Raw genomic sequence first — 57671 nt, forward strand, 5'->3', positions numbered from 1 at the left:
ATATTTTTAAAGAAGAGCTAAAAGATAATAAGATAGAAAAATTGGTATTTAGTCATTGGACAGGCTTAAAAGCAGAGAATTTTAAAATTGAAAATCAAGATATAACATGTATGAATTTAAAAAGATCGCATTTGCAAAGTTTTATCTTAAAATCATGTAAAGCTGTTGGATTAAATTTAAAAGAAGCTAAATTAAGTAAATGTCGCTTTATATCTAGTGATTTAGGAACAACAGATTTTAGTTCTAGCATTTTAGAAGATGTAGTTTTTGAGGATTGTATTTTAAGAAATACAAAATTTAAAAATGCTAAGTTAATCAATGTATATGCCATAAATAAGGGAAAAGCTGTAAGGCTTGAAAATAAAAAATGATTAAAAGTTAATAATCTAGTTTTTAGAGAGGAGGAGATTATTAATGGAAATAGCAATAGGAATAGGGTTAGCAGTAATTGCATGTGCAATTTCATCGCTTTTTGTTAGTGCTAATCAAAAATCTTCTGAAGGATTAAGTAATGCAATATTAGAATTTGCAGAAGAATCATTTGAAACATTAAAGTTTGGAGTAGCATTGATTGCATCTTCTATATCTGGGAGTAAAGAAGAAATTAATTGTGATATTAAGGAAATGACAAGTGCTGTAGCAAATTCATCAATAGGTAATTCGGCAAGTAGACTTTGTGATATAATTAATACAACACAAAATGATATAACAAGTTCAGTAGTAGATAAATGTTGGGCTCCAGAAGTAAGTGGACCGAGTATAGAAGTATTTCCAGCAAATAATGATGAGGGAATAATTATTACGGATATACCAGTAACAGAAGTGCCATCAATTACTGTATTAGATACTCCAGCAATGGTAGAGACACCAAATAATGTAGAAGTATTTCCAGAGCAGAGAGTTGAAATACCAATAATTATAGATTTTCCAGCAGAGAAGCAGAGTGAGAAGGATAATATTATTTTTATTGAGGGAGATACTAAGAATATTGATGATATTCCTTGGATTACTTTAAAAAGTTTGCCAATTGATGAAGAAAGAGCATTATTAGATTCATTAAAACATGTTGATGCTAGAACAATACCTAATGGTAGTTTATCGAGAAGATGGGCAATTCCTTTTAGAAATAGAGATGGAGATTTACCATCTGGGAGTTATCGAGAATATAGAGTTGCACCACCATCAGGAATTAATAATGCAGGACCTAGAAGAATAGTAAAAAATATAGATACTGGTGAAGTATATTATACTTGGACACATTATGGAGATGCTGGAGAACCCGCATTTGTTAGGATTAGATAAGGAGGGTGTAGAAAATGAAGTTGTTAAATGGAATATGTTGTATTAGTAGTAAAGATAATAGTTATGTGTATAAAGATTTAGAAGATACAGGGTATAATATATATAATATTAAAGGTAATGACATTAAATCTATTGAAGATTTATTTGAATGGTTTAAAAAAGAGTTGCCACAAGATCCTCCACTTTCAGGAAAGGTTAATTTTGATGCCTTAGTGGATTCACTTTGGGGAGGGTTTGATTATCAGGGAAAAGAAAAAGTAGCAATTATATGGACTAACCCAATGAAGTTAATGAAAAAAGATAAAGATAGATTTAGGATGTTAATTGAGTGTTTAAAAGAATTAGCTGAAACTCTTACATTGAAAGAATATGGAATTAATAAGCCTATATTTCTTAAAATAATTTTAGTGGAAGATGATAATTTGTTTGTAGAACTTAATAAATTAATTAAGGAAATATAAGATAATGCTATAAAAAAGGCTTGGATATTTTAAATGAATAATATAATTATTATAAAGAGAAAAAATAAATATATATTATAATTAAAAATAGAGTTAATGATTTCTAATCAGAGATACATTAACTCTATTTATATTCAAACTAAAACAATCAATACAACGCAAATAGACATACCTAATATAGCAGATATATCTAATATAGAGATATTCCCATCAGATGATGGATTAAATGTGCCTAGTATAGAAACATTCCCAATATATGATGATGTTGATATACCTAATATAGAAACATTTCCAATGGATTAATCTGATGAGATGGATAATATTATTTTTATTGATGGTACAGATAATATTATATTTAAATCAACAGAGGATGCTGCTAATGTTATAGGAATGAATTTGAATGGAACAGTAACAGTAACACAACTGAAAAATGGATGGAAAGTAGAAATACCAAGTGGCAGAAAACCAATTGTTGTAAGAATAATGAATGAAGGTTCTGGTGGCAGAACAAAACCATATTTTAGAGTTGGTATTGATGGAAAAGGTTCATTAACTTTAGATGGAGTATTATCTAATGATAGAGGATTGACACATATTGATATGACTGATGATTATTTAGAGCAAATTATGAATATGATAAATAAATATTTAGGGAAGTGAGAGAATTGAAAGAAAGTGAATTACAAAACAAATTAAATGAATTATGGGCAGGGGTGATTGAACTTTTTCAAATTAATATTTTAAAGAATACAATAAGTTTTATAATAAAAGTTATTGAAGATGGACAAGAACATAAATACAATGTAGTTTTCAATGGAGTTTCTTCTTACTATTTTGTTCATGATAGTGGAGAAAGTAGGTATAATCTATTTGATCCAGAAGATGATGATTATTTGGAATTAACATCAATTGACTATTATAAAAATGGTTTAGATATTAAAATGAAATCTTTCACAGAGGAATGGGCTAAACAATATTATTCTAATACAAATTTTGTATTAGAAATATGGAGTTCAATATTATTTATTGAAGCCAAAAGTGTTACGATTAATAAAGAAACATTTGAAGTAGGATATTCAAAAAAGTAATAGTGAAGATGCTTATATCTTAGAAAAATACTTGAAACTATTAATTTAAATGAAAAATTAATAATAGAAGATGCAGGATATGGATATTATAAAAAGACCTCAGATTATGATAAGACTAATTTATATGCTAGAATAGGAATATGTATAATTTTTGATAAGTATCCTGCACTTGATAATAATATTCTTATAGAAAAAGAATATTTAGAAAATCTTCAGATATTATTTGATAAATTTGATGAAATTAGAGATGAAAATAAGAAAAAAATATAATTCAATTTATGAAGAATTTAGTTGAATATATATTAAAAAAGAACTACAGTTTTAATTAAATAAAGATTTTAGAAGGTTATTAATAATGAATATAATGTTTAAATTTTTACAGGCAGAAATTAATTCACAGGAATTATATGATGAAATATACAGATTTATAGTTTCAAACAATATTCGTAACGGTGAATAATAGGGCTAATGTTTCTAATTAAAGAGATATTAGCTCTATTTATATTTAAATTATATTAAGATAATTAATACAACATAAAATGATATAATAAGTTCATCAATAGATAAATGTTGGGATCCAGAAGTAAGTGGACCGAGTATAGAAGTATTTCCAGCACATAATGATGAGGGAATAATTATTGCGGATATACCAGTAACAGAAGTACCATCAATTACTATATTAGATACGCCAGCAATGGTAGAGACGCCAAATAATGTAGAAGTATTTCCAGAGCAGAGAGTTGAAACACCAATAATTATAGATTTTCCAGCAGAGAAGCAGAGTGAGAAGGATAATATTATTTTTATTGAGGGGGAAAGTAATTATACAAGGATTACAGCTAAAGAAGCTAGAAAACTCGCAGAAAATATTGGTTTTAAAAAGATAAATGAAACTTCTCATGGCCAACCTGTATTTTATAATAAGAAATTAAAAAAATATATAACACCAGATGTTGATCGTCACAATGGAGGTGTATGGAAAATGGCAGATTCAGTGAAAGAGTTAGCAAGTAAAAAGACTAGGCTTGGAACATATGATGCTAAATTAAATAGGATAGGTGATTAAAATGGTAAAATATAGAATATCGAAATATAATCCTAAATTTAGAGATGAAGATGGATGTTATACTAGAGAAGAATGGACATCAATTAGTGATGTGGGTGAATATATTAATGGGGTTAAGGTGTCTTTAGAAGAGTACTTAGACACGGAGAGTAGATATATAAAAGCTTTAAATAGTGTATTGAATGATTTACATATAAAATATTTATATGTAATGGAATTAGAAAGACAAGATGATATAATAAATAATGATTATGTTTTTGAGGGATTTACAGTTAATGTAGCAGATACAGTGAATTCTATTAAAGAAGGACAAGAATTGAATCGAGAAAAAATAAATTATGTTGTTCAAGCTATATTAAGAGAAATGTTTTGGTGTGGCCTATATTCTAGAACAACTCATATAATAATTAAACCGGGGTATGATTTTTATATCAATGTTATATGTCCTCAATTATCACAAAATGTAATTGAAAGCATAAGTAATTTAGGCTTATATATAGAAAAAATAAAATAATATTATTGTGAGCCAGCATACCACTAACAATGGTCACTGCTGGATTTGTTTTTATAAGAAATAAAAGGAAAACTTCCAGAAAATTTTATTACAAAAAATCAAGTTATAGCTCTAGGAGGAAGGAAAAGGACGGAAATTTAGGTAAAGTCGAATCAGTTAAGAGTATAGGCGGAGATTTATTTAGAATAGGCAAGGTAAGTTAACTAGAAATTAAAAGACTAGAATTACCAGAGTATTATGGTAATAATCTGGATGCACTATGGAATTGTATTACTGGATGGATAGATTTATCGATAAAATTGGAATGGTTAAATTTTAATGAGAGTCAAGACAAGCTTGGAGATTATGTTCAGAAACTTTTAGAAGTTTTCAAAGAGGCTGATGAGGAGATCGATGGATTTAAATGAAGTATTAACATATATTATAAGAGCTAATATTTCTAATTAAAGAGATATTAGCTCTATTTATATTTAAATTATACTGATATAATCAATGCAACACAAAATGATATAACAAGTTCAGCAGTAGATAAATGTTGGATTCCAGATGGTATAAATGAACCTACAATTGAGGTATTTCCAGCATATGATGGAGTAGACATACCTAATATAGAAGTATTCCTAGTAGATAATATAGCAGATATACCTAATATAGAGGTATTCCCATCAGATGATGGATTAAATGTGCCTAGTATAGAGACATTCCCAATATATGATGATGTTGATATACCTAACATAGAAACATTTCCAATGGATGAATCTGATAAAATCGATAATATTATTTTTATTGATGGTACAGTTGATGATATATTTAATAAAGGTAAAACAGTTCTTGATAATTTTAATATTGATAATGCATATGTGAAACCTAAACATTTGTCTACAACAAAAGGAAAGGGACAACAATTTTTAGGTAATACTAAGATAGGGGCTGAAGAAATTTTTAAAAAAGGTAAGAATGTATTAGATGGATTTAATATTGATGATGCTTATGTAAAACCAAAGCATCTATCAACAAGTGGTGGTAAGGCTCGTAAATTCTTAGGAGATAGCAAAATCGCAGCAGAAGAAATATTAAAGGATGCATTAACAAATGGAAAGATAATTTCAATTACTGATAATGGTGTTACTAAGATTGGAAAAAATAGTTATGAAATAATAATAGATGCTGGAAAAACAGTTGGAACTAGAGGTGAAACATCGATTAAGATAATTTTATCTGAAGATGGAGGAATGCTTAGTGCTTATCCAGTAAATTAATGAAATGGAGAGATGAAAAATGGATATTTTAAAAAAATTTTTGCAAGCTGAAATTTATTCGAAAGAAATGTATGATGATATTTGTAATTTCATAAATTCATATGAAATAAGAAGAGGAGAGTTTGAAGGAAATGAATATATTATAAAGAAAATTGATAGAGATAATTTTATATTATATCCTGAATACGATGATGGAGAGGATGGAATTCAGATACCATTTGCTATGTCAATTTATAAAAATAAATTATTTGAAGAGATAGAAAGATACTCCAAGGAAAAAGGGATAAACTAAATTGAGTTTAATGAATTAGATATAGTAAGAGTGTTAATAGTAAAGGCAAGGGATTACATACACTAAAGGTTGATATTGATGAGAATGGAAATGTTATTTGTATTGAGGGAGTAAGTAAAGCTGTTACAGGAAAAACTAAAAAATATGTGCCAGATGCAGGTAAATGGACACCGACTGGAAATACAAAAAGTGAATGGTTAAAGGAAAATAACTATAGTACAAAATGGAGAAATCCAGCAAAAGATCAACTAAGGAATAGACAGGGGAATCCAGTAAGTATGGATTTAGTAGACGAAAATGGAAATATTATAGGTAGAATAGATAAAAACTATAGAGTTAATGGCAAAGTAGTTCCTGAACATGCTCATCTGGATAGTGATATTGATAATGTCCATCACTGGTTTGATGATTAAAATATTGGAGGTATATTATGTATATAATTAGAGCGTTTGGAATGCTAAGTCGTGAGGAACAAGTGAAGATTTTAAAAGCTTTTGAAAGTCAAGATGAGGAAATGTTTTTTCCTTATTTTGTTCCGGGGTTAGGTGAGCAAACACCGGAAGAAATAGAATGCCTTGTGGAAGAGGTGTCAGAAGATTTCTCAAAGGACTACTTTGAAAAAACTTATTATGTATATGATGAAGTTAAATTAGTTATTAATAAGAAAATAGAGAAATTAATAAGTGATTACCTAGAAAATAATATAGTTACTAAAGTTGATTCTATTGAGAAACTAAAGGACAGTGTTAGGCAAGGAGATTTACAAAATGTTGATAAAAAAGTAGCACATGATATAAAACATACTATTGGCTATGAATTACTCTTAAATAATTATGATAAGAAAGAATACGAGGAAATGAAAAAGAGAAAGGTATTTGAAAACACAGTTATGTTTGATGAGCAAGGTAGGCATTATGAAGATGATGAGATAATATGGTGGTACAGCCTTAAAAATACTGAAGATTTATGGAATGAAATCATGCGTGTTTGCGGAAAAAGCATTATTGTAGCAGATAAAAATAAGCCATTTGATCTCCACAGTTATGCACTTGTATATGTTGAAACAGCAAATGATTATGATTTGTTAATATATACAAAAAAAAATACAGAGTTTGAGAAAATAGTTGTACCTAAGATAGTAGAGATTAATAGAGATATTGTAAAGTATATAGAAAAATACTAGGTAGTATTTCCAACATCCCACTAATAATGATCAGTGTTAGTTTTTTTGCCTAAAAATAAATATACAAAATATTTTTAAGCGTTAAATAAATGAAATTGAAATTATCAGATATAGAAATAATTAATTTATGAAATGAAGTATCAGATTTTGATACATTAAAAATAATAAAAAATTATAATACAGCTAATGTTCCTAATCAAAGAGACATTAGCTTTATTTATATTTAAATTATACTGAGATAATCAATGCAACACAAAATAATATAATAAATTCAGCAATAGATAAGTGTTGGGCTCCAGAAGTAAGTGGCCTAAGTATAGAAGTATTTCCATCACATAATGATGATGGAATAATTATTACGGATATACCAGAAGTAGCAGAATTATTAAATTCAAATGGTAAAGTAGATAAAATTAAAAAATAGTTTTAAAAATACTCTGCTACTATTTCTGTTTTCTCTGAAGGGAAATTATAATCAATAAGAAAATCAAATATACAATAAATACTTGAGTAATTAATACAACACAAAATGATATAATAAGCTCAGCAGTAGATAAATGTTGGGATACTGAAGTAAATGGATTGAGTATAGAAGTATTTTTAATACATTGTGATGCCTAACATAGAAAGAATAATCAAGTGTGAACAAATATTGTGGAAAGGATAGGTAAGTAACTGTGAATATAGAATTTTTAGAAAATAAATTAGCAAGTTATAAATTTCAATATCCAGAGCCATTTTTAAAAGTCATAAAATTAAATTTAGTAGACTTTGACCTATGGTATATAATGGATGAAGAAAGAGTGATAAATAGATTAAAAGGACTTATAGAAAGGTATCCAAATAGAAAACTTATACCTTTTGCAAGAAGAGATGATAATGATGATATAGCATGTTTCGAAGTAAATAAGGGTGAAAGAGTTCAGATAATACATGATTTTGCATCAGTAGGATATGAGCAAAGAAAAGAATATAATTGCTTTTGGGATTGGTTAACAGAAGCTATTAAAGTAATGATTGAATACAATAAAGAATAATATAATAGATGATTAACTAAATGCAGTATTCTCTAAGGATACGATAAATAGAGTTTTAGAGCAACAATACAAAATGTTAGAATAGCAAGTAACTGCATAAAATCTAAACAGAAATAATTTGGAGAAATAATTATGAAGGTACTTTTTTTAGATAAACAATTTGAATATGAAATAAGAAAAAAAATTAGAAAGTTAAGTGGAGATATTGAAGTAGAAGATTTAAAAAGTATTATTGAATTAAAAATTATACACTATAGTGATGAACACCAAATAGCTAGCTTAGAAGGGATTCAATATTGTGACAATTTAAGAAAGCTTGAATTAATGGGAACTTATTTAAATGATATTTCATTAATAAAGAATATTAAGAAGCTAGAGTATTTAGATTTAAGTGATAATAATATAAAAGATATTAGTTTTATATGTAATATAAAGACTTTAAAGTATTTAAATTTAAGTGGAAATCCAATAAAAAATATAGATTATATTAATGATATAAGAAGTTTGGAGCGTATTAATTTAGAAAGAACAGATTGTGCAGTTCCTAACTTAAGCAATCCAGATAAAATAGTATCATTTGGTTTGCCACAAAATTGTTTTGATTTAGAATTTTTAAATAGATATAAGAATTTAAAAGAGATAACTTTACCAAGTTGCTTAAAAACATTAGAAGTTATAAAAGAGTTTAAAAACTTGCATAATGTAGAAAGTTTATCTATAAATAATAGCAAAGTAAGTGATTTAACTCCATTGTCTAATTTAAAAAGATTAAGGAAATTGGATTTGTTTGCCAATAATTTGAATGATATTTCTCCAATTCATAATTTAAAAGAATTAATTAGTATTAATGTAGGTATAAATAAAATCTCAGATATTTCATGTATAGAATCATTAATAAATTTAGAGTATTTTATAGCAGAACAAAATCTAATTAAAGATATAACTCCATTAAAAAATCTTTTTCAATTAAAAGAATTAAATTTAAGTGGGTGTCGAGTAAGTGATATTTCGCCATTAGAAAAGCTAAAAAAATTAGAAATCTTAAATTTAGAAGATAATTTATTAACTAATATAAATGGAACTGAAAAATTAGATAAGTTAAAAGAAATTAATTTAGAATATAATGAAATTAATGATATAGAAATGTTAAGAAGACTTCAAGAGGAAAGACATGATTTAGAAATAATATTATAATTATAAAAAGATTTAATGTTTCAATTAAAGAACATTAGATCTTTTTTATTTTTAAATTTAGAATATTCATTTTTAAACAGATTCAATAAGAATAAAAATCAAGTTTTTTGTTTATAGAATAGCAACTGTGAAACTAGGGTATAAATAAGATGATATTCAAAGTATATGCTAAGGAGGGAAAAGCTTATGAGTATAGTTCCATATAATGAATATTTATTAGTTATGCCAAATGGTGATACAAAGGGATTTAATGATTTAGAATCAGCAAAAGCTTATATAAATATATATTATGAAAGAGTTATAGATCATAAAATTGACAAAAACGACTATAATGATGCAACAGAAATTGGAGCAGAAGAACCAAGAAGAAATATATGTACTCAATTAGGAGTAGCTGAAGGACGATGTGAAGTTTATAGTATAGATAATTTTATAGAAGTTGTAAGAAATCAAGTAGTTTTTGAAGAGGAAAGAGAGGAAATAATCTCAAAATTATTAACAAAGGAAATAAGTTTCAATGTCTATGATTATAATTTAGATACTATATTACCTGATATTGAAACTATAGATATGATGGAGCCTTATGGTGATCCAGATTAATGATAAAAATCTCTGAAAATTATGTATGCTATAATGTTTAATAAATATACGCAATAGAAATCATTATGATAATATATAATATGTATTGATTAAAAATTATCAATAAAATAGCTGTTTTATTGACTAATTGAGAAATATATATCGAAAAATATTCCTTAATATATAAGTTTTGTAAAAATAATCTACGATTGTTGACTTTGATATTTTATAAGAGTAAACTTTAAAAAAGCAAAAGTTAATATGTCTTAATCATTAAATGTGGAGACGGAGACGATTATATAGTAATATAAGTTTTCAGAGAATCGATGGTTAGTGTGAATCGATACTTTAGCTTTATAGTTATCACTCCTGAACAGAATCACAGAACAGTATTTATTATATATTATTAAGTAAGTGATTTCCGGTGTGCACCCGTTATATGCAAGGGTTTGTTAGAACCTAGTGATATTTTATATAAGCGGAGATTAACCACTTTTTATGATTTGTATCATTAAAAGTGGTTTTTTGTTTTAAACAAATTTTACGGAGGTATGATTTTATGAGGAAATATGTATTATCCGTTTTAGTAAAGAATTCATCTGGTGTATTAAGTCGGGTTTCAGGATTATTTTCAAGACGAGGATATAATATTGACAGTATAACAGCAGGAAGAACAGAAGCTCCTTTAGTATCTAGAATGACGATTACTTTAAGCGGAGATGATGATGTTTTAGAGCAAGTGAAAAAGCAATTAAATAAACTTGAAGATGTTATAAGAGTAATAAATATCACTTCTGATGATTCCGTTTATAGAGAATTAGTACTTATAAAAGTTAAAGCAAGCGGAGATAAAAGAGCAGCAATTAATGAAACAGCAAAGATATTTAGATGTAAAGTAGTTGATGTTTCACCAAATACTTTAACTATAGAGCTGACAGGTGATGAAAATAAAATATCAGCATTAATAAAACTTATGGAGGAATATGGAATAGAAGAGATGGTTAGAACAGGGATAACTGCTCTTCAAAGGGGAAATTCAACAATTAAAAATTCAATTGAGGAATATTAAAACATTTGCTTAAAATTAAAAAATATGTAGGTAAAGAAATAACATTAATGATTAAGTACTAAAAATGGGACAAACTATATTTAATCAAGTTATTAAAAGTTTGATTCCATACTAAGTCATGGGGCTAAAGATAAACTAGGTCAAAAACATATTTTTAGGAGGATGATAAAAATGGGAATGACAATGACTCAAAAAATATTAGCTGCACATGCAGGATTAGAAGGTGTAAAAGCAGGTCAATTAATCGAAGTAAATCTTGATTTAGTTTTAGGAAACGATATAACAACACCAGTGGCTATAAATGAATTTAAAAAGTTTGGTATTGATAAAGTTTTTAGTAAAAGTCAAATAACAATAGTACCAGATCATTTTACACCTAATAAAGATATAAAAGCAGCTGAGCAAGTAAAGTATGTTAGAGAATTTTCTAATAAGATGGGGATAGAAAATTTCTTTGAAGTAGGAGAAATGGGAATAGAACATTGTTTACTTCCTGAAAAAGGACTAGTTGTTGCAGGGGATGTGGTTATTGGAGCTGATTCTCATACTTGCACATATGGAGCACTTGGAGCATTTTCTACAGGAATAGGTTCAACTGATATGGCAGCAGGAATGGCTACTGGACAAACTTGGTTCAAAGTTCCGTCAGCTATAAAATTTATTCTTAAAAATAAGCCAGCTAAATGGGTAAGTGGAAAAGATATAATTTTACACATAATTGGAATGATAGGTGTTGATGGAGCTTTATATAAATCAATGGAGTTTGTTGGAGATGGATTAAATTATCTTTCTATGGATGACAGATTTACAATGGCTAATATGGCAATTGAAGCAGGTGGAAAAAATGGAATATTCCCAGTAGATGATAAGACAGTTGAGTATTTAAAAGAACATACTAAGAAAGAGTGGAAAGTTTATAAAGCTGATGAAGATGCAGAATATGATGAAGTTATAGAAATAGAATTAAATACTTTAAGACCAACAGTTTCATTTCCTCATTTACCTGATAATACAAGAACAATTGATAATGCTAATGGTGTAGACATTGATCAAGTAGTTATTGGATCTTGTACAAATGGAAGAATATCAGATTTAAGAATAGCAAGAGATATTTTAAAAGGTAAAAAGGTTAAAAAGGGAATTAGATGCATAGTTATTCCAGGAACTCAAAAGATTTATTTACAAGCATTAGAAGAAGGTATTATTAAAGATTTAATTGAAGCAGGAGTAGTGGTCTCAACGCCAACTTGTGGTCCGTGCTTAGGTGGTCATATGGGAATATTAGCAAAAGGTGAAAGATGTGTTTCAACAACAAATAGAAATTTTGTAGGCAGAATGGGGCATGTTGAATCAGAAGTATATCTTGCTAGTCCTGCAGTAGCAGCAGCATCGGCTTTAACAGGAAAAATAACTGATCCAGAGTTAGTGTAGAGGAGGATTTTTAAATGAGCGTAAAAGGTAGAGTATTTAAATATGGTGATAATGTTGATACTGATGTAATAATTCCAGCTAGGTATTTAAATACATCTGATTATAAAGAACTTGCATCACATTGTATGGAAGATATAGATGAAGATTTTGTTAACAATGTAAAAGATGGAGATATAATAGTTGCTAATAAAAATTTTGGATGTGGGTCTTCAAGAGAACATGCACCTATAGCGATTAAAGCATCAGGTATTAGCTGTGTTATAGCATCAACATTTGCAAGAATTTTTTATAGAAACTCAATAAATATAGGATTACCAATATTAGAATGTGATGAAGCAGTAAAAAATATTAATGATGGAGATGAACTTGAAGTTGATTTCTCAACAGGGATAATTAAGAATTTAAGTAAAAATGAACAATATCAAGGTGAAGCATTTCCTGAATTTATGCAAAAAATTATAGATAACGATGGGCTAATAGGGTATATAAGAAACAAATAATTTTAGTAAGCAATAATAAGTAAATAAAAATAATGGGGGGAATATTTATGAAATATAATGTAGCAGTAATACCAGGGGACGGGATAGGTCCTGATATAGTAACAGAGGCTGTAAAAGTATTGAATGTAGTAGGAGAAAAGTTTGGACATAAATTTGAATATAACTATGTAATGGCTGGAGGATGCTCTATCGATAGAACTGGAGAAGCACTTCCAAAGGAAACTTTAGATATATGTAAAAAAAGTGATGCTGTTTTGTTAGGCGCTGTAGGTGGACCAAGATGGGACAATCCTGATGCAAAAGTTAGACCAGAACAAGCATTGCTAGGATTAAGAAGTGGAATGAATCTTTATTGTAACTTAAGACCAGCAGTATTATATGAACCTCTTAAGAATGCATCACCACTTAAAGATGAAATAGTTAAAAAAGGAATAGATATTGCTATTGTAAGAGAGTTAACGGGCGGTATTTATTTTGGTGAAAGAGGAAGAGAAGAATTAGATGGAATAGAAGTAGCTTATGATACAGAACGATATAGTACTATCGAAATAAAGAGAATAGTTAAAATTGGTTTTGAAACAGCAATGAAGAGAAATAAAAAGTTAACATGTGTTGATAAAGCAAATATACTTGAAACTTCTAGACTTTGGAGAAAAGTTATAGGTGAAATGTCAAAAGATTATCCAGACGTTACTGTTAATTATTTATATATAGATAATGCATCAATGCAACTTGTAAAGGACCCAGCTCAATTTGATGTAATTGTAACTTCTAATATGTTTGGTGATATTTTATCTGATGAAGCTAGTATGATTACAGGTTCTATTGGAATGTTACCATCAGCATCATTAGGTGATGGGACTTTAGGAATGTATGAACCGATTCATGGCAGTGCACCTGATATAGCTGGAAAGGGAATTGCAAATCCATTAGCAACAATATTATCTGCTGCTATGATGCTTAGATATAGTTTTAATTTAGAAAGTGAAGCAAAACTAATTGAAAACGCAGTGCTATCAGTTTTAGAAGATGGTTATAGAACTGGAGATATAATGAGCGAAGGCAAAATTAAGGTTGGAACTAATGAAATGGGGGATTTAGTTTGTAAGAAAATAAATGAGGGGGAATAGGGAGTTATGAAAAGTGATGCTATAAAAAAGGGTCCTGGAAAAGCAGCTCAAAGATCACTTCTTAAAGCTTTAGGGTTAACAAATGAAGAAATTTCAAGGCCTCTTATAGGAATAGTTTCATCACAAAATGAGATTATTCCAGGTCATATGAACCTTGATAAAATAACTGAAGCAGTAAGAAAAGGAGTTTTAATGTCTGGTGGTACACCGCTTGTTATACCTACGATTGGAGTATGTGATGGTATAGCAATGGGACATGAAGGAATGAAATATTCATTAGTTACAAGAGAACTTATAGCAGATTCTATTGAGTGTATGGCTAAAGCTCATGCATTTGATGCATTAGTTTTAATTCCAAATTGCGATAAAATTGTGCCAGGAATGATTATGGCAGCATTAAGAGTTAATGTTCCAGCTGTTGTTATAAGTGGGGGACCAATGCTTGCAGGAAAGCATAAAGGAAAAGATATTTCTTTAACTACAATGTTTGAAGCTGTTGGAGCATATGAAAATGGAACAATGGATGAAAAGGAATTATGTGATTTAGAAGAGTGTGCATGTCCGACATGTGGTTCATGTTCAGGAATGTTTACAGCTAATTCTATGAATTGTTTATGTGAAGTGCTAGGTATAGCTTTGCCTGGAAATGGAACTATTCCAGCAGTTTTTTCTGAAAGAATAAGGGTTGCTAAAAAAGCTGGAATGGCTGCTATGGATATGTTAAAAAATGATATTAAACCAAGAGACATTATAAATGAAAGAAGTATTATGAATGCACTTAAAGCTGATATGGCACTTGGGTGTTCAACTAATAGTGTGCTTCATATAACAGCAATAGCAAATGAAGCAAAGGTTAATATGAATTTAAATATAATAAATGACTTATCATCAAAGACACCAGATCTTTGTAAATTAGCACCAGCTTCTAATATTCATATTGAAAATTTATATGTAGCAGGTGGAATTACTGCAATTATGAATGAACTTTCTAGGAAAGACATTTTAGATTTAGACTGTATTACTGTTACAGGAAAAACACAAGGGGAAAATATTAAAGGGGTAACAGTTAAAGATTACAATGTTATTAGACCAATAGATGATCCATATAGTGAAAATGGAGGAATTGCAATACTTAGAGGAAACTTAGCTCCAGATGGTGCTGTTGTAAAAAGAGCAGCAGTTTTACCAAATATGTTAGTTCATGAAGGACCAGCTAGAGTATTTAATTCAGAAGAGGAAGCAAATAAAGCTATTTTTGATAAAAAAATAAATCCAGGCGATGTAATTGTAATAAGGTATGAGGGACCTAAAGGGGGACCTGGAATGAGAGAAATGCTTCAGGCTACAGCAGCAATTGCAGGTATGGGACTTGATGATTCTGTAGCACTTATAACTGATGGAAGATTTAGTGGAGCAACTAGAGGTGCATCAATAGGACATGTTTCTCCTGAAGCAGCATCTGGAGGAATGATTGGATTACTAGAAGATGGGGATATTATTTCAATAGATATAAATAATGCAAAACTAGAAGTTAAATTAAGTGACGAAGAAATTCAAAGAAGAAAACTTAACTTTAAACCACTAGAACCAAAAGTAAAAGAGGGATACTTAGCTAGATATGCAAAACTTGTAAGTTCTGCAAGTGAAGGTGCAATATTAAAGTAATGTTCTATGTTTTAACAAAGCGTTGATACATACATAAGCAAAGTGGACTGAGTAATTGAACTTAGGAATACTAAAATGAGTATAGTCATGTATGTATTAATGCATATTTTTAAAACATAGTTAAATTAATAAGCAAATAGCAATAAGTAAAGTAAAGAGGTGAATAAAATGTTATTAACGGGGGCTGAAATATTGATAAAGTCTCTTGTTGATGAGGGTATAGACACAGTTTTTGGATACCCTGGAGGGGCTGTTTTAAATATATATGATGAATTATATAAGTATAAAGATAAGATTCATCATATTCTAACTTGCCATGAACAAGCAGCTGCACATGCTGCTGATGGATATGCAAGGGCAACTGGTAAGGTTGGCGTATGCATAGCAACATCAGGACCAGGAGCAACAAATTTGGTTACAGGGATAGCAACAGCTTATATGGATTCAATTCCTATGGTTGCTATTACAGGGAATGTAGCTAAACCACTTCTTGGTAAAGATAGTTTTCAAGAAGTAGATATAGCTGGAATTACAATGCCCATTACAAAGTATAACTATATTGTAAAAAATATAGAAGATCTTCAAGATGTGATAAGAGAAGCATTTTATATAGCTGAAGAAGGAAGAAAAGGTCCAGTTTTAATAGATATACCAAAAGATATAACATCTAATAAAACAGAATATAAAAAATTGATTCCTAAAAAAGTGACAAAGGGAATAGATAAGATAAGAGAAGATTCATTTCATGAGGTTATAAATTATATAAATAATTGTGAAAAACCATTTATATATGCTGGAGGTGGAATTGTTTCTTCCGAGGCAACAGAGGAACTAATAAAACTTGCAGAAAAAATAGGGGCGCCTGTATCTACTTCTTTAATGTGTACTTCTGAATTTCCATTTGATCATAATTTATATACAGGAATGATTGGAATGCATGGGACAAAAGCATCAAATATAGGTGCAACGCAGTGTGATTTATTAATAGTACTAGGGGCAAGATTTAGTGACAGAGTTATAAGCAATCAAAATCATATTAAAAATGCAAAAATAATTCATATAGATATAGATCCAGCAGAAATAAATAAAAATATAAAAGTAAACTCATCAATAATTGGAGATTTGAAATATGTGTTAAATAAATTAATCCCATTAGTAGAAAAAAGGGAAAATAAAGAATGGATTGATTTTATTGATTCTATTAAAAGAGAAAAGCACATAGATGAAAGCAACAATGAGGAATTAACACCAAAATTTCTATTTGATAAGTTGAACGAACTAAATGATGGTAGTTTTATAATTACAACTGAAGTTGGACAACATCAAATGTGGGCTTCTCAGTATTTTAATTACATTAATAGAAGAAGTTTTTTAAGTTCTGGTGGTCTTGGAACTATGGGGTATGGCTTTGGAGCTGCTATAGGGGCTCAAATAGGTAAGCCGGATAAAAAAGTATTTAATATTGCTGGAGATGGAAGCTTTGGTATGAATTGTAATGAGATGGCTACAGCAGTTAAAAATAAATTACCATTAGTAGTTATAGTTATGAACAATAATGCACTAGGAATGGTAAGACAATGGCAAACATTATTTTATGAAAAAAGATATTCAGAGACAACTTTAGATAGGCAAACAGATTATGTTAAACTTGCAGAAGCTTTTGGTGCTAAGGGGTTTAGGGTTGAAAAAAGAGAAGATCTTGAAGAGACTTTAAAGAAAGCAATTGCCTCAAAAGAACCTGTTTTAATAGATTATGTAATAAGCAATGATAAAAAAGTTTTTCCTATGGTTGCACCTGGTGCACCCATTAATCAAATTATAAGTGAAGAAGATATGAATTAAATAATTAGGGGGAAATTAAAATGACAAAAATGTATTATGAAAAGGACACAGATTTAAATTTATTAAATGGAAAGACTATTGCAGTAATAGGCTATGGTAGTCAAGGACACGCTCATGCATTAAACGCTAAAGAATCAGGATGTAATGTAATTATAGGTTTATATGAAGGTAGTAAATCATGGGCTAAAGCAGAAGCACAAGGATTTGAAGTGTTTAACACAGCTGAGGCAGCAAAAAAAGCTGATATAATCATGATTCTTATAAATGATGAATTACAAGCAACAATGTATAAGAAGGATGTTGCACCAAATCTTGAAGCAGGAAATATGTTAATGTTTGCTCATGGTTTTAATATTCATTTCGATCAAATAACAGCACCTAAGGATGTTGATGTAACAATGATTGCCCCAAAAGGTCCGGGACATACAGTAAGAAGTGAATATCAATTAGGTAAAGGAGTTCCTTGTCTTGTAGCAGTGCATCAAGATGCAACTGGTAAGGCCTTAGAAACTGCACTTGCATATGCAAATGCAATCGGTGGAGCAAGAGCTGGTGTGCTTGAAACAACATTTAGAACAGAAACAGAAACTGATTTATTTGGAGAACAAGCAGTTCTTTGCGGTGGTGTTTGTGCTCTTATGCAAGCAGGTTTTGAAACATTAGTAGAGGCTGGATACGATGAAAGAAATGCTTACTTTGAATGTATCCATGAAATGAAATTAATAGTAGATCTTATTTATCAATCAGGTTTTGCTGGAATGAGATATTCAGTTTCAAATACAGCTGAATATGGTGATTATATTACAGGATCTAAGATAATTACTGAAGAAACTAAGAAGACTATGAAGAAAATACTTAAGGATATTCAAGATGGAACTTTTGCAAAAGATTTCTTATTAGATATGTCTGAATCAGGAGGACAAGCTCACTTTAAAGCAATGAGAAAATTGTCATCAGAACACCAATCAGAAGCAGTTGGTAGTGAAATACGTAAACTTTATTGTTGGAACAATGAAGACAAACTAATAAATAACTAATAAATTATATTAAGATTCAAGATGGTTAGAAGAAGAACATCTAATTAAAAAGTAGATAAAGAATTAAGAACTGATTCATATAGCTAAGATAGAGTAATTTTTATCACAATTTTATGCACAGTTTTTGTAGATAACAATTTCATTTATTAAAAAAGTGTGGATAACTTTAAAAAATGGTAGATTTATTTAAAATGAATCTACCGTTTTTTTATTTTTAAAGAATAATCAGAGGTTCAACTAAGATAAAGTTTAAGTATATTTTTTTAACAGCTTCTTAATCATGGTTAAATTTACTGTTATAAAGTGATCAGCATAGAATCCCTTTTGAGCAAGGAGTTCTCCATGAGTACCTTTTTCTATAACATCTTCATAATTCATAACTAAAATCAAATCATATAAAAATATTAAATACTTTATGTTATAATAGTGACTAATAATATATAATAAAATTTTGAGGAATTTATATATGAATTATGTTTATATTTTAGAATGTTCAGATAATACTTTGTACACTGGATGGACAAATGATTTAGATAAAAGAATAAAAATGCATTCTTCAGGCAAAGGGGCAAAATATACAAGGGGGAGAACTCCGGTTAAACTTTTGTATTATGAAGTGTTTGAAGATAAAAAAGAGGCTATGAGAAGAGAGTATAGAATAAAAAGGTTAACGAGATTACAAAAAGAAAAATTAATAAAAAATTTTGACTGTGATATATTAAAATGTTGATATATTTAAAACTAAGTCAGAGAATTTGGAGGGTGTTATGAAGGTTACTATAAAAGAGGTTGCTAAAGAAGCAAATGTTTCAACATCAACTGTATCTAGGGTACTATCTGATAGTAGTCAAATTAGTGAGGAAACTAAAAATAAGGTAAGAGAAGCTGTTAAGAAGTTGAAATATAAACCTAATGCAATAGCTAGGAGTTTAGCAAATAATAAAACAAGAATAATAGGAGTAATACTTCCTAATGAGGCACAAGATTTATTAACAAATCCATTCTTCATCCAAGCTATGAAGGGGATGAGCGTATATGCTCAAAGTAAAAATTATTACATTACTTATGCTTTTAGTAGAGATGAAAAACATGAAGCACACCATGTAAAGGATTTTATAAATAGTAATTTAGTTGATGGAATTTGTTTGTTAAGAGCTAAGTCTGATGATAATAATATAAAATATTTAAAAGAAACAGGTTTTCCTTTTGTTATTATAGGAAGGCCAGAAGAAACAGATGGAATTTTGTGGGTAGATAATGACAATTTTAAAGCAACATATGATTTGGTTAATGATTTAGTTAAGCGAGGAAAGAAAAAAATAGCTTTTTTAGGAGCTAGAAAAGAATGGAATTTAACTAAAGACAGAGTAAATGGATTTAAAGTATCATGCCAAATGAATGGAATTAATATAAAAGAGCAAGATGTTATAATTAAAGAAGAATTTACTGAACAAGAAGGAATTGAATCTACAAAAGAATTATTAAAGTCAGGAATTCCTGACGCTATTATAGCAGAAGATGATATGCTAGCTTTTGGAGCATTGAAGGTATTTAAAGAAAAAAGTTTAAAGGATATTTCTATAATAGGTTTTAATAATACACAGTTGGCTGAGTTTCAAAATCCACCATTAGCATCTGTTGATATAAATTCATATGAATTAGGATACTATGCAGCTAAGATATTAATAGATTCATTAGAGAATAATAATAACAATGTGGATCATTATATAATTAATACTAACTTAGTAATTAGAGATTCAATAAAATAATATGTTTTATTGAATCGTATATAAGATTTTCCGCAACCGATTGCGGAGAAATACTTTGTAATTGTGAGAGAAAACATGGAAATAAAAGAAATAACCATGATTTTTATCTAAAAAAGAAAAAAATCATTTTGTAATCGGTTCAAATAATTGATATAATCAAAATACAAAAAAGTAAGAAAATGACTAATGTTAAATACAAATGATGAATTTACATGACTAAGAACTTGATTAAACAATATATTTTTAGTATATAAAATTAATCATTTAATTTTTATATTTTATGCAAGCGATTGCGAAAGGAATGTATTTACTAATGAAAAAGATTTGGTGGAAAGAAGCAATAGGCTATCAAATTTATCCTAGAAGCTTTAAGGATTCTAATGGGGATGGAATTGGTGATTTAAGAGGAATAATATCTAAACTAGATTATTTAAAAGACTTAGGAATAGATGTAATTTGGATATGTCCAATGTATAAATCTCCTAATGATGATAATGGATACGATATAAGCGATTATCAAGATGTAATGGCTGATTTTGGAACTATGGCTGACTTTGATGAATTATTAGCAGAAGTTCATAAAAAAGGTATGAAATTAATTATTGACTTAGTTATTAATCATACTAGTGATGAACATAAGTGGTTTATAGAATCTAAGTCATCTAAAGATAGTCCAAAAAGAGATTGGTATGTTTGGAAATCAGGTAAAAATGGTGCTGAACCTAACAATTGGGAAAGTATATTTAAAGGTTCTGCATGGGAATATGATGAAAATACAGAAGAATATTTCTTACATCTATTTTCAAAAAGACAACCTGATTTAAATTGGGAGAATCCTGAAGTTAGAAATGAATTATATAAAATGGTAAATTGGTGGTTAGATAAAGGTATTGATGGATTCAGAGTTGATGCTATAAGTCACATTAAAAAAGATCAAACTTTTGAAGATATTGAAAGTGAAAGTAATGAAAGATATGTATCTTCATTTGAGAAACATATGAATTTTCCAGGTATACATAGATTTTTAGCAGAACTTGCAGATAATACTTTTGAAAACTACGATATTATGACTGTTGGTGAAGCTAATGGAGTTGACTCTGAAGAAGCAGAACTTTGGGTTGGCGAAGAAGATGGAAAATTTAATATGGTATTTCAATTTGAACATCTTAATTTATGGGATTATGATTCAGAAAATAAATTATCAGTTGTAGGCTTAAAGAAAGCTTTAACAAAATGGCAAAATAATCTAAATGGCGTTGGCTGGAATGCACTATTTATAGAAAATCATGATATTCCAAGAGTTATTTCAACTTGGGGAAATGATGAAAATTACAGAAGAGAATGTGCTAAAGCATTAGGTTTAATGTATTTTATGCAACAAGGGACTCCTTTTATTTATCAAGGGCAAGAACTTGGTATGACCAATGTTAAATTTGAAGATATAAGTAAATATGATGATATAAAATCAATAAATATATTTAATGAAAGAGTAGAATCAGGAGTTTCTAAAGAAGACGCACTTAAAGAAATATGGGCAATATCAAGAGATAATTCTCGTACTCCAATGCAATGGAATGATAGTGAAAACGCTGGATTCTCAAGTAATAAGCCTTGGATAGATGTTAACTCAAATTACAAAGAAATAAATGTTGAATCTAAACTAAAAGATCCTAATTCAGTATTAAATTTCTACAAGAAAATGATAGACATTAAAAAGAATAGTGAAACTTTAAGCTATGGTGAATATAAACTTATTTTAGATGAAGATGAAAATATATATTCATATATGAGAATTTTGGGTGATAAGAAATATATGATTATATGTAATTTATCAGATAATGAAAATTTATATAAATATGAAAAAGAAACATTAAGATTTGAAAGTTTAATTTTATCAAATTATGAAGTAAATAAGCATGACGAAATTAACAGTATAACTTTAAAACCATGGGAATGTAGATTATATAAATTAATGTAAAATTAATTTTATTTATAGTAAAGGGTATTGAGAAAAAATTATAATAAGGATAAGGTGAAGAATATGAAAGCGAAAAAAGAAAAGCTATTTTCATTTGAATTTTGGCAAAAATTTGGTAAAGCACTTATGGTGGTTGTTGCAGTAATGCCAGCAGCAGGATTAATGATTTGTCTTGGAAAATTAATAGGAATGTCTGGAGATTTAGCTTTAGTGCAAACCATTGCAAGAGTTGTTGAAGACTTAGGATGGGGCATTATTGGTAATTTACACATTTTATTTGCAGTTGCAATCGGTGGATCTTGGGCAAAAGAACGTGCAGGCGGAGCATTTGCAGCGTTAATAGCATTTATACTTACTAATCGTATTACAGGAGCTATATTTGGTGTAAGTTCAGCAATGTTAGCAGATAAAACTGCAACAGTAACATCACTTTTTGGAAGAGAATTAATAGTTGGAGATTATTTTACATCTATACTTGGAGCACCAGCTTTAAATATGGGAGTTTTCATTGGAATTATTTCAGGTTTTTTAGGAGCCTCATTATATAATAAGTATTATAACTTTAATAAATTACCTAATGCATTATCATTCTTTAATGGTAAACGTTTTGTTCCATTTGTAGTAATTGCAGGATCAGTAGTAATGGCTATTGTACTTTCAATTATATGGCCATTTGCTCAATCAGGATTGAATGCTTTTGGTGTATGGCTTGCGGAATCAAAAGATACAGCACCAATATTATCACCATTTATATATGGATGTTTAGAACGTTTACTATTACCATTTGGATTACATCATATGCTTACAATACCAGTAAACTATACTGAATTAGGTGGAGTATATACTATTTTAACTGGAGCTAATGCTGGACATGTTATAGCAGGACAAGATCCATTATGGTTTGCATGGATATCAGATTTAATAAATTTAAAAGGTGCAGGAGATATGTCTGCATATAATAATTTATTAGCAACAGTTACTCCAGCAAGATTTAAGTATGGTCAAGTAGTTCTTTCAAGTGCTTCATTAATGGGGGTTGCACTTGCTATGTACAAGAATGTTGATGAAGATAAGAGACACAAATATAAATCAATGTTTTTATCAGCTGGACTAGCAGTATTTTTAACAGGTGTTACAGAACCAATCGAATTTATGTTTATGTTTGTATCACCAATACTTTATGGAGTATATGCAGTTATTACAGGTATAGGATTCGCTTTAGCAGATATTATTAGTTTAAGAATTCAAGCATTTGGATTTGTTGAATTATTAACTCGTGTACCTATGTTTGTAAGAGCAGGATTATCAATGGATTTAGTACACTTTGTAATTAGTGGAGTTGCTTTCTTCTTCTTAAATTACTTTACATTTAGCTTCTTAATAAAGAAATTTAAAATAGCTACACCAGGAAGAAGAGGAAATTATATAGATTCAGAAGATGATGAATCTTCACAAAACTCATCTAACTCAAATGCATCAGGTGATGAATTAGCAACAAAAATAATTTCGTTATTAGGTGAAAGAGAAAATATTGTAGATGTTGATGCTTGTATGACACGTTTAAGAGTAACTGTTAAAAACAAAGAGTTAGTTGCTGATGAAAAAGAATGGAAGAAAAATGGTGCACTTGGTTTAGTAATAAAAGATAAAGGAATTCAAGCTATATATGGACCTAAAGCTGATGTTTTAAAATCAAATATTCAAGATATATTGGGAGTGTATTAAAGTGAAATTATTAACTTTAAACTGTCATTCTTGGCAAGAAGAGAATCAAATAGATAAAATAAAGTATTTAGCTAAGATAATAAGTGAAAAGAATTATGATGCAATAGCACTTCAAGAAGTAAGTCAATCAATTGGGGCAAAAGTTATTGATAATAATTTAAAAGCTGATAATTTTGCAGTGTTATTGAAGGCAGAATTAGATAAATACAATACTAGCTATAATTTTTTCTGGGATTTCTCTCATATAGGTTATGGAAAATATGAAGAAGGTTTAGCTATATTTACTAAACATAATATAGTTAATGAAAAATCATTTTTTATAAGCAAAGGAACAGATAGAGAGTATTGGAAAACTAGAAAAATTGTGCAAGTTACATTTGAATATAATAATGAAAATATAGATCTTTATTCTTGTCATCTAGGATGGTGGGAAGATGAAGAAGAACCATTTAAACATCAAGTTAAAAAACTATTAGAAGAAAACACTTCTAATAATACAACATTTTTTATGGGTGATTTTAATAATAATGCATTCATAAGAAATGAAGGATATGATTACTTACTTAATAAAGGTCTAATTGATACATTTAGTATGTCAAAAGAAGCTGATATTGGAATTACAGTTAAAGGAAAGATAGATGGCTGGGATGAAAATAAAGAAAAACTGAGACTAGATCTTATATTAAGTAATAAAAAATTAGATGTTTTAACGTCTAGAGTAATATTTAATGGAATAAACAAAGATGTAATATCTGATCACTACGGTGTTGAAATTAGCCTAAACTTATAAATTAAAATAAATAAAAAACTAAGACGAATGATTTTATTCGTCTTAGTTTTTTTCTATTTTTTGCATTATATCATATAATTTTGATACACAATCACTTAATGTATATAAATCATCATCTTCTAAAATTTTAATTTTATTTGCTAGTTTATCTTTTGCAGCATTTCTAAATTTTTCAAATATATCTAATGCCTTTGTAGTTAATTCAACTCTAAGTATTCGTCTATCTTTAGAGTCTGGATATCTATTAACTAGGCCGTATTCTATAAGCTTATCTATTATGGGTGTCATATTAGATTTGGATATACCTAAATTACTAGCTATTTGAGATATTGGCGAAGAATTTGATTTATGAAGATACAAAATTACTTTTGTATGAGACGGTGGCATAGGAAATTCATTCATACAATCTTCAACTTCTTTTGGTGGTTTAGGAAAATTCTTTATAAACTCATTTTCACTAAAGACATTATTTTTAACTAAAAATAAAAAAGTTAATAAAGAATCTGAAATTTTATCTAAATCCTGTTTATCCATTAGTCTAACTCCTTAACATGCTAATAAATATAATATAACCTAAATTATAAACTAATAACTATTTAGATACAAGATAGAAAAGTTATTGACTTAGAATAATTATGAATTTATAATTAAATATACTTTATTAATTAATACTAATATTTATAAAATTTAACTGTATATAAACATTTTTCTAAGGGAAATAATGTTTTAATTATAATAATATAAATTAAAGTATTGGAGATGTTAAGAGGAATTTTTTAAAAGATTTGTAGAAATTATTTTAATTTAAAAGATGATATTAGAAAGGTTGGAGGACAATAATTATGAAGAAATATTTAGCATTATTACTAATATTTAATATGATGTGGCTAGTTGGATGTGGAAATAAAGATGCAGCAACAGAACAAGAAAAATCAATAGCTGTATCAGTTAAAAAATCAAAAAATAGCGAGATAGAAAATAAGAATGTATTTGCAGGTACTACTAAAGTAGCAACTGAAACATCTATTACAACAGAAATGGCTGGAACAATAGAAAAAACATATGTGTCACTTGGACAAGAAATTAAAAAGGGGGATGCACTTTTAACTTTAAAAGGTGATGATATTAATAATAGCGTTAGTCAAGCAAAAGCAGCATTGGACTTAGCACAAGCAAATTATAATAATACTACAAGCGGAAGTATAGAAAACCAAACAAATCAATTAGAAAATTCAGTGAAACTTGCTCAATTACAATATGATGAAGCAAAAAGAAATTATGATATGTATACTGCATTATATCAAGCAGATGCAATAAGTGAAGATCAATATAAAAAAATAGAGCTTAGTTTAAATCAAGCACAACAACAACTAGATATAGCTCAAAAATCATATACAACAACAACTGAAAAAAATATTCCTGAATTACAGGCATTGGCAGAGAAACAATTAGAACAAGCTAAGGTATCATATGATGTAGCATCAAGTAATTTAGATAAACTTACATTAGTATCACCAGTTGATGGTGTAATTACAGCTAAAAATTGTGACTCAAATGAAATGATTAGTCAACAACAACCAGCATTTATTATTTCTAGTCCAAATACTTTAGAAGTAAATATAAATGTAGCTCAAGCTGATATAAATAAATTTTCAGCAGGACAAGATGTAGAAGCTGTAATAGATGGACAAACTATTAATGGTAAAGTTGAATATGTACCTTTAATCGTTGATCCACAAACTTCTTTATATCAAATAAAGATATTAATAGATAATTCATCAAATGCTTTAAAAGCGGGAATGTCAGCAGAAGTTAATTTGAGTTTAGAAAAGAATGAAAATACAATCACTATTCCTAAAAAAGCTGTATTTGAAGAGGATGGTAAAAAGTATTTATACATAATAAATGACGAAAATAGAGCTGTAAAAACAGCTGTAGAGACAGGAATAGAAACATCAATGGATATTGAGATTAAATCTGGAATTGATTCTGATGATACAGTAGTTGTTGGAGGAATAACACTTATTACAGATGGAAGTAAAGTATTCCCTGTAGAAAAGGAGGACTAATATTATGAATTTAACTAAAACTTCAGTTAAGCGTCCTCTTACAATAATAATGGTATTCTTAGTTGTTATTATGTTTGGTTATATAGGTTATTTAAAGATGCCAGCAAATTTAATGCCAGATATAGAAATACCCGTAGTGATGGTAACAACTCAATGGCCAGGTGCAGGACCAGAAGATATAGATGAACAAATAAGTGGAAAAATTGAAGAAAAGCTGTCAGCAGTATCTAATGTTAAAAAGACAATTTCTATGTCTCAAGAAAGTGTTTCAATGGTTGTAGCACAATTTGAATATGGAACGGATTTAAATGAAATATTAAATGATGTAAGATCAAAGGTAGATTCTGTTCAATCAACTCTACCTGATGATGTTACAAAGTCTACTGTTCTTAAAATGGATATGAATGCTGAAGCAATATCTCAATTGGTTATATCTGGCGGACATAGTTCAGAAGCTTTAATGAAATATGCTGAGGATACTATTCAACCTAAAGTTGAATCAGCAGATGGAGTTACAGAAGCAGGAATCAATGGTGGGGATAAGTCTCAAGTAAATATAACAGTTGATCCAGCAATTTTATCAAATTACGGAGTAAATCTTCAAACTATAAAAAGTGTTTTATCAGCTACTAATAAGACTTTTCCATATGGTTCAATAATTCAAGGTGAAGATAAAATAGTTTTAAGAGGTATTGATGAATTAAATTCGTTAGAAGATGTAAAACAAGTTCAAATACCAGTAAGTGGTGGAAAAACTGTTAGGTTAGATAAGATATGTGATGTTGAGTATGGATTTGCTGAGAAACAAGCTATATATAGATATAATGGGCAAAATAGTTTAGTAATAGATATTCAAAAACAACAGGATGCAAATACTGTACAAGTTATGAAAGATGTTCATAAAACAGTAGAAAAACTTAATTCAGAAAATCCTGAATATAAAATTGAAGTAGTTAACGACTCTAGTGAATATATAAATGATTCAATTAAAAGTGTAATGCAAAATCTTGCAATAAGTGCTGTTATTTCATTTTTAGTAATTTTTCTTTTCTTAAAGAGTATTAGAGCATCATTAGTTGTTGCTATTGCTATTCCTACATCAATAATAGGTGCTATTGCATTACTTTATTTTACAGGTGAAACTCTTAATATGGTAACATTAGGTTCCCTTGTAATAGCAGTAGGTATGGTTGTTGATAATGCAACAGTTATTATAGAGAATATATTCCAATATAGGAAAGATACTATATTAGATGTTGATGATTGTTCTATAAAAGGTGCTCAAACTGTAACAAACGCAATAGTAGCATCAACATTAACAACAGTAGCTATATTTTTACCTATTTTATTTACAGATGGATTTACTAAGATAATGTTTGGTGCCTTAGCTAAGACACTTATATATGCATTATCATTATCCTTAATAGTAGCAATAACACTTGTTCCTAGTATTTTTGCAAAATTAAGTAAAGGCGCAAATGCTACAAAAATGGTTGAAAAACCATCACCTATTTTTGATAAATTTAATGATAAGTATAAAAATGTATTAAAAGTTGCATTAAACCATAAAAAGATAGTTGTACTTATAAGTATTTTATTATTTGTTGGTTCTATATTTGGAGCTGCACTTATAGGTGTGGATTTTATGGCGTCAACAGATGAAGGAAAATTAAGTGTATCAATAAGTTTGCCAGAAGGTCTTGAATTAAATGCTGGTGATTATTATGTATCAATGGCAGAAAACAACCTTTCTGATATACCTGAAATAAAGACTACAATGACTACTTTATCTTCATCATCCAATGCTAATATAGCAATAGAATTAGTACCTGAAAAAGAAAGAAAGAAGTCTACTAATGATATAGAAAAAGAAGTTATTGAAAAAATGGCAACTGTGCCTGATTGTGAAATAAAAGTTAGTGCAAGTAGTAGCATGGTTGGAGGTTCAGATGGAGTTTCACTTGAATTAAAAGGGCCAGATATAGATGTATTAGAAGAAATAGCAAAGATGGCAGAAGGAAAGTTGAATTCTTTACAAGGTTTTAGAAATGTAGGGACATCTCTTTCTGATACAACTAAAGAAGCACAATTTAAAATAGACAAAAACAAGGTTCAACAATATGGCATAAATACATCAGGAATAGCAGGTTTGTTACGTACAGCAATAAATGGTGATTCTGTAACAACAGCTACAATAGATGATTATAAAGTTGATGTTAATTTAAAATTCAAGGAATCTAGTATTGATAGTTTAGAGGATATAAAGCAAATTAAAGTTGCATCTCAAAGTGGTCAAGAAGTTCCAATTGGAGCATTTGCAGATATAACTATGGAAGATAGTTTAAAATCTATTTCTAAAAGTGATGGAGATTATACTATAACTATTTCAGCAACAGTAGATGATTTAGACACAAGTACCGCATCTACACAAGCTATGAATGCTATAAATGAATTAGATATGCCAAGAGATTATAGTATTTCATTTGGTGGATCAACGGAAATGATGAATGAATCAATGAGTGGTTTAATTTTTGCTATGGTTGTAGCAATAATACTTGTTTACATGGTAATGGTGGCCCAATTTGAATCATTTAGCAAACCATTCATCATAATGTTCTGTATACCATTTGCATTTGTTGGAGTTGTTATTGCATTAGTAATAACAAGAGCAAATCTTAATGTAGTAGGAATGCTAGGATCTATATTACTTGTGGGTATAGTTGTTAATAACGGTATAATTTTAATAGATTATATTGAACAACTTAGAAAAGCTAAGCCAAATGATAATTTAATAGATATAGTTTCCATTGGATCAGCAACAAGACTTAGACCAGTTCTTATGACTACAATGACAACTGTTGTAGGAATGATACCAACTGCATTATCTTTTGGTAGTGGTGGAGAAACAATGCAACCTCTTGCAGTAGTAATAATAGGTGGACTTTCAGTATCAACATTAGTAACACTTATATTAATACCTACTATCTATATGATATTTGATAAGGTAGAAAAGAAATTCTCTAGTAAATTTAATAAATTAAAAGATAAAATAACTAAAAAAGTAAATAATTTATCTTTTAGAAATAAGGAAAAAATAGATACTAATGATGAAGAGATAAACTATGATATAAATTTAAAACAAATAGAAGAAAACACTGAAGAAACACTAAATAATAACGATGAAGATAAATAACAAGTTTTTAAAGAGGTGAGTATATAATGAAAAAAGGTTTAAGAAGATTAGTTGCATTAACTATTGCTGGTTTAATAACTTCAGTTTCATTAATTCAAATGCCGGTAAATGCAAATACATCTAAGCCAATATTAAGTTTAGAGAAGGCTATAGATTCTGCAATAGATAATAGCTATCAGATAGTATTGAATGAAGAAAAACAAGATATGCTTGAAGAAAAAGATGATTTTTATCAAGATGCTGATATGGATGATGATGGATATAATGATGTACAAATCAGTCAAAATGAACAAAAAAGAAAGTTTTTAGAAGATCAGATATCTGTAGATGTAACTAGTAAATATAATTCAATGGTAATACTTGAAAAAGAACTAGAAAACATAGGGATAGATATAGAGATTAAGACTAAAGAATATGAAAATATGGAGTTAAAGAAGAAAATTGGATTAGTTAGTACAATTGAGATGCAAAATGCTAAAGCTGAGTTAGAAAAACTTAAAGCTGAGAAAAAATCAAAAGAACAGGAACTAAAGAATAGTAAAAAAGTTTTTGAAATAATAACGGATATAGATGTTGAAGATTATGATTTAGAGGACAATGTTAAATTCAAGCCATTAAAATTAGATGAATCTTTAGATTCTTATCTTGATGATAGAATAGACACTTACTTTAGATATAATAAAAAATTAGCTGATTGGGTTGAAGACAACTATTCAAGTACAGCAGGTTCTAAGCCAGTTGCACCAGATGCAAATAATAGTAAATATGATGAAAAAGATGAAGAGGGAAAACCTAAAAATGATTTTGAATCTGATTTAAAACAATGGAAAATAGATTACCAAAATTGGATAGCAAATTCATTAAAAGACATAGAAAGTGAGTATAATGCAAATACAGCGGTAGATTCAGTAAATGATGCAAAAAGAACAATGAAGCAAACATTGCTTACTACGTATACAAATCTTGTAACATTAGAGGGTAATATAACTTCAATGAAAGCACAACTTGAAGTATTAAATAACAAAACTGAGATAACTAAACTTCAATATGATCTTGGACTAGCTACAAAGCAAGATTATTATAAGCAACTTTTGACTACTGAACAATTAGAAGTTAGTTATAATTCTTTAATTAACAGTTACAATGATTTAAAAGAAAAAATAGACAAACCTTGGACTCTTTCTTCAGGGATGTAGTATAAAAATTTAGATTAAATAATAAGTCTAAGTTTTACAAATATTAAAAAAAATCTAACTCAAATTAAAAAATAAAGTTCATAAACTTAATAATTATTTATTGACCAAATAGATTTTACTTTGTATAATGAATAAAAATAAATGCATATTTAAATAATTTAATCTTATTAAGAGCGGTGGAGGGACTGGCCCTATGAAGCCCAGCAACCTGAGAAATTTTAAATTTAAAATTTTCGTGGTGCTAAATCCTACAGAATTAAATTCTGAAAGATAAGAAGAGATATAAGCTTTATTAATACTTATATTTATGACTGTATAAGTCGCTTCTTATTATTTTAGAAGCGGCTTTTTTATTCTTTAGAAAACTATATTGTTAGACAATAGGTAGATAATGTTTAAAATACTGCATTTTAAGGAAATAATGAATATTACTAAAGAATAAACAATAATCATATGCATTATTATTGTTATTATTTCTGCACTACCTTTGGAAATGATGTATGGATAATAAAGTTGCTAGGTGATTTTGTTCATGTATAGGAAATCATAGAATTCTTAAAGATTGAAAAGTTAATAAAGTTTAAGTTTAAATCAGTTTTAAAATTGATAATTAAAAATAGGGGGGCTAAGGATGAATATTAAAAAGAAATTTGAAACAATTGCAGTAAATGGTGTATCTGGTGGTGATGAAAAGACAGGAGCTATAAGTTATCCCATTTATCAAACGGCAACATTTAAACATTATGGATTAAATAATGGTACAGGATATGATTATTCAAGAGCTCAAAATCCAACACGCGAAGAGGTTGAAAAAACATTAGCTGTTTTAGAAAATGCAAAATATTCAATAGGATTTTCTTCAGGGGTAGCAGCTATTACGGCCTGTATTCATTTGCTTAAATCTGGTGATCATGTAATTTTATCAGATGATTTATATGGTGGAAGCTTTAGGTTATTTAATGATACATTTAAAGATTTTGGTATAACAGCCACATTTGTTGATACTACAGATGTTAAAAATGTAATAGATGCTTTGAATAAAAATACAAAAGCTGTATTCATTGAAACACCTTCAAATCCTATGATGAATGTAACGGATATAAGAGCAGTTGCAGAGATAACAAAGAAAAATGAACTGTTATTAATTGTAGATAATACTTTTTTAACACCATATTATCAAAAACCATTAGAATTAGGTGCTGATTTAGTAATTCATAGTGGAACTAAATATTTAGGTGGTCATCATGATTTATTAGCAGGATTTATAGTTGGAAGAGATGAGGAAATTTTACAAAAATTAAGAAGAATTCATATGTCAACAGGTGCAACATTATCTCCGTTTGATTCATGGTTATTATTAAGGGGAATTAAAACTTTACATATAAGATTGGATAGAGCTCAAGAAAATGCTTTAGAAGTGGCTAAATTTTTACAACAAAATTCAAAAGTAGAAAAAGTTTATTATGTAGGTTTAGAAGATTTTGAAGGGTATGAATTAAATAAAAAACAGGCTACAGGATTTGGAGCAACTTTATCTTTTAGAGTTAAAGATAAAAAATTAGTTAATAAAATTCTTGAAGACATCAAAGTAATAAGATTTGCAGAAAGCTTAGGAGGTGTAGAAACATTAATAACTTATCCATTTACACAAACACATTCTGAAATTCCAGATGAAATTAAGAAAAAACTAGGTGTAGATGAGCAGTTACTTAGATTATCAATAGGGATAGAAAATATCAAAGACTTGTTAATGGATTTAGATAATGCAATAGGTAAATAAATTTACAAAAAATGTATGAATTATAAAAGTGTATGAATAATTAGTATGATTAAAAATTTCTAAATTTAAGATTGGGGTGTAAATTATGAATTTTGGAACTAAATTAATACATGGAAGTGGAGATATAGATCCTATAACAGGATCTGTAAGTACGCCAATATATCAAACATCGACATTTCATCAATTTGATATAAATAATTTTGGAAAATATGATTATTCACGTTCAGGTAATCCAACTAGAGAAATATTAGAAAATTTAATAGCTGAATTAGAATGTGGAAAGCGTGGATTTGCATTTTCTTCTGGTATGGCTGCAATTTGTTCAGTATTATCAATATTTTCAGCAGGAGATCACATTATAATTTGTGGTGATGTATATGGAGGAACTTATAGAGCAACTACACAGTTATTCTCAAGGTTTAATATTGAATTTACATTTGTAGATGCATCAAATATTGAAGAAATAAAAAATTCTTTTAAAGAAAATACAAAGGGGCTTTATTTAGAAACACCATCAAATCCATTATTAAAAGTTATTGATTTAAGAGCTGCAAGCAAAATAGCAAAAGAACATAAGGCAATTACAATAGTAGATAATACTTTTATGTCACCATATCTTCAAAGACCATTACAGCTTGGAGCAGATATAGTTTTACATAGTGCAACTAAGTTCTTAGGTGGTCATAGTGATGTTATTGCAGGACTTGTTGTAACGAAATCAAATGAACTTGGAATGAAAGTTTATCAAATACAAAATACATTTGGTGCTGTGCTTGGACCACAAGATTCATGGCTTTTAATTAGAGGAATTAAAACTTTAAAAGTTAGATTAGATGCACATGAAAAAAGTGCTCAAAGATTAGCTAAATGGCTTGAAAAAAGAGATGAAGTAGAAAAAGTTTATTATCTTGGACTTGAATCAATGGAAGGAAGAAAGTTACACCTACAACAAGCATATGGTGCTGGTGCAGTTTTATCCTTTAAATTTAAGACAATAGAAAAGACAAAATATTTTCTAAATAATGTAAAAAATGTAGCGGTGGCAGTAAGTTTAGGTGGTGTTGAAACTATAGTTTCATATCCTGCTAAAATGAGTCATGCCTCAATTCCTAAAGATGAAAGACAAGAACTTGGAATTACAGATACATTAATAAGGGTATCTGTAGGACTTGAAGATATAAATGATTTAATAGAATCATTTAAAGAAGCAATTGAAAATAGAATATATAATAAATAATTAAATGAAAATAAAAAGGATAAATATTCACTTTTTTAGAATTTTAAAAGATACAATAAGTAATGATATAGCCAAGAAACCTCTATTTAAATATGACTTAAATAGAGGTTTATATAATGTATATTGAGTTGTATACATTATATTCTCGTCCTATTAAATTATTGAATTAATAGAACGAGAATATATATATATAATTAATATTAAATAGTTTAAGATTAATTATACTATTTAAAAGTAACAACCAAATAGTTAAATATTTAGGGGGTGTAGAATGAAAGGGTTAAAGAATACATTAAAAGTAATATTAATAGGACTAATAATAATAGCTTCTACAAACATAAATGTTTATGCATCAGAAACGTTTTATGATTCTAATAAGTTAAAAAATGAAATTTATAATAATTTAAAAGATTGGGAAACAGACTTTACTCTTAACTATTGGGGGGATAACATTCAATCTGTATTAGATAGTGCAATAGATAGTGATGATTATTTGGAAAGATCAGTGTCTTCATATAATATTAAAATTAACGGAGGAAAAAATAAATTTACTATACAATATAGAACAACCAAATCTCAAGAAGATTTTATAGACTATGAGTTAAAAAGAATAGTAAATAATTTAATAAATCCTAATATGAGCACAATAGATAAAGTTACAGCTATAAATAATTATTTGGTTAAGATATACAAATACGATTATAGTATAAAGTCTGATAATGTATATTCTGCATTAACAACAAAAGAAACTATTTGCCAAGGGTATGCTATGACAGCATATAAAATGTTTAAGTTATTAGGAATAGACTCTAGAATAGTTAGTGGTACCATGAATGGGACAGGACATGCTTGGAATTTAGTTAATATCAATGGAAATTGGTACAATTTAGATATAACTAATAATGATAATATAATTAGAGATAAATATTTACTTGTCAGTGATGATTTTTTGATAAACAATGGATTTCATTGGAACAAGTCTAAGTATCCAACTGCATATTACAACTATTATAATATTCCAAAGACTTTTACAGATTATAATAATGATAATGAGAGTGATATAGTTAGTTATTATAATGGTGGATATTGGTATAGTGAAAAAGGTTATTGGCACTATTTTAGATTCAGTGGAAAAGATGCAAGAGGGTGGCTTAATAATGATGGGAATTGGTATTACTTTGATAATGATGGGAAAATGAAAGTAGGTTGGGTATTAGACAATGGAACATGGTATTATTGCTATTCAAATGGACAGATGGCTTATAATACAATAATAGGAAGATATAGATTAGATGAAAATGGAGATTTAATAAGTTAGCATTTTTATATGAGCATAATCGATGTTAAAGGTTAAAGCATAGGTAATTATTTGAAATATAGAATAAGATTGTAATAAACACTTATATTTTTGATTCATGCAAGATATAAGTGTTTTTTTGTGGAAGTATTAAAGTGAATTAATAATTTCTTAGTTGGAACTTTAAAAAATAGAAATATATATTAAAAAGCTATAAAGTTAATCCATAATTATCCATTTAGAACTGTTTGTTTTGTTTTATAATGAAAATATTGAAATTTGTAGAATTTTATGTAGAAAGATATATATTATATTATAGACAAAAGAAAATTATATGATAGAATAAATCCATAGGCATGAAATTAACTAGAAGGAGGGAATATTTGTATTAATATAATTTAAAGCGCCAGGACTTAAGTGACAATATAATTGGCAATGAATTTATTAATGAGTTAGTTTTATAATAGAAAAGATTTAATATTATTTGTAATATATTTTATAGAATCTTTTTAAAGGAAACTCGACTCATATATGTTCGCTGAGTAAGTTCCACTAACCAAATCATAGATTTGGAGTGTCACTTGCCCGATTACACTGGGTAAGTTCTGCTTACTAAATCAAAGATTTAGACCATCACTTAAGTTGACGAGGTTGGGGAGTATCGAAACTTCGGCGGGTGCCCCACGGTATTTGCACTACCGTTAACAACTGGCAAAGCTATAAAGCAATTTATAGAACAAATCCAGTTAGGTGTTAAAGCCTTCTTAATTTAGATTTTGTATTTATGAGTATTATTATGCCTATTTTTAAATTTATAATTAGAAAAATCTAAAAGAGGTTGTAATTTTAATATTATGAATTAAGAAAGGAAGATCAATATGTGCGGAATAGTTGGATATTTAGGAAGTGGAAAAGCTACTTCATTTTTAATTAATGGATTATCAAAGTTAGAATATAGAGGTTATGACTCAGCTGGAGTAGCTGTTGTTAATAACGGAGAGATTGAAGTAAGGAAGTTTAAAGGAAGATTAGCTAATTTAGCAAATGATATAAAGGCAAATCCTGTTGAAGGAAACATGGGAATAGGACATACAAGATGGGCAACGCATGGAGCTCCATCAGATGCTAATTCACATCCACATTTAAATAGTAAAGAAACAATTGCTGTAGTTCAAAATGGAATAATTGAAAATTACTTAACATTAAGAACATGGCTTAAAGGAGAAGGATATACTTTTAAATCAGAAACAGATACAGAAGTAATTCCTAATTTAATTGATTACTATTATGAAGGAAATTTATTTGAAGCTATCATTAAAACACTTAAAAGACTTGAAGGAAGTTATGCTTTAGGTGTTGTTTGTAAAGACGAGCCAGATAAATTAATAGCAGTAAGAAAAGAATGTCCTTTAATTGTAGGATTAGGAAAAGATGAATCATTCATCGCATCAGATATTCCAGCTGTATTAAGCTATACAAGAGATGTGTATCTTTTAGAAGATCATGAAATAGCTGTTCTTTCAAATGAGGGAGTTAAGCTTTATGCAACAGATGGAAAAGAAATACAAAAGGATATATATCATGTTACATGGAATGAAGATGCTGCTGAAAAAGGCGGATTTGAAGATTTCATGTTAAAAGAAATTCATGAACAACCAAGAGCTATAAGAGATACTATGGCTGGAAGAATTTCAATGGAAAAGAGTATGCTTTTAGATGATTTAAAAATTACTAAAGAAGATTTAGAAAATACAGATAGAGTATTTATAGTAGCTTGTGGTACTGCATATCATGCTGGACTTGTAGGTAAAAACTTAATTGAATCATTTGCAAAGATTCCAGTAGAAGTTGATATTGCATCTGAATTTAGATATAGAAACCCATTAGTAACTGATAAATCTTTAGTTATCGTTATAAGCCAATCTGGAGAAACAGCAGATACATTAGCAGCTTTAAGAAATAGTAAAAATATTGGTGCTACAATAATAGCATTAACTAATGTAGTTGGAAGCTCAGTATCAAGAGAAGCTGATCATGTATTATATACATTAGCAGGACCTGAAATTTCAGTCGCTTCTACTAAGGCGTATACAACTCAAATAATTGGAATGTATATGATGGCTATGACATTTGCAAAAATATTAGGCAAATTAAAGAGCGATAGATTAGAAAAATTAAAAGAAGAATTATTAGATTTACCAGAAAAGTTAGAATTAGTTTTAGAAGATAGAGAAAAAATAAAAGTTATAGCTGAAAAAATGTATGAAGAAAAAGATGTTTTCTATTTAGGAAGAGGATTAGATTATGCAGTTGCATTAGAAGGATCACTTAAACTTAAAGAAATATCATATATTCATGCTGAAGCATATGCTGGTGGAGAATTAAAGCATGGTCCTATAGCATTAATTGAAGATGGAACAAATGTAATTGCTTTATTAACTCAAGAAGCTTTAAAAGAAAAAATGGTAAGTAATATTGTAGAAATTAAAGCAAGAGGAGCAAAGGTCATTGGAGTTTGTTATGTAGGAATTAAGGGCTTAGAAGAAGTTCTAGATGAAATTATATATATTCCAAGAACTATGGATATGTTTGCACCAGTATTAAGTGTTGCTGCACTTCAATTATTATCATACTATGTAGCAAAAGCTAAGGGATGCGATATAGATAAACCAAGAAACTTAGCTAAATCTGTTACTGTAGAATAATAATTAAAATTTATGAAATTTAATTGAATGAAAATTTGATTATTAGTCGAAGCTATAAGAAATTAGTGGTAATTTAGAATCTGACATGTACAGTTATACTATGAAAGACGTGATTAATAATTATTTCATAGCATTCTAAGTATGACATTTAGAATATTATGCTAAAAATTAATAGAATTTAATAATGAGGACTAGGTATTTTAAAAATATTTAAAATGCCTAGTTTTTTTGATTATTTTAAGGAGATGAAATTATGTAAAAATGTAAAAGAATTAAAAACATTGAAATGGAGCTTGAACATAAATTGATAAAATTATAAATGATATTAGCAAAGTAAAATATAGAATAAAAGATTTATTCTAAAAAGATAATAGGGGAAATAAGAGGATGGATAAACGAAAAGGAGGATTTACTAAAGAAAAATACGATAAATAGATAAAAGGGAATAGAAGATGTGCGATGTACTGAATTATAAACAATGATTAACTATTTAGTATGTTACTTCCATTGATAAATATTCGAGTATGATTGGCATAAAAACAAGAAGACAACATGAATTAGTTTTGAATAACAAGACTAATTACTTTTATATTGTGGAGTTTTCTAATTAAGCTATTGATATTTCATTAGAATAAGATGGTGGATTAAGTATATACAAATATTTAATTATAAATAAAATATTTGAACTAGAAGATAGTGCAATGAAAGACATTTAATTATATAATAATTATTTTCCTATAAAAATTGTTGACTTTTTATATGGATATATTATACTTAAAATACAAATAATGATTAAAATTTCAATTAATTATATGAAGTAAAGTATATATATATTTAGCAAGGCATATATTAATAAATTATTAAAACGTTATCAAAAATATTTAAATTAAAATTATAGGAGGAGAAATTATGAGTAAGCATAAATTCACAGAAATTAGAGTACCCATAGAATTTGATAATCCATCTATTATGCGTGATGAAGAAAAATGTATTAAATGTGGACAATGTAAAAGAATATGCATTAATAATATCGCAATTGGAGATTCATTTGATCTTAAAAAAACGGGAGATGTAGCTATTTGTATTAATTGTGGACAATGTGCCAATGTATGTCCAACAAGCTCAATCACAGAAGTTTATGAATATGAGAAAGTAAAAGAAGCTATTAAAGATCCTGAAAAGATTGTTATTTTTAGTACATCACCATCAGTAAGAGTTGCTTTAGGTGAGGAATTTGATATGGAAGAAGGAAGCTATGTAGAAGAAAAAATGATAGCAGCTTTAAGAACATTAGGTGCTGATTATGTATTAGATACCACTTTTTCAGCGGATTTAACTATAGTTGAAGAAGCTAGTGAACTTATAGAAAGAATTATGGGAAATAAAAAGCCTCTTCCACAGTTTACGAGTTGTTGTCCTGCGTGGGTTAAGTTTACTGAAACATTTTATCCGGAACTTATTCCAAACTTATCAACAGCTAAAAGTCCTATTGGAATGCAAGGCCCAACTATAAAAACATATTTTGCAAAACAAATGAATATTAATCCTAAAAAAATCGTTAATGTTGCTGTTACTCCTTGCACTGCAAAGAAATATGAAATCCGTAGAGAAGAAATGAATGCATCAGCAAAATATAATAATATTGAGGGCATGCGTGACATGGATTATGTAATAACGACAAGAGAACTTGCAAAATGGTCTAAAGAAGAAAATATTAATTTAAAAAATCTTGAACCAGATAAGTATGATAATTTACTTGGATGTGGTACTGGAGCAGGAATTATTTTCGGTAATACTGGAGGAGTAATGGAAGCAGCACTTCGTACTACATATTTTTACATAACTAAAGAAGTGCCACCAGAGACATTATATGAGCTAAAACCAGTAAGAGGAATGGAAGGTATTAAAGAAGCTAAATTAAATATTAAAGATATTGAATTTAAAGTTGCAATTGTTCATGGAACAGCAAATGCTAAAAAATTAATTGAAAAGATGAAAACTGGACAAGTAAAATACGATGTTATTGAAGTAATGACATGTCGTGGTGGATGCATTGGTGGCGGAGGTCAACCCAAAGATAAGAAATTTCTTGGTGATGCTTTAAGAGAAAAACGTATAGAAGGCTTATACAATAAAGATAAAAATGTAAAATTAAGATCAAGTTATGAAAATCCAGAAATAATTAAGGTATATGAAGAATTTTATGGTGAACCTTTAAGTGAATTAGCAGAAGAAATTCTACATACAATGTATAATGATAAAAGTGGTATGCTATAAAAATAGAGATATATAAGTTATTTTTTTGAATGTTAAGAAATTAAAGGTGTATGTTATGGTTTATTTATATACAATATAAGTAAAATTAACAATATTACTTTGATCTAACTTTGTTTAAAATCAACATTAATTATAGTTAAAATAAATAATTTTTATTTAAAAATTCTGTTTAATATGTGTTGTATTATAAAGAGGCTTATTGTTCATATTAATTGGTATATAGTCTTTATTTATTTGGAGAAAAATGATATAATTTACAGATTGGATATATATTTACATGATTTGAATTTTAATTATAGTTTTAATATTTTATAAAATGTTTAAAGCAAAACTTATATTTTATATAAGTATCATAGGATATAAATTTAACGATTACTTTAGTGATTGAGAGAAAGTATGAAATAATTTAAGGATTATTTTGTGCTTTTTTTTATACATAAAACTAATTATTATATAATATTAATGTTACATCATTAAACAAATAAAAGTAAAATAAGTATATAAACGAGTTTGACATGATAATATATTATTATATTAAAAATATAGAATAATATATTATTTAATATAATAATTAGTTTATTTAAATTATTAAATAGGGGGATGGGTATGAACAATAATTGTCTGCATGACTTACAAAATGGAAGTGACATTAGAGGGATTGTATTAACTAATGAAGATCAAGTTATAAATTTAACTAATAAAGAAATTAAAATTATAACAATAGCATTTCATGAATGGTTAAAAAATAAAAATAAACTTAATAATTTAAAAATATCAGTGGGGATAGATTCTAGAATAACTGGAAATGAATTTAAACACACTATAATTAACACACTAGTCGCATGTAAAGTCACAGTATATGATTGCAAATTATCAACTACACCATCAATGTATATGACAACTATTATGGATGATTACAAATGTGATGGAGCTATAATGATAACAGCAAGTCATCTTCCTTATTATTATAATGGTATAAAACTATTCACTAAAAATGGATGCTTAGATAAAGAAGAAATTCAAGAGGTATTAAATATAGCATCAAAATATGAAGATAATAAAGAATATGTTTTTGTAAGTGAAATGGAAGCAAGAAGAATGACTGTTTTTAAGCCACTTATTAATGATTATTCTAAACTATTAGTTAAAAAAATAAGAAAAGAAATTAACTCATTAGAAAATTATGAAAAACCTTTAACAGGTATTAAGATTATATTAGATGCAGGAAATGGATCAGGAGGATTTTTTAAGGAGAAAGTATTAGAAGAATTGGGAGCAAATACTACAGGAAGTCAATTTATAGAACCAGATGGTACATTTCCTAATCATATTCCAAACCCAGAAACGGATATTTCTATGAATTTAATAAGTAATGCAGTAATAGATAATCATGCTGATTTAGGAATTATTTTTGATACGGATGTAGACAGAGTTGCTTTAGTTGGAAAAGAAGGTAGATTTATAAATAGAAGTTCTCTAATTGCACTTATATCTGCAATAGTATTGCAAGAGCATAAAGGATCTACTATAGTTACCGATTCAGTAACATCAGATGGAGTAAGCAAATTTATAAAAAAATTAGGTGGTAAACATCATAAAGTTAAAAAGGGATACAAAAATATTATAAATGAGGCTATGAAACTAAATAGTAAAAATGAAGAATGTTATGCGGCTATTGAAACAAGTGGTCATGTTGCATTAAAAGAAAATTATTTTTTAGATGATGCCGCTTATTTTGCATCAAAAATACTTATTATTATGGCTAAATTAAAAAAAGAAGATAAATTTATTGAGGATTTAATAAGTGATTTAGAGTTATCAAATGAGGAAAGAGAAATAAGATTAGCAATTAATGAAAATGATTTCAATAATTATGCCAATAAAATATTATATGATTTTACTAAAGTGATTGCTGATAATGATAATATGCAAATTGATGAAGACAATTGTGATGGAATAAAAGTTATATTTAATGAAAAATTTGGAGAAGGGTGGTTTACTTTAAGACTTTCTTTACATGAACCTAAAATAGTAATTAATATTGAATCTAGTAAATCATCAGAATGTGAAAAAATACTAGAATTTATTAAAAACTTTATAAATAATTATAATGTAAGTTATTTAAACTAATTTCAAAATATAAAAATTATATTTAAAGCTATATATCATTTAATATCATGATATATAGTTTTCTTTTATTGTAATCTTAAAAATATTCAAATATAATTTTGCATAAATATACTTATTAAAGGATAATTCTAATATTAAATAGAAATCTTATTTTACATTAATAATATTTTAGATTGGACCTATTAGTACATAAATGCTATACTATATATAATGTGATTATTTATATAAAATAAAAAATAAAGTATATTTAAACAGTTATATAATAATTTTATCATTGTATAATTATTTGATTTTAAAAATATTATACATTTTATTAAATAATTTGTAAATTGAATATCACAATAATTTATATTAAAATTGAAAGGAAGTGATGTAAGTATATGACAATACCATTGATTTTAGCCTCTTTAGTATTGATAATTTGTGTATTTTCTAGTAAAGTTTTATATCGATTTGGAGTACCCTCATTATTAATATTTTTGGTTTTAGGAATGATATTTGGAAGTGAAGGAATCGTTGGAATAAGATTCGATAATTATAAAATAGCTGAAGATATTGGATCATTTGGATTAGTTTTTATAATGTTTTATGGAGGTTTTTGTACTAACTGGAAATTAGCAAAACCAGTTGTTACTAAGGCGACATTAATGTCAACCGTAGGCGTTATTATAACGGCAGGTCTTACTGGAATATTTTGTACTTGGGTTCTTAAATTTTCTTTATTAGAAGGTTTTCTACTTGGATCAGTAGTAGCATCAACAGATGCAGCATCTGTATTTTCTATTTTAAGATCTCAAAAGTTAAATTTAAAGGGTGGTATAGCATCTCTATTAGAAATTGAAAGTGGTAGTAATGATCCCATAGCATATATGCTTACTATAATAACATTAAGCTTTATGTCTGGATCACAACAATCAATTTTTAAACTTTTATTATTTCAAATATTATTTGGAATAATAATTGGAGTTATTTTAGCTAAATTAAGTACTTTTATTCTAAAAAATATTACATTTGAAATAGAAGGACTTTATCCTGTCTTTGTAATGGCAATTGCTATTTTAGCATATTCATTAAGCATATGGATTGGTGGAAATGGTTATTTAAGCGTTTATATAGCAGGTATAATAATTGGAAATAGTAAAATACAAAATAAAAAAAGCTTGGTCAAATTTTTTGATGGTATATCTTGGCTAATGCAAATAATGTTATTCTTTATATTAGGATTATTATCTTTCCCATCTCAAATACATTTAGCGTTTTTACCAGGATTTTTAATTTCTTTATTTTTAATTTTTATAGCAAGACCAATATCAACTTTTGCAATATTAAGCTGGTTTAAAGTGCCTATAAAACAGCAAATTTTTGTTTCATGGGTAGGACTTAGAGGGGCAGCTTCAATAGTTTTTGCTATATTAGCAGTTACAAATGATGCATTTATAAATTTTGATATATTTCATATAGTATTTTTTATAGCATTATTTTCTGTATCATTACAAGGAACTTTAATATCTCCTATAGCAAAAAAACTAGATCTTGTTGATGATGAAACTGCTGTATTAAAAACTTTTAATGACTATCAGGAAGAAATGAATACTAAATTAGTAGAGTTTGAAATAAAGCCAGAAAGTAAATTAGCTAACAAGAGTATTATAGATGCTAATATACCAGAAGATATATTAGTTGTTATGATAAAACGTAATGGAAAAATATTGCATCCAAAAGGAAAAACAATTATTTATGGTGGTGATATTTTAGTTTTAACAGGAGAAAATTTTGATAATATAGACTTTTAAAAATGATTTTTCTTATGTATATATTAATACTTTAGCAAAGTATATTAAAATTAAATATATATGTTATAGGATTATATTAAGTTTTACACTTAATATAATCCTTAATTTTTATGCTTAAAGTATATTTAAAAGATATTTGGCACATAATGTTTGATTATATATTAACAATTACCAGGATGGTGGTTATTGTTTTCATAAAAAATATAAGAAATATAAATTATAAATAATATATCTATTTAATAGATTATTGGATTTTAAATGAAAAAAATATAGAATAAGTAATAATACAATAAAAACATGCCTAAAAATAAATGAACTCATAAAATATAAATTTATGTATTGAAGAAGAAACTTAATTAGAATATAATTGATTTGTTAATAATTTAACAAATGTTAAAGTTATTAACTATATCTATTGATATATTTACCAATCCTCTTAATAATAAGTTTGGATATTTAATATAGTGGATATAATATCTAAACTTATTATTAGAGAACGTTTATAAAATTTTCATATAATTAATAGTTTTTTTATAGTTACGATATAAATATGAAAATAAAAATTAATTTATATAAATAAAACAAATTAAATGGTAAAGGGGAAAAAGATATGTATATTAGTGATGTTGAAATTATCTCAAAATCGGCAAGAAATAAATATGAACTATCTCAAAATTCATCGAGGAAATATACAACCAGAGCGATTGTAGCAGGATTTTATTTAGTAGTAGCAATAATTTTATCATATACAATAGGTGCTATTTTGAATCCTAATTATCCAGAGCTAGCTAGGATAATGGTAGCAGCTACATTTTCAATAGCATTAGCACTTATTGTTTTTTTAGGTGGTGAATTATTTACAGGTAATAATATGGTTATGGCAGTAGGGATTTATACTAAAACATGCACTCTAAAGATGGCATTAAAAGTATGGTGTTTAAGTTACTTAGGAAATCTTTTAGGCGCAATAGTTATATCATTTTTATTTGTTAAAAGTGGAGCATCACTTCCTTTAATACAAGAATATATATCTGGTATATTAGCTACTAAATTCACTCTTTCGGCATTTGAATTGTTCATAAGAGGAATTTTATGCAATTTTATTGTGTGTTTAGGTGTATTATCTACTATTAGATTAAAATCTGAAAGTGGTAAATCTATAATGATGTTTTGGTGCGTATTTGCATTCGTTATTGCTGGATTTGAGCATAGCATAGCTAATATGGGCATTTTTTCAGTAGGATATTTTGCATTAGGTGGATTATCAATGACGTTAATAGTAAAAAATTTATTTTGGGTAACATTAGGCAATATAATTGGTGGTGGAGTATTATTAGCATTACCATTAACATATATGAGTGTTGAAGAATAAAATTATAAAAAGTGTTTTAGCTATTTTTAAATTAGCTAAAACACTTTTTTAATTACTCTAAATAAATATTAAATTCTTAGACAGTAGATATTCTCCGTGATAAAATAAAGCTATAGAATAATATCTAAAGAATTAAATTATATATATTATAGATAGATGGTGATTAAGTGATTATAATAAAATTAGAAAAGAATAAAAAAAGACAAATTATTTTTAAAATTAAATTTACAGATGGTGAAGAAAATAAATTATTTTTTAAAAGAGCTATTATAGAAGGCAAAAAAATAAAAGGTGACTTTGATTATCAAGTACCTTTAAGATTTTTTATTCCAATAGTAAAGAATATAAATAAAAAAGATATCTTATTAGATAAAGATAGTTTGTTATCTTATTTAGAATTTTCGGATATATATGATGAAAATTATTATAATGAAATACAAGCAACGCCTAACTATATGAAAAAGTGGAGAGAAGAATGTTGTCCTGAAATTTATAAAGTAACTATTGATAAAGAGAATTGTAATATAGAAAAAGAAATTATTTTTAATAAACCTAAAGTTTATTTTGAATAACTAGTAGCTTAATATAAAAATAAAAAATTAGAAATAACTTTATATGCAGATATTTCTAATTTTATAATATTAAAATTTAAATAAGAAGATGATTATTTAAATATCACCATTTACAATTACATCTATTTTTCCTGTAGCTGGACTAATGATTAAGCCATGTACTCTTATATTCTTAGGAAGTAAAGGATGATTTTTTATCATTGTTACGCTTTTTTCTATTGAATTTTCTATAGATTCAAATCCATGAAGCCATGATTCAATATTTATTCCAGAATTATTTAAAATAGATATAGTTTCATTATCTATACCTCTATCAATCATTTTATTTATAATATTTTTAGGATCTAAATTACACATACCACAACCATGATGTCCTACTACAAAAACATCTTCAGCACCAAATTCGTATATTGAAACTAAGATACTTCTCATTACGCTACCAAATGGATGAATTACTGTTGCACCAGCATCTTTTATTATTTTTGCATCTCCATTTTTTATATTCATAGCTTTAGGTAATAATTCTGTTAATCTAGTATCCATGCATGATAATATAACCATTTTCTTTTTTGGAGTTTTTGTTGTAATAAACTCTTCAAATTTTTTATTTTCTACAAAGATTTTGTTGAATTCTAATATTTCCTCTAATTTATTCATATATTGCCCCACCTTTATTGTTTTATATTAAATAGATTATACAATTAAAATAATATTTATCAAATATTATTAAGATAGATTTTACTAATTAAAATTTTCCATATGGTGTTAAGTTAGTGTAGATCATAAGAAGATAAGTTGTTTAAATATTAAATTTTAGCTATACTTATTCATAATAAATATTATTATATTAATTTTATGGGGATTCTATTTATTGATTAATATAATAAAAAAAGGGGGCACAACAAATATGACAATTATGGAAGACAAGAAAAAGTTAAGAAGAGAAATATTAAAATTAAGAAAAGAAATTGATTCTGAAGAAAAGAAAAATTTTGATAATATAATTCACAATAAGTTTTTAAAAAGTAAATTTTATTCACAGTGTAAAAATATATTTGTGTATATTTCATATGATTCAGAAATTGATACTAAAATTTTAATAAGAAGAGCGTTAAAAGATGGGAAAAATATATATGTTCCTAGGACAAATTATGAAACTAAATTAATGGAAGCTATTAAAATAGTATCTTTAGAGAATCTTACGGAAGATAAACATGGGATTTTAGAACCTAAAGAAAATGAATTAGCAACAAATTTAGATAATATTGATTTAATAATCATGCCTGGAGTTGCTTTTGATAAAAATGGTGGAAGAATGGGGTATGGAGGAGGATTTTATGATAGATATCTAAATAAATGTAAAAAAGATATACATAAAATCTCTTTAGCATATGATTTTCAGGTAGTAGATTGTATACCAATGGATAAGCATGATATAAGGGTAGATTATATTATTACAAACATAAAAGAAATAACATGCAATTTTTAATAAAATAGCAATATAATAAAAAAAATAAAATTTATGGTTGCAAATGTTAAAAAATGATATATAATATAAACATATTAAAAATAAATCTGTTATTAAGAATGGTGGAGGGACTGGCCCAATGAAGCCTAGCAACAGCTAACTTTAATGCGAAAGTTAGAATTGTGCTAAATCCTGCAGGAAATTTCCTGAAAGATAAGAGATGCATAGAAGTTATATATAAATTTGTTTTTATAAACTATTTCTCTATCTTTAAAGTCAGGGAAATGGTTTTTTTTAATATCTTAAAACATGTTTTAAATAAATAAGCAATAAAATTTAGGGGGCAATAAAATATGAAAATAGAAACAAAGTGTTTACATGAAGGTTATAAACCAAAGAATGGGGAACCAGTAGCGTTACCTATTTATCAAAGTACTACATATAGATATGATAGTACAGAATCAATAGGAAAATTATTTGATTTAACTGCTGAGGGGCATATGTATTCACGTATATCAAATCCAACCGTTGGGGCTGTAGAAGATAAAATAGCTTCATTAGAAGGTGGAATAGGAGCTCTTTGTACTAGCTCTGGACAAGCTGCATCTTTAATAAGTATATTAAATATTTTAAAGGTTGGAGATCACATTATTAGTGCGGCAACAATTTATGGGGGAACTATCAATTTATTCGCAGTAACACTTAAAAGATTTGGAATAGACTGTACATTTGTTGATCCTGATGCGTCAGAAGAAGAGATTCAAAAGGAATTTAGAGATAATACTAAAGTTGTTTTTGGAGAAACTATTGCAAATCCAGCTATAGCTGTGTTTGATATAGAGAAGTTTGCTAAAATAGCACATAAGAATAATGTACCTCTTATAATAGATAATACTTTTGCTACACCTATACTTTGTAGACCTATAGAATTTGGGGCAGATATAGTAATACATTCTACTACTAAGTATATGGATGGACATGCAGTACAAATTGGAGGCGTTATTGTAGATAGTGGTAACTTTGATTGGACAAATGGTAAATTCTCAGAATTTACAGAGCCAGATGAATCATATCATGGCGTAATTTATTCAAAAGATTTTGGGAAATCAGCATATATAACAAAGGCTAGAGTACAACTTATGAGAGATTTAGGGGCATATATACCAGCAAATGCTGCATTTCTTTTAAATCTAGGTCTTGAAACACTTTCAGTTAGAATAGAAAAACATTGCAGAAATGCTGAAAAGGTTGCAGACTTTTTAAGTAATAATGAAAAAGTTGAGTTTGTAAATTATCCAATAGTAAAGGGAAATAAGTATGAAGATTTAGCAAGAAAATACTTACCAAATGGTTGTAGTGGAGTAGTATCATTTTCAATTAAAGGAAGCAGAGAAAATGCAATTAGATTTATGGATAATTTAAAACTTGCAGAAAATGTAGTTCATGTAGCAGATATTCGTACATGCGTACTTCATCCAGCAAGTTCAACACATCGCCAACTTGCTGATGATCAACTTATAGCAGCTGGAATAACACCAGGACTTGTTAGATTATCAGTTGGCCTTGAAAATATAGATGATATATTAGAAGATGTTAAACAAGCTTTAGATCAAGTTTAATAAGAATTTTCTTTAAGCAAATGTTGATATATGCATAAATAAAGGTGGACTAAGTAATTAAACTTAGGAATACTAAAATGAGTATAGTCCCATTTTAGCTTGCTCTCAATATAAAATTGCGACAAGCAGTAAATTTGACAATACTCATTAAGAATTCTCAAAGTCCAATTACAATGCCACTTTACCTATTGCATATATCCAACATATTTTAAAAATAAAAATAAAAATTAAGATAAAGAAATAGGAAATTAATTGAAATATCTATTTAGATACATTTTAATTAACTTCCTATTTTAATATTATTATTTAAATTTACAAGTTTGATTTATGAATGTTTATGATTTAGTATAGGAGCGTAATGGCATTGGAATTTACTTTTTAGAATTCTTAATAAAGATTTGTTGAATTAGTTGCTTGTCAAAAGTAAGTGTCCAAATTTTACATTTGGAAACACGAACTTTCACACAGTACAATGTTTCATTGGGAGCATGCATTAATTAGACTAAGCTTTATTTTAGTATTCTTAAAGCAAATTCCTCAGTCCATAAGCTTTATACTAAATCATAAACTATTTCAATGAATCAAAAGAAATTATCTTTCTTTTGTAGCTATTTCATTTAATAGTCTTTCTGTAAAGGCATCTAATTTCATAGCACCTTCATCATCATTTTTTCTGCTTCTTACAGAAACTTCGTTGTTAGCAGTTTCTTTTTCTCCAACAACTAAGATGTAAGGAGTTCTTTCAAGTCTAGCTTCTCTGATTTTATAACCGATTTTTTCAGCTCTGTAATCAGCTTCGATTCTAACACCTTTATTTCTTAATGATTTAACTACTGATTCAGCATAATCATTGTATTTATCTGATATTGGTAACACTTTTACTTGAACTGGAGAAAGCCAAGTAGGGAATGCACCAGCATATTTTTCTATAAGCATTGCTAAAGTTCTTTCATAGCAACCAATTGATGATCTATGAATTATATATGGACGTTTCTTTTCTCCATTTTTATCAATATAGCTCATATCAAATCTTTCAGCTAAAGCAAAGTCTATTTGAAGTGTAATTATTGTATCTTCCTTACCATGAACATTTTTGAATTGTAAGTCAAGCTTTGGACCATAGAATGCAGCTTCATCATCAGCTTCAACATAATCAATATTTAAATGATCTAATATAGTTCTCATAGTATCTTGAGTTTTATTCCATGCTTCAGGATCATTTATATATTTTTCAGTGTTATTTGGATCCCATTTAGAGAATCTATAACTTATATCTTCGTCAATTCCTAAAGTTTTCATTATATATTTAATTAATTCAAGGACACCTTTAAATTCTTCCTCTAATTGTTCTGGAGTTACAATTAAATGGCCATCAGCTAAAGTAAATTGTCTAACTCTTATAAGTCCATGCATTTCTCCTGAAGATTCATTTCTAAATAGAGTAGAAGTTTCACCATATCTTATAGGAAGATCTCTATAACTATGTTGTTCTGCATTGTATATAGTATATTGGAATGGACAAGTCATTGGTCTTAAAGCAAAAACTTCTTCGTCCTTTTCTTCATCTCCTAATACAAACATACCATCTTTGTAGTGATCCCAGTGACCAGAAATTTTATAAAGGTCGCTCTTAGCCATAAGTGGAGTTTTAGTTAATACATAGCCTCTTTTTTCTTCTTCGTCTTCAACCCATCTTTGAAGAATTTGAACAATCTTAGCTCCTTTTGGCATTAATAAAGGAAGACCTTGACCTACATTTTCATCAGTAGTAAATAATTTAAGTTCTCTACCTAGTTTATTATGATCTCTCTTTTTAGCTTCTTCTACAGCTTCTAAATAATCATCAAGTTCTGATTTCTTTAAGAAAGCAGTACCGTATATTCTAGTAAGCATCTTATTTTTTTCGTCACCTTTCCAATAAGCACCAGCACTTCTAATAAGCTTGATTGCTTTAATTGATTTTAATGACATAACATGAGGACCAGCACATAAATCAGTGAATTCACCAATCTTGTAGAATGATATTATTTCATCTTCACCTAAATCATTAATTAATTCTACTTTATATGGTTCATCCTTCATTAATTCTAAAGCTTCATTTCTTGGAAGTTCAAATTTTTCAATTGAAGGGTTTTCTTTGATTATTTTTTTCATTTCTGCTTCAAGTTTTTCTAAATCTTGAGCTGAAAATGCAATATCTTTATCAAAGTCATAGTAGAAACCAGTAGCAATAGAAGGTCCTATAGCTAATTTTGTTTCAGGAAATAATCTTTTAACAGCATAAGCTAAAACATGAGATATACTATGTCTTACAGCATCCTTACCCTCTTGAGAATCAAAAGTGCATATGCTTAAAGAAATATCTTCATTAATTCCTTTTCTAAGGTCGCAAACTTTATTATTAACAACACCACAACAAGCGTTTCTAGCTAAACCTTCACTAATTGATTTTGCTATTTCATATATAGATAATCCAGCTTCAAATTCCTTAACTGAACCATCTTTTAAAGTTACTTTTATCATTATAAAAAACTCCTTTCAAAACTGTAAAATAAAATTTAGTACAAAATAAAAAAACTCCGTCTCTAAATATATAGAGACGAAGTAATATCCGTGGTTCCACTCTAATTATCTAATACACTTATTTAAATTAAAAATATATTTATCTTAATTAAACAAGTAGAGTATTAGATCACTTGAAATTACCGTAACGTGGTAATAAGCGGACTGTATTAAGGTCACTCAGAGGTGGTTTTCAACTAAAGTTATTTAAGAATAATTCCACCAACATATTCTCTCTCTGAAAATAAGGTTTTAGCTTACTGTCCTCATCAACGTATTATCATATATTATTTTTTATTATAATCATTACATTTTTTTATGTCAATAAAATAAGAAAAATATTTGTTGTAAAATTAAGGTTCTTTATCTATATTGTCGATTAATTTATCTAGAGTTAAATTTTCAATCATTTCCTCAGTATATAGTTTTCCACCCATAATTTTAACTATTATATCTAATTTTTTAAATCCTTCTTTATATACTTTTAAATCTTTAACTATTCTTTTTAGTTGATTTTTAGATACTTCAAGTATTAACATTAATTCTTTAAATTTATAATAATCATTTTGAAGTAGATAAAATAAATTATTTTGAAGTTCTAACTTGTACAAAATATCAGTTTCTTCACAATGATGAGGGCCTGGTTTACCTCTATGATGATATGGACATAAATACTTGTAATTTAATTGTATATCCAATCCACCTTCACTTCTGTGAACAATATGATGAATATCAGCCTGCTTTTGGCATATTTCACACAAATACAACTGCGTTCCTCCTTAAAAGCTTATATATATATTATAAAATAATCAGAATAAAATATCAATTTACTTAACTTCTATTACAGGTAAGTATTAGAAGCTTTCATGATATACATCCTAAATATATACATATTTACCTATAATAAATAATACTTAAAACAAATCTCAAGTGTTACATTTTTGAAACAATTAAGATTAAGTTTTGAAAAGATTAATTGTTATTATATAAACATAGTAAACGTTTCAAAGAGGGGGAAGCTTAATGAGTACAGTAGAGTTATTAGAACAGAACCCTATTATAGCATCTGTAAAAAATGAAGAAGAATTAGCATTAGCGCTAGAATCTTCAGTACAGATTATATTTGTGTTATTTGGCAGTATTATGAATATAAAAGAAATAGGAGATTTAATAGAGGAAAAAGGGAAATTTGGAATAATTCATTTAGATTTAGTTGATGGTTTTGTTTCAACTAAAGAAGTAGTAATTAGTTACTTAAAAGAAAATACTAAATTTAAAGGAATTATAAGCACCAAACCACATATCCTTAAAATTGCTAAAAATTATGGATTATTAGCAATTCAAAGATTTTTTATATTTGATACATTGTCATTTACAAATTCAAAGAATCATTTAGTATCAGGAGCTGATGCAATAGAAATATTACCTGGAATTTTACCTAAGGTTATAGAAGATATGTCTAAAAGCACATTGAAACCAATAATTACAGGTGGATTAATTGAGAATAAACAAGAAATTATTTCAGCATTGCAATCTGGTGCAACATGTATATCTACAACTAAGCAAGAGCTTTGGAGTGTTTAGTTACTAATTTAAGCATATTTTAAATATTTCTTTTATTACAGGAATTATTTATAGTATAAAATAAACAAGTTTTATAGACTAAAAGATTAATTTTGTGGAGGGATTTTTATGTTTAACTTTTTAAAACCGGCACCTCATATTGAGAGAATGCCAGCAGAAAAGATACCATCAAGCTACAAGAGATATCGTATACAAGTATTTATAAGTATATACGTGGGATATCTTATTTATTACTTTGTAAGAAGTAATTTCTCATTAGCTAAGGTATATCTTATAGACCAAGGATTTACAAAAACTCAAGTAGGTTTTGTTGCCTCAGCTTTAGGATTAGCTTATGGTGTAAGTAAGTTCGTAATGGGTAATATGTCCGATAGGTCAAATCCAAAATATTTCCTAGCAATAGGTCTTATATTATCAGGTGTAACAAATTTATTCTTACCTAATGCAACTAATATAGGTATGATGTTTATATTAATGTTACTTAATGGATGGTTCCAAGGTATGGGATGGCCTCCATGTGGTAGAATAATGACTCACTGGTTCTCAGATAGTGAACGTGGAGTTAAGATGTCAATATGGAATACAGCACATAATGTAGGTGGCGGATTTATCGCTACAGTGGTATTACTTGGTGTATCTATATTTGGAAGTTGGAAAGGTTCATTCTATTTACCAGCAATAATTGCTATAGTTGGTGGTATTCTTTATATGTTCTTTGCAAAAGATACTCCTCAATCAGTTGGTTTACCACCAATAGAAGAATATATGGATGATTATCCAGAAGTTGCAGAACAAGTTGAAGATGCAGAAGCAGAACTTACTGCAAAAGAAATATTATTTAAATATGTATTTAATAACAAATTATTATGGTGTATTGCTATAGCTAATGTATTTGTTTACATGGTTAGATATGGTGTTATAAACTGGGTTCCAACATACTTACAAGAAGTAAGACATTTTAACCCAAAAGATTCTTCAGTAGCATTTGCTTTATTTGAATATGCAGCTATTCCAGGAACTATCATAGTTGGATGGATTAGTGACCACATATTCCATGGAAGACGTGCTCCAATAGGAATCATTTGTATGGTTGGAGTTGCAGTTGCAACATATGTTTATTGGAAGAGTACAAGCCCAATGGCAATTAATTGTGCTTTAGCATCAATCGGTGCTTTAATCTACGGACCTGTTATGCTTATAGGTGTTAGTGCATTAGACCTTGTACCTAAGAAAGCTGCAGGAACAGCTGCTGGTTTCACCGGACTATTTGGATACATGGGTGGACAAGTTGCAGCAGAAGTTGCAATGGGTGCTGTTGTTGATAAGTTTAGCTGGGACGGTGGATTCATATTATTAATGATTTCATGTGTTTTAGCAATATTCTTCTTATCATTCACATGGAATTCTCATAATATTGCAGCTAAAAAAGCTAACTAACAAGTTAACCAATTAAACTGATTAAATAAATTAAAATTTTAAAAACGATTTACCAATCCTCAATTTTATAAATTATTATATTAATGAAAAAGTATATTTTCAGACTAGAAGTTTGAAAATATACTTTTTTTTATTTTTCTTTAATTTAGGCATTATAACCATGTGAAATTTAATAGAATATTTATAGAAGTAAATACCAATAATAGTAATATAATTAAAAAAACTATATTAACGATAAAAATACAAAAAAATATAGTATAAATAATTTGTTAAGATAGTATTATATACTATATAATATAAGTAAATAGATGGAATATAAAATAAAATGGTTTAAATAAATGAAAGAATGGTGGTTAAGTTGAAGGAAAAGTATAATTCATTTAAATATTGGGATGATATAACTAGTAGAAATAAGACGATTAGAGGACATATGTTTATGGAAGAACTTCCAACAGAAAAAAGTCTTTATTTTCATACACTTATTTTTAATAAGAATGCAGGCGTGAGTAGTATTTGGGGATATATGCCTAATCTTAAAACTTTACTTGGGTATTTTCAGCATTCATTCTTACAAGAAGCTTTTTATAAATGGATATATGGTAAAGAGAAACTAGTTACTAGGATTCCACCTTTACCCGTTGAAGTTATTATTAAAGAAGGTGAAAGATTAAAAAAAATCAATAAAGAAATAGCAAATAAAATGAAACATGACTATAATAAGTTAAATAGTCTTTGGGATGCTCCTATTAGCAAACTTGATTTGGAAGTAAGAAAATTTGCAAAAGATTTTAATGTTAGGTGGAGTGGAGACAATAAACAATTTATATATATAAAAATATTCAAAGATGCTAAAGAATTAGGTGATTTTGTAGTATCATCTAGTTTAATTACTAGCACAGAAAAAGAGTTGGAAAAAAAGATAGGTGTATCTTTAGAAGAATGGAAATATATTTGTGAGAAAGCAGCTAAGGATAAAGAAAAGGGAGAAAAATTCAAAAAAATATTATTAAAAAAATTGACAGAAGTGTTTTAAAATAAGACCATGTTTTATAAAAATTAATAAGGGTTACTAGAAAAGATTTTTAAATAATTTCTAGTAACCCTTAAAATATTATTTTTTAATAACAGAACATATGCTTTGTGATGATATTCCAAGCAAATTTCCTGTAAAACCTAGACCTTCTTCTGTAGTAGCCTTTATATTAATTTGATCAATCTCTATATTAAGAGCATTAGATATATTTTCTCTCATATTTCCTATATATGGAGAAAGTTTTGGTTTTTGAGCAATAATAACAGAATCAATATTATTTATAATATATCCATTTTTTATGATTAACTTATTTACTTCTTTTAAAAGTTTTATACTAGATATTCCTTTAAATTTATTATCAGTATCAGGAAAGTGACGACCAATGTCTCCTAATGCACAAGCTCCTAATAATGAATCCATTATTGCATGTAATAAAACATCAGCATCAGAATGACCCAATAATCCTTTTTCATAAGGAATTTCAACTCCACCTAAAATTAATTTTCTATTTTCAACTAGTTTATGAACATCATATCCAAGTCCAACTCTCATATAACAAAGTTCCTTTCAAGTTAAAATAAATTTTAATAAATATATTTTAATTTTATCATTTAAATTTGTAGTAATCAATTTTAGTATTAGTATTATTAATTAAATAATTATTATCAAGGAACTCTGGAGAAAATTTGACATGTATATAAGAAATGAGACGGTTGAAAACGAAAGTAAGAAAATTTATTTTACGCTTTTTTACAAAATCTACATATATAACTTTTTTTCTCATATTAATCTCCATTAAATATATTAATTTTTTAAGTACTATATTAATATTTTTAAGATTATGATAATTGGAGATTATAGATAAATTGTTTAGGTTGGAGTTGAATGTGGATAGCAGTAAAATAAATTTCTATGATATAATAACATCATATGAAACAATAGTTAATTTTGATATTTATAATATTGATTAAATGAAATATTATAATATTCAATTGGAGGAAAATTGAAATGGACAAGTTAAGAATTAAATATGTCTTTTCATCAGCACCAAACATGTTATTAATAGGTGGAAAAACAGATATAAATAGAAACAAACAAATAGAATCATTTTTTAAAAAATTGCCCGTATATAATATTTTACTTAAGGATTTAATTAATTATCCTCCTAAAGAAAAGCAACGTAATATAATTTTAAATATTTCTTATTATATACTAGAAGATGATAATTTAAGGGATTCTGTTGAAAGAAAAAGAGATTTACCTATAAGGAATATTTGCAAAAAAATTGATGTTAGTGATGAATTTTTAAGAACATGGAAAGAATATATTCTATTTTATTATGTTATTTTTTCAAATGTAAATTACAAATTGATTCAAGAATATTTCAAGATAGAAGAAAAATCAAATAATGTAGCAGGCTTAAATAATATAAAGAA

The 57671-nt window shown here is 27.6% G+C and carries 53 protein-coding genes, 2 riboswitches and 1 other annotated feature (2 of these 56 cut by a window edge); of the genes, 46 read left to right on the forward strand and 7 right to left on the reverse strand.

From position 1 onward, the window contains the following. The 9 genes from RYM86_RS03775 to RYM86_RS18485 all read left to right on the forward strand — a co-directional run. Nucleotides 1-371 carry the 3' end of a pentapeptide repeat-containing protein gene (locus RYM86_RS03775; RefSeq protein WP_315077922.1) on the forward strand. Its footprint begins 580 nt before the window's first position, so 371 of the gene's 951 nt are visible here — the last part of the coding sequence; the start codon falls outside the window, past its left edge; its stop codon occupies nt 369-371. Nucleotides 372-414: 43 nt separating this feature from the next. Then, nucleotides 415-1302: a ribonuclease domain-containing protein gene (locus RYM86_RS03780; RefSeq protein WP_315077923.1), complete on the forward strand. Its 888-nt coding sequence runs from the start codon at nt 415-417 to the stop codon at nt 1300-1302. Nucleotides 1303-1316: 14 nt separating this feature from the next. Beyond that, complete coding sequence (locus tag RYM86_RS03785) at nt 1317-1763, forward strand: barstar family protein (protein ID WP_315077924.1); 447 nt, start codon at nt 1317-1319, stop codon at nt 1761-1763. 96 nt (nt 1764-1859) lie between these two features. Further along, nucleotides 1860-2066, forward strand: a complete 207-nt coding sequence (locus RYM86_RS03790) for a hypothetical protein (RefSeq protein ID WP_315077926.1) — start codon at nt 1860-1862, stop codon at nt 2064-2066. Between the two features lie 9 nt (nt 2067-2075). Further along, nucleotides 2076-2423, forward strand: coding sequence for a hypothetical protein (locus RYM86_RS03795; RefSeq protein ID WP_315077928.1), 348 nt, complete (start codon nt 2076-2078; stop codon nt 2421-2423). A 5-nt stretch (nt 2424-2428) separates the two neighbouring features. After that, nucleotides 2429-2851, forward strand: coding sequence for a hypothetical protein (locus RYM86_RS03800; RefSeq protein WP_315077929.1), 423 nt, complete (start codon nt 2429-2431; stop codon nt 2849-2851). Between the two features lie 694 nt (nt 2852-3545). Continuing rightward, nucleotides 3546-3917, forward strand: a complete 372-nt coding sequence (locus RYM86_RS03805) for a toxin C-terminal domain-containing protein (protein WP_315077930.1) — start codon at nt 3546-3548, stop codon at nt 3915-3917. 1 nt (nt 3918) lies between these two features. Next, entirely contained in the window at nt 3919-4431 is a 513-nt protein-coding gene (locus RYM86_RS03810) for a hypothetical protein (RefSeq protein WP_315077932.1), read from the forward strand. Between the two features lie 209 nt (nt 4432-4640). Further along, complete coding sequence (locus RYM86_RS18485) at nt 4641-4838, forward strand: barstar family protein (protein ID WP_399547230.1); 198 nt, start codon at nt 4641-4643, stop codon at nt 4836-4838. A 68-nt stretch (nt 4839-4906) separates the two neighbouring features. Here RYM86_RS18485 and RYM86_RS03815 read toward each other — a convergent pair whose 3' ends face one another. After that, complete coding sequence (locus tag RYM86_RS03815; protein ID WP_315077933.1) at nt 4907-5167, reverse strand: hypothetical protein; 261 nt, start codon at nt 5165-5167, stop codon at nt 4907-4909. 13 nt (nt 5168-5180) lie between these two features. Between RYM86_RS03815 and RYM86_RS03820 the strand changes: the two genes are divergently transcribed. The 14 genes from RYM86_RS03820 (at nt 5181) to ilvC (ending at nt 18649) form a co-directional block, all read left to right on the forward strand. After that, nucleotides 5181-5690 carry a hypothetical protein gene (locus tag RYM86_RS03820; RefSeq protein WP_315077934.1) on the forward strand — a complete coding sequence of 170 codons (510 nt, stop codon included), beginning with the start codon at nt 5181-5183 and terminating at the stop codon, nt 5688-5690. A 19-nt stretch (nt 5691-5709) separates the two neighbouring features. Further along, a complete protein-coding gene (locus tag RYM86_RS03825) occupies nt 5710-5982 on the forward strand; it encodes a hypothetical protein (protein WP_315077935.1) in 273 nt (90 codons plus the stop codon). A gap of 146 nt (nt 5983-6128) precedes the next feature. After that, nucleotides 6129-6395, forward strand: coding sequence for a hypothetical protein (locus RYM86_RS03830; RefSeq protein WP_315077936.1), 267 nt, complete (start codon nt 6129-6131; stop codon nt 6393-6395). 17 nt (nt 6396-6412) lie between these two features. Continuing rightward, nucleotides 6413-7165: a hypothetical protein gene (locus RYM86_RS03835; RefSeq protein WP_315077938.1), complete on the forward strand. Its 753-nt coding sequence runs from the start codon at nt 6413-6415 to the stop codon at nt 7163-7165. Nucleotides 7166-7842: 677 nt separating this feature from the next. Next, nucleotides 7843-8202: a hypothetical protein gene (locus RYM86_RS03840; RefSeq protein ID WP_315077939.1), complete on the forward strand. Its 360-nt coding sequence runs from the start codon at nt 7843-7845 to the stop codon at nt 8200-8202. A 132-nt stretch (nt 8203-8334) separates the two neighbouring features. After that, nucleotides 8335-9396 (forward strand): leucine-rich repeat domain-containing protein, encoded by a 1062-nt coding sequence (locus tag RYM86_RS03845; RefSeq protein WP_315077941.1) that lies wholly within the window; start codon nt 8335-8337, stop codon nt 9394-9396. Between the two features lie 186 nt (nt 9397-9582). Beyond that, nucleotides 9583-9996 carry a hypothetical protein gene (locus RYM86_RS03850; RefSeq protein WP_315077943.1) on the forward strand — a complete coding sequence of 138 codons (414 nt, stop codon included), beginning with the start codon at nt 9583-9585 and terminating at the stop codon, nt 9994-9996. Nucleotides 9997-10534: 538 nt separating this feature from the next. Further along, on the forward strand, nt 10535-11044 hold the full coding sequence (ilvN, locus tag RYM86_RS03855; protein ID WP_315077945.1) for an acetolactate synthase small subunit: 510 nt from the start codon (nt 10535-10537) through the stop codon (nt 11042-11044). A 171-nt stretch (nt 11045-11215) separates the two neighbouring features. Continuing rightward, nucleotides 11216-12475, forward strand: coding sequence for a 3-isopropylmalate dehydratase large subunit (gene leuC / locus RYM86_RS03860; protein WP_315077947.1), 1260 nt, complete (start codon nt 11216-11218; stop codon nt 12473-12475). A 14-nt stretch (nt 12476-12489) separates the two neighbouring features. Further along, nucleotides 12490-12975, forward strand: coding sequence for a 3-isopropylmalate dehydratase small subunit (leuD, locus tag RYM86_RS03865; protein WP_315077948.1), 486 nt, complete (start codon nt 12490-12492; stop codon nt 12973-12975). 47 nt (nt 12976-13022) lie between these two features. Beyond that, nucleotides 13023-14105 carry a 3-isopropylmalate dehydrogenase gene (leuB, locus tag RYM86_RS03870; RefSeq protein ID WP_315077950.1) on the forward strand — a complete coding sequence of 361 codons (1083 nt, stop codon included), beginning with the start codon at nt 13023-13025 and terminating at the stop codon, nt 14103-14105. Nucleotides 14106-14111: 6 nt separating this feature from the next. Then, entirely contained in the window at nt 14112-15770 is a 1659-nt protein-coding gene (gene ilvD, locus RYM86_RS03875) for a dihydroxy-acid dehydratase (RefSeq protein ID WP_315077951.1), read from the forward strand. Between the two features lie 168 nt (nt 15771-15938). After that, nucleotides 15939-17612: a biosynthetic-type acetolactate synthase large subunit gene (gene ilvB, locus RYM86_RS03880; RefSeq protein WP_315077952.1), complete on the forward strand. Its 1674-nt coding sequence runs from the start codon at nt 15939-15941 to the stop codon at nt 17610-17612. 20 nt (nt 17613-17632) lie between these two features. Then, nucleotides 17633-18649 (forward strand): ketol-acid reductoisomerase, encoded by a 1017-nt coding sequence (ilvC, locus tag RYM86_RS03885; protein ID WP_315077953.1) that lies wholly within the window; start codon nt 17633-17635, stop codon nt 18647-18649. 249 nt (nt 18650-18898) lie between these two features. Here the strand turns inward: ilvC and RYM86_RS03890 are convergent, their stop codons facing one another. Further along, nucleotides 18899-19027, reverse strand: coding sequence for a hypothetical protein (locus tag RYM86_RS03890; protein WP_315077955.1), 129 nt, complete (start codon nt 19025-19027; stop codon nt 18899-18901). Between the two features lie 88 nt (nt 19028-19115). Here RYM86_RS03890 and RYM86_RS03895 point away from each other — a divergent pair, with 88 nt between their 5' ends. From RYM86_RS03895 to RYM86_RS03915, 5 genes are all read left to right on the forward strand, one after another. Beyond that, on the forward strand, nt 19116-19379 hold the full coding sequence (locus RYM86_RS03895; protein WP_315077956.1) for a GIY-YIG nuclease family protein: 264 nt from the start codon (nt 19116-19118) through the stop codon (nt 19377-19379). 37 nt (nt 19380-19416) lie between these two features. Then, complete coding sequence (locus RYM86_RS03900) at nt 19417-20418, forward strand: LacI family DNA-binding transcriptional regulator (protein WP_315077957.1); 1002 nt, start codon at nt 19417-19419, stop codon at nt 20416-20418. Nucleotides 20419-20731: 313 nt separating this feature from the next. Continuing rightward, nucleotides 20732-22396 (forward strand): alpha-glucosidase, encoded by a 1665-nt coding sequence (locus RYM86_RS03905; protein WP_315077958.1) that lies wholly within the window; start codon nt 20732-20734, stop codon nt 22394-22396. A gap of 63 nt (nt 22397-22459) precedes the next feature. Further along, complete coding sequence (locus RYM86_RS03910; protein ID WP_315077959.1) at nt 22460-24121, forward strand: PTS transporter subunit IIBC; 1662 nt, start codon at nt 22460-22462, stop codon at nt 24119-24121. Between the two features lies 1 nt (nt 24122). Beyond that, complete coding sequence (locus tag RYM86_RS03915; protein WP_315077960.1) at nt 24123-24911, forward strand: endonuclease/exonuclease/phosphatase family protein; 789 nt, start codon at nt 24123-24125, stop codon at nt 24909-24911. A 42-nt stretch (nt 24912-24953) separates the two neighbouring features. Here RYM86_RS03915 and RYM86_RS03920 read toward each other — a convergent pair whose 3' ends face one another. Beyond that, nucleotides 24954-25445, reverse strand: coding sequence for a MarR family transcriptional regulator (locus RYM86_RS03920; protein WP_315077961.1), 492 nt, complete (start codon nt 25443-25445; stop codon nt 24954-24956). Nucleotides 25446-25753: 308 nt separating this feature from the next. On the opposite strand from RYM86_RS03920, the gene RYM86_RS03925 reads away from it, so the two are divergent. From RYM86_RS03925 to RYM86_RS03980, 12 genes are all read left to right on the forward strand, one after another. Continuing rightward, nucleotides 25754-26980: an efflux RND transporter periplasmic adaptor subunit gene (locus RYM86_RS03925; RefSeq protein ID WP_315077962.1), complete on the forward strand. Its 1227-nt coding sequence runs from the start codon at nt 25754-25756 to the stop codon at nt 26978-26980. A gap of 4 nt (nt 26981-26984) precedes the next feature. Then, nucleotides 26985-30173 (forward strand): efflux RND transporter permease subunit, encoded by a 3189-nt coding sequence (locus tag RYM86_RS03930; RefSeq protein ID WP_315077963.1) that lies wholly within the window; start codon nt 26985-26987, stop codon nt 30171-30173. A gap of 26 nt (nt 30174-30199) precedes the next feature. Next, nucleotides 30200-31369, forward strand: a complete 1170-nt coding sequence (locus RYM86_RS03935) for a TolC family protein (protein WP_315077964.1) — start codon at nt 30200-30202, stop codon at nt 31367-31369. A gap of 161 nt (nt 31370-31530) precedes the next feature. Then, nucleotides 31531-31646: riboswitch (SAM riboswitch) on the forward strand. 354 nt (nt 31647-32000) lie between these two features. Continuing rightward, complete coding sequence (locus tag RYM86_RS03940; RefSeq protein ID WP_315077965.1) at nt 32001-33149, forward strand: PLP-dependent aspartate aminotransferase family protein; 1149 nt, start codon at nt 32001-32003, stop codon at nt 33147-33149. An 85-nt stretch (nt 33150-33234) separates the two neighbouring features. Beyond that, the gene (locus tag RYM86_RS03945) at nt 33235-34386 is read left to right on the forward strand and encodes an aminotransferase class I/II-fold pyridoxal phosphate-dependent enzyme (RefSeq protein WP_315077967.1); all 1152 of its coding nucleotides are present in this window, start codon (nt 33235-33237) and stop codon (nt 34384-34386) included. A 271-nt stretch (nt 34387-34657) separates the two neighbouring features. After that, entirely contained in the window at nt 34658-35704 is a 1047-nt protein-coding gene (locus RYM86_RS03950; RefSeq protein ID WP_315077969.1) for a transglutaminase domain-containing protein, read from the forward strand. An 857-nt stretch (nt 35705-36561) separates the two neighbouring features. Beyond that, nucleotides 36562-38388, forward strand: coding sequence for a glutamine--fructose-6-phosphate transaminase (isomerizing) (gene glmS, locus RYM86_RS03955; RefSeq protein ID WP_315077970.1), 1827 nt, complete (start codon nt 36562-36564; stop codon nt 38386-38388). A gap of 909 nt (nt 38389-39297) precedes the next feature. Further along, nucleotides 39298-40665: a [FeFe] hydrogenase, group A gene (locus RYM86_RS03960; RefSeq protein WP_315077973.1), complete on the forward strand. Its 1368-nt coding sequence runs from the start codon at nt 39298-39300 to the stop codon at nt 40663-40665. Between the two features lie 606 nt (nt 40666-41271). Next, on the forward strand, nt 41272-42795 hold the full coding sequence (locus RYM86_RS03965; protein WP_315077975.1) for a phosphomannomutase/phosphoglucomutase: 1524 nt from the start codon (nt 41272-41274) through the stop codon (nt 42793-42795). A gap of 380 nt (nt 42796-43175) precedes the next feature. Next, nucleotides 43176-44588 (forward strand): potassium/proton antiporter, encoded by a 1413-nt coding sequence (locus RYM86_RS03970; RefSeq protein WP_315077976.1) that lies wholly within the window; start codon nt 43176-43178, stop codon nt 44586-44588. A gap of 610 nt (nt 44589-45198) precedes the next feature. Then, on the forward strand, nt 45199-45960 hold the full coding sequence (locus tag RYM86_RS03975; RefSeq protein ID WP_315077977.1) for a formate/nitrite transporter family protein: 762 nt from the start codon (nt 45199-45201) through the stop codon (nt 45958-45960). A gap of 167 nt (nt 45961-46127) precedes the next feature. Further along, nucleotides 46128-46532 (forward strand): hypothetical protein, encoded by a 405-nt coding sequence (locus RYM86_RS03980; protein WP_315077979.1) that lies wholly within the window; start codon nt 46128-46130, stop codon nt 46530-46532. 96 nt (nt 46533-46628) lie between these two features. On the opposite strand, the gene RYM86_RS03985 is transcribed toward RYM86_RS03980, so the two are convergent. After that, a complete protein-coding gene (locus RYM86_RS03985) occupies nt 46629-47189 on the reverse strand; it encodes a carbonic anhydrase (protein WP_315077980.1) in 561 nt (186 codons plus the stop codon). A 250-nt stretch (nt 47190-47439) separates the two neighbouring features. Between RYM86_RS03985 and RYM86_RS03990 the strand changes: the two genes are divergently transcribed. Continuing rightward, nucleotides 47440-48021: a 5-formyltetrahydrofolate cyclo-ligase gene (locus RYM86_RS03990; RefSeq protein ID WP_315077982.1), complete on the forward strand. Its 582-nt coding sequence runs from the start codon at nt 47440-47442 to the stop codon at nt 48019-48021. 86 nt (nt 48022-48107) lie between these two features. Further along, a riboswitch (SAM riboswitch) is annotated at nt 48108-48220 on the forward strand. A 133-nt stretch (nt 48221-48353) separates the two neighbouring features. Further along, nucleotides 48354-49619 (forward strand): aminotransferase class I/II-fold pyridoxal phosphate-dependent enzyme, encoded by a 1266-nt coding sequence (locus RYM86_RS03995; protein WP_315077984.1) that lies wholly within the window; start codon nt 48354-48356, stop codon nt 49617-49619. Between the two features lie 591 nt (nt 49620-50210). Here RYM86_RS03995 and thrS read toward each other — a convergent pair. Together thrS and RYM86_RS04005 are read right to left on the reverse strand one after the other, a co-directional pair. Further along, nucleotides 50211-52142 (reverse strand): threonine--tRNA ligase, encoded by a 1932-nt coding sequence (gene thrS, locus RYM86_RS04000; RefSeq protein WP_315077985.1) that lies wholly within the window; start codon nt 52140-52142, stop codon nt 50211-50213. Between the two features lie 69 nt (nt 52143-52211). Beyond that, nucleotides 52212-52463, reverse strand: a binding site (T-box leader). A gap of 71 nt (nt 52464-52534) precedes the next feature. After that, nucleotides 52535-52948 carry an HNH endonuclease signature motif containing protein gene (locus tag RYM86_RS04005; RefSeq protein ID WP_315077986.1) on the reverse strand — a complete coding sequence of 138 codons (414 nt, stop codon included), beginning with the start codon at nt 52946-52948 and terminating at the stop codon, nt 52535-52537. A gap of 256 nt (nt 52949-53204) precedes the next feature. On the opposite strand from RYM86_RS04005, the gene RYM86_RS04010 reads away from it, so the two are divergent. The 3 genes from RYM86_RS04010 (at nt 53205) to RYM86_RS04020 (ending at nt 56235) form a co-directional block, all read left to right on the forward strand. Continuing rightward, complete coding sequence (locus RYM86_RS04010) at nt 53205-53765, forward strand: glycerol-3-phosphate responsive antiterminator (RefSeq protein WP_315077988.1); 561 nt, start codon at nt 53205-53207, stop codon at nt 53763-53765. A 108-nt stretch (nt 53766-53873) separates the two neighbouring features. Continuing rightward, nucleotides 53874-55202: a glycerol-3-phosphate transporter gene (gene glpT, locus RYM86_RS04015; protein WP_315077989.1), complete on the forward strand. Its 1329-nt coding sequence runs from the start codon at nt 53874-53876 to the stop codon at nt 55200-55202. 436 nt (nt 55203-55638) lie between these two features. Beyond that, nucleotides 55639-56235, forward strand: a complete 597-nt coding sequence (locus tag RYM86_RS04020; protein ID WP_315078108.1) for a hypothetical protein — start codon at nt 55639-55641, stop codon at nt 56233-56235. A 78-nt stretch (nt 56236-56313) separates the two neighbouring features. Here the strand turns inward: RYM86_RS04020 and ispF are convergent, their stop codons facing one another. Further along, the gene (gene ispF / locus RYM86_RS04025; RefSeq protein WP_315077991.1) at nt 56314-56787 is read right to left on the reverse strand and encodes a 2-C-methyl-D-erythritol 2,4-cyclodiphosphate synthase; all 474 of its coding nucleotides are present in this window, start codon (nt 56785-56787) and stop codon (nt 56314-56316) included. Between the two features lie 456 nt (nt 56788-57243). On the opposite strand from ispF, the gene RYM86_RS04030 reads away from it, so the two are divergent. Continuing rightward, nucleotides 57244-57671 carry the 5' portion of an anti-sigma factor domain-containing protein gene (locus RYM86_RS04030; RefSeq protein WP_315077993.1) on the forward strand. It continues 604 nt past the right edge of the window, so only the first 428 of its 1032 coding nucleotides appear in the window; the start codon lies at nt 57244-57246; its stop codon lies beyond the right edge, outside the window.

It is taken from the genome of uncultured Clostridium sp. (assembly GCF_963527835.1).
Classification (GTDB): Bacteria; Bacillota; Clostridia; order Clostridiales; family Clostridiaceae; genus Clostridium.

Coding starts and splice junctions, on each gene's coding strand:
- RYM86_RS03780 (WP_315077923.1), top strand. CDS start 415: ATGGAAATAGCAATAGGAATAGGGTTAGCAGTAATTGCATGTGCAATT.
- RYM86_RS03785 (WP_315077924.1), top strand. CDS start 1,317: ATGAAGTTGTTAAATGGAATATGTTGTATTAGTAGTAAAGATAATAGT.
- RYM86_RS03790 (WP_315077926.1), top strand. CDS start 1,860: ATGATTTCTAATCAGAGATACATTAACTCTATTTATATTCAAACTAAA.
- RYM86_RS03795 (WP_315077928.1), top strand. CDS start 2,076: ATGGATAATATTATTTTTATTGATGGTACAGATAATATTATATTTAAA.
- RYM86_RS03805 (WP_315077930.1), top strand. CDS start 3,546: ATGGTAGAGACGCCAAATAATGTAGAAGTATTTCCAGAGCAGAGAGTT.
- RYM86_RS03810 (WP_315077932.1), top strand. CDS start 3,919: ATGGTAAAATATAGAATATCGAAATATAATCCTAAATTTAGAGATGAA.
- RYM86_RS03815 (WP_315077933.1), bottom strand. CDS start 5,167: ATGTTAGGTATATCAACATCATCATATATTGGGAATGTCTCTATACTA.
- RYM86_RS03820 (WP_315077934.1), top strand. CDS start 5,181: ATGGATGAATCTGATAAAATCGATAATATTATTTTTATTGATGGTACA.
- RYM86_RS03825 (WP_315077935.1), top strand. CDS start 5,710: ATGGATATTTTAAAAAAATTTTTGCAAGCTGAAATTTATTCGAAAGAA.
- RYM86_RS03835 (WP_315077938.1), top strand. CDS start 6,413: ATGTATATAATTAGAGCGTTTGGAATGCTAAGTCGTGAGGAACAAGTG.
- RYM86_RS03845 (WP_315077941.1), top strand. CDS start 8,335: ATGAAGGTACTTTTTTTAGATAAACAATTTGAATATGAAATAAGAAAA.
- RYM86_RS03850 (WP_315077943.1), top strand. CDS start 9,583: ATGAGTATAGTTCCATATAATGAATATTTATTAGTTATGCCAAATGGT.
- ilvN (WP_315077945.1), top strand. CDS start 10,535: ATGAGGAAATATGTATTATCCGTTTTAGTAAAGAATTCATCTGGTGTA.
- leuC (WP_315077947.1), top strand. CDS start 11,216: ATGGGAATGACAATGACTCAAAAAATATTAGCTGCACATGCAGGATTA.
- leuD (WP_315077948.1), top strand. CDS start 12,490: ATGAGCGTAAAAGGTAGAGTATTTAAATATGGTGATAATGTTGATACT.
- leuB (WP_315077950.1), top strand. CDS start 13,023: ATGAAATATAATGTAGCAGTAATACCAGGGGACGGGATAGGTCCTGAT.
- ilvD (WP_315077951.1), top strand. CDS start 14,112: ATGAAAAGTGATGCTATAAAAAAGGGTCCTGGAAAAGCAGCTCAAAGA.
- ilvB (WP_315077952.1), top strand. CDS start 15,939: ATGTTATTAACGGGGGCTGAAATATTGATAAAGTCTCTTGTTGATGAG.
- ilvC (WP_315077953.1), top strand. CDS start 17,633: ATGACAAAAATGTATTATGAAAAGGACACAGATTTAAATTTATTAAAT.
- RYM86_RS03890 (WP_315077955.1), bottom strand. CDS start 19,027: ATGAATTATGAAGATGTTATAGAAAAAGGTACTCATGGAGAACTCCTT.
- RYM86_RS03895 (WP_315077956.1), top strand. CDS start 19,116: ATGAATTATGTTTATATTTTAGAATGTTCAGATAATACTTTGTACACT.
- RYM86_RS03900 (WP_315077957.1), top strand. CDS start 19,417: ATGAAGGTTACTATAAAAGAGGTTGCTAAAGAAGCAAATGTTTCAACA.
- RYM86_RS03905 (WP_315077958.1), top strand. CDS start 20,732: ATGAAAAAGATTTGGTGGAAAGAAGCAATAGGCTATCAAATTTATCCT.
- RYM86_RS03910 (WP_315077959.1), top strand. CDS start 22,460: ATGAAAGCGAAAAAAGAAAAGCTATTTTCATTTGAATTTTGGCAAAAA.
- RYM86_RS03920 (WP_315077961.1), bottom strand. CDS start 25,445: ATGGATAAACAGGATTTAGATAAAATTTCAGATTCTTTATTAACTTTT.
- RYM86_RS03925 (WP_315077962.1), top strand. CDS start 25,754: ATGAAGAAATATTTAGCATTATTACTAATATTTAATATGATGTGGCTA.
- RYM86_RS03930 (WP_315077963.1), top strand. CDS start 26,985: ATGAATTTAACTAAAACTTCAGTTAAGCGTCCTCTTACAATAATAATG.
- RYM86_RS03935 (WP_315077964.1), top strand. CDS start 30,200: ATGAAAAAAGGTTTAAGAAGATTAGTTGCATTAACTATTGCTGGTTTA.
- RYM86_RS03940 (WP_315077965.1), top strand. CDS start 32,001: ATGAATATTAAAAAGAAATTTGAAACAATTGCAGTAAATGGTGTATCT.
- RYM86_RS03945 (WP_315077967.1), top strand. CDS start 33,235: ATGAATTTTGGAACTAAATTAATACATGGAAGTGGAGATATAGATCCT.
- RYM86_RS03950 (WP_315077969.1), top strand. CDS start 34,658: ATGAAAGGGTTAAAGAATACATTAAAAGTAATATTAATAGGACTAATA.
- glmS (WP_315077970.1), top strand. CDS start 36,562: ATGTGCGGAATAGTTGGATATTTAGGAAGTGGAAAAGCTACTTCATTT.
- RYM86_RS03960 (WP_315077973.1), top strand. CDS start 39,298: ATGAGTAAGCATAAATTCACAGAAATTAGAGTACCCATAGAATTTGAT.
- RYM86_RS03965 (WP_315077975.1), top strand. CDS start 41,272: ATGAACAATAATTGTCTGCATGACTTACAAAATGGAAGTGACATTAGA.
- RYM86_RS03970 (WP_315077976.1), top strand. CDS start 43,176: ATGACAATACCATTGATTTTAGCCTCTTTAGTATTGATAATTTGTGTA.
- RYM86_RS03975 (WP_315077977.1), top strand. CDS start 45,199: ATGTATATTAGTGATGTTGAAATTATCTCAAAATCGGCAAGAAATAAA.
- RYM86_RS03985 (WP_315077980.1), bottom strand. CDS start 47,189: ATGAATAAATTAGAGGAAATATTAGAATTCAACAAAATCTTTGTAGAA.
- RYM86_RS03990 (WP_315077982.1), top strand. CDS start 47,440: ATGACAATTATGGAAGACAAGAAAAAGTTAAGAAGAGAAATATTAAAA.
- RYM86_RS03995 (WP_315077984.1), top strand. CDS start 48,354: ATGAAAATAGAAACAAAGTGTTTACATGAAGGTTATAAACCAAAGAAT.
- thrS (WP_315077985.1), bottom strand. CDS start 52,142: ATGATAAAAGTAACTTTAAAAGATGGTTCAGTTAAGGAATTTGAAGCT.
- RYM86_RS04010 (WP_315077988.1), top strand. CDS start 53,205: ATGAGTACAGTAGAGTTATTAGAACAGAACCCTATTATAGCATCTGTA.
- glpT (WP_315077989.1), top strand. CDS start 53,874: ATGTTTAACTTTTTAAAACCGGCACCTCATATTGAGAGAATGCCAGCA.
- RYM86_RS04020 (WP_315078108.1), top strand. CDS start 55,639: ATGGAAGAACTTCCAACAGAAAAAAGTCTTTATTTTCATACACTTATT.
- ispF (WP_315077991.1), bottom strand. CDS start 56,787: ATGAGAGTTGGACTTGGATATGATGTTCATAAACTAGTTGAAAATAGA.